At 59.7% G+C, this 43,769-nt stretch carries 43 protein-coding genes and 1 pseudogene (1 of these 44 cut by a window edge); 32 read left to right on the top strand and 12 right to left on the bottom strand.

What is annotated here, in order from left to right:
• Positions 1–42: 42 nt before the first annotated feature.
• The 4 genes from FW764_RS23735 to FW764_RS23720 all read right to left on the bottom strand — a co-directional run bounded on the left by FW764_RS23735 (position 43) and on the right by FW764_RS23720 (position 4,119).
• Positions 43–1,287, bottom strand: a complete 1,245-nt coding sequence (locus FW764_RS23735; RefSeq protein WP_446436005.1) for a saccharopine dehydrogenase family protein — start codon at positions 1,285–1,287, stop codon at positions 43–45.
• Between the two features lie 28 nt (positions 1,288–1,315).
• Complete coding sequence (locus tag FW764_RS23730; RefSeq protein ID WP_446436004.1) at positions 1,316–2,413, bottom strand: carboxynorspermidine decarboxylase; 1,098 nt, start codon at positions 2,411–2,413, stop codon at positions 1,316–1,318.
• 114 nt (positions 2,414–2,527) lie between these two features.
• On the bottom strand, positions 2,528–3,013 hold the full coding sequence (locus tag FW764_RS23725) for a hypothetical protein (protein ID WP_446436003.1): 486 nt from the start codon (positions 3,011–3,013) through the stop codon (positions 2,528–2,530).
• Positions 3,010–4,119 (bottom strand): saccharopine dehydrogenase family protein, encoded by a 1,110-nt coding sequence (locus tag FW764_RS23720; RefSeq protein WP_446436002.1) that lies wholly within the window; start codon positions 4,117–4,119, stop codon positions 3,010–3,012. The genes FW764_RS23725 and FW764_RS23720 overlap by 4 nt, the downstream gene beginning before the upstream one ends.
• 170 nt (positions 4,120–4,289) lie before the next feature.
• On the opposite strand from FW764_RS23720, the gene FW764_RS23715 reads away from it, so the two are divergent.
• The 12 genes from FW764_RS23715 to yfcF all read left to right on the top strand — a co-directional run bounded on the left by FW764_RS23715 (position 4,290) and on the right by yfcF (position 16,718).
• The gene (locus FW764_RS23715; RefSeq protein ID WP_446436001.1) at positions 4,290–5,309 is read left to right on the top strand and encodes a LacI family DNA-binding transcriptional regulator; all 1,020 of its coding nucleotides are present in this window, start codon (positions 4,290–4,292) and stop codon (positions 5,307–5,309) included.
• Positions 5,293–6,297, top strand: coding sequence for an ABC transporter substrate-binding protein (locus tag FW764_RS23710; RefSeq protein WP_446436000.1), 1,005 nt, complete (start codon positions 5,293–5,295; stop codon positions 6,295–6,297). Before FW764_RS23715 ends, FW764_RS23710 begins: the two co-directional genes overlap by 17 nt.
• Positions 6,298–7,116, top strand: coding sequence for an ABC transporter permease (locus tag FW764_RS23705; protein ID WP_446435999.1), 819 nt, complete (start codon positions 6,298–6,300; stop codon positions 7,114–7,116). It begins immediately after the preceding gene.
• A complete protein-coding gene (locus FW764_RS23700) occupies positions 7,113–7,907 on the top strand; it encodes an ABC transporter permease (RefSeq protein ID WP_446435998.1) in 795 nt (264 codons plus the stop codon). The genes FW764_RS23705 and FW764_RS23700 overlap by 4 nt, the downstream gene beginning before the upstream one ends.
• Entirely contained in the window at positions 7,904–8,935 is a 1,032-nt protein-coding gene (locus tag FW764_RS23695; RefSeq protein WP_446435997.1) for an ABC transporter ATP-binding protein, read from the top strand. Before FW764_RS23700 ends, FW764_RS23695 begins: the two co-directional genes overlap by 4 nt.
• A gap of 9 nt (positions 8,936–8,944) precedes the next feature.
• Positions 8,945–9,778 carry a phosphodiesterase gene (locus FW764_RS23690; RefSeq protein WP_446435996.1) on the top strand — a complete coding sequence of 278 codons (834 nt, stop codon included), beginning with the start codon at positions 8,945–8,947 and terminating at the stop codon, positions 9,776–9,778.
• Between the two features lie 137 nt (positions 9,779–9,915).
• Positions 9,916–10,047, top strand: a complete 132-nt coding sequence (locus FW764_RS23685; RefSeq protein ID WP_446435995.1) for a hypothetical protein — start codon at positions 9,916–9,918, stop codon at positions 10,045–10,047.
• Positions 10,048–10,079: 32 nt separating this feature from the next.
• Positions 10,080–10,685, top strand: coding sequence for a LysE family translocator (locus tag FW764_RS23680; protein ID WP_446435994.1), 606 nt, complete (start codon positions 10,080–10,082; stop codon positions 10,683–10,685).
• Between the two features lie 98 nt (positions 10,686–10,783).
• Complete coding sequence (gene metE / locus FW764_RS23675; protein WP_446435993.1) at positions 10,784–13,072, top strand: 5-methyltetrahydropteroyltriglutamate--homocysteine S-methyltransferase; 2,289 nt, start codon at positions 10,784–10,786, stop codon at positions 13,070–13,072.
• Between the two features lie 536 nt (positions 13,073–13,608).
• Entirely contained in the window at positions 13,609–14,538 is a 930-nt protein-coding gene (locus FW764_RS23670; RefSeq protein ID WP_446435992.1) for a hypothetical protein, read from the top strand.
• Between the two features lie 452 nt (positions 14,539–14,990).
• Positions 14,991–15,920 (top strand): hypothetical protein, encoded by a 930-nt coding sequence (locus tag FW764_RS23665; protein ID WP_446435991.1) that lies wholly within the window; start codon positions 14,991–14,993, stop codon positions 15,918–15,920.
• A 165-nt stretch (positions 15,921–16,085) separates the two neighbouring features.
• Entirely contained in the window at positions 16,086–16,718 is a 633-nt protein-coding gene (gene yfcF, locus FW764_RS23660; RefSeq protein WP_446435990.1) for a glutathione transferase, read from the top strand.
• A 4-nt stretch (positions 16,719–16,722) separates the two neighbouring features.
• Here the strand turns inward: yfcF and FW764_RS23655 are convergent, their stop codons facing one another.
• Positions 16,723–16,968 carry a hypothetical protein gene (locus tag FW764_RS23655; protein WP_446435989.1) on the bottom strand — a complete coding sequence of 82 codons (246 nt, stop codon included), beginning with the start codon at positions 16,966–16,968 and terminating at the stop codon, positions 16,723–16,725.
• A gap of 143 nt (positions 16,969–17,111) precedes the next feature.
• Between FW764_RS23655 and FW764_RS23650 the strand changes: the two genes are divergently transcribed.
• Together FW764_RS23650 and FW764_RS23645 are read left to right on the top strand one after the other, a co-directional pair.
• Positions 17,112–17,756 (top strand): ATPase, encoded by a 645-nt coding sequence (locus FW764_RS23650; protein ID WP_446435988.1) that lies wholly within the window; start codon positions 17,112–17,114, stop codon positions 17,754–17,756.
• A gap of 46 nt (positions 17,757–17,802) precedes the next feature.
• Entirely contained in the window at positions 17,803–18,144 is a 342-nt protein-coding gene (locus FW764_RS23645; RefSeq protein WP_446435987.1) for a hypothetical protein, read from the top strand.
• A gap of 43 nt (positions 18,145–18,187) precedes the next feature.
• On the opposite strand, the gene FW764_RS23640 is transcribed toward FW764_RS23645, so the two are convergent.
• A complete protein-coding gene (locus tag FW764_RS23640; RefSeq protein WP_446435986.1) occupies positions 18,188–18,934 on the bottom strand; it encodes a creatininase family protein in 747 nt (248 codons plus the stop codon).
• A 30-nt stretch (positions 18,935–18,964) separates the two neighbouring features.
• The gene (locus FW764_RS23635; protein WP_446435985.1) at positions 18,965–19,678 is read right to left on the bottom strand and encodes a murein L,D-transpeptidase catalytic domain family protein; all 714 of its coding nucleotides are present in this window, start codon (positions 19,676–19,678) and stop codon (positions 18,965–18,967) included.
• Positions 19,679–19,717: 39 nt separating this feature from the next.
• Between FW764_RS23635 and FW764_RS23630 the strand changes: the two genes are divergently transcribed.
• Complete coding sequence (locus FW764_RS23630) at positions 19,718–21,304, top strand: L,D-transpeptidase family protein (RefSeq protein WP_446435984.1); 1,587 nt, start codon at positions 19,718–19,720, stop codon at positions 21,302–21,304.
• Between the two features lie 57 nt (positions 21,305–21,361).
• Here FW764_RS23630 and FW764_RS23625 read toward each other — a convergent pair whose 3' ends face one another.
• Entirely contained in the window at positions 21,362–21,856 is a 495-nt protein-coding gene (locus tag FW764_RS23625) for an AAA family ATPase (protein WP_446435983.1), read from the bottom strand.
• Positions 21,857–22,010: 154 nt separating this feature from the next.
• Here FW764_RS23625 and FW764_RS23620 point away from each other — a divergent pair.
• A pseudogene (locus FW764_RS23620) lies at positions 22,011–22,130 on the top strand (diaminopimelate epimerase); the annotation flags it as partial.
• Here the strand turns inward: FW764_RS23620 and FW764_RS23615 are convergent.
• Together FW764_RS23615 and FW764_RS23610 are read right to left on the bottom strand one after the other, a co-directional pair.
• Positions 22,127–23,260 carry a PAS domain-containing sensor histidine kinase gene (locus FW764_RS23615; protein WP_446435982.1) on the bottom strand — a complete coding sequence of 378 codons (1,134 nt, stop codon included), beginning with the start codon at positions 23,258–23,260 and terminating at the stop codon, positions 22,127–22,129. The pseudogene FW764_RS23620 and the gene FW764_RS23615 sit on opposite strands and share 4 nt — an antisense overlap.
• Positions 23,250–24,065 (bottom strand): alpha/beta fold hydrolase, encoded by an 816-nt coding sequence (locus tag FW764_RS23610; RefSeq protein WP_446435981.1) that lies wholly within the window; start codon positions 24,063–24,065, stop codon positions 23,250–23,252. Before FW764_RS23610 ends, FW764_RS23615 begins: the two co-directional genes overlap by 11 nt.
• Before the next feature lie 129 nt (positions 24,066–24,194).
• Between FW764_RS23610 and FW764_RS23605 the strand changes: the two genes are divergently transcribed.
• Positions 24,195–25,397 (top strand): TPM domain-containing protein, encoded by a 1,203-nt coding sequence (locus tag FW764_RS23605; protein ID WP_446435980.1) that lies wholly within the window; start codon positions 24,195–24,197, stop codon positions 25,395–25,397.
• Positions 25,398–25,423: 26 nt separating this feature from the next.
• Here FW764_RS23605 and FW764_RS23600 read toward each other — a convergent pair whose 3' ends face one another.
• Positions 25,424–25,918, bottom strand: a complete 495-nt coding sequence (locus tag FW764_RS23600; protein ID WP_446435979.1) for a DUF1543 domain-containing protein — start codon at positions 25,916–25,918, stop codon at positions 25,424–25,426.
• 106 nt (positions 25,919–26,024) lie between these two features.
• Here FW764_RS23600 and FW764_RS23595 point away from each other — a divergent pair, with 106 nt between their 5' ends.
• Positions 26,025–26,846, top strand: coding sequence for an aldo/keto reductase (locus FW764_RS23595; RefSeq protein ID WP_446435978.1), 822 nt, complete (start codon positions 26,025–26,027; stop codon positions 26,844–26,846).
• A 56-nt stretch (positions 26,847–26,902) separates the two neighbouring features.
• On the opposite strand, the gene FW764_RS23590 is transcribed toward FW764_RS23595, so the two are convergent.
• Positions 26,903–27,418, bottom strand: coding sequence for an Hcp family type VI secretion system effector (locus FW764_RS23590; protein WP_083358146.1), 516 nt, complete (start codon positions 27,416–27,418; stop codon positions 26,903–26,905).
• Between the two features lie 476 nt (positions 27,419–27,894).
• Between FW764_RS23590 and tssA the strand changes: the two genes are divergently transcribed.
• The 14 genes from tssA to tssM form a co-directional block, all read left to right on the top strand.
• A complete protein-coding gene (tssA, locus tag FW764_RS23585) occupies positions 27,895–29,448 on the top strand; it encodes a type VI secretion system protein TssA (protein WP_446435977.1) in 1,554 nt (517 codons plus the stop codon).
• 32 nt (positions 29,449–29,480) lie between these two features.
• Positions 29,481–29,990 (top strand): type VI secretion system contractile sheath small subunit, encoded by a 510-nt coding sequence (gene tssB, locus FW764_RS23580; RefSeq protein ID WP_446435976.1) that lies wholly within the window; start codon positions 29,481–29,483, stop codon positions 29,988–29,990.
• Positions 29,991–30,005: 15 nt separating this feature from the next.
• Positions 30,006–31,484, top strand: a complete 1,479-nt coding sequence (tssC, locus tag FW764_RS23575; protein WP_446435975.1) for a type VI secretion system contractile sheath large subunit — start codon at positions 30,006–30,008, stop codon at positions 31,482–31,484.
• Between the two features lie 14 nt (positions 31,485–31,498).
• Entirely contained in the window at positions 31,499–31,900 is a 402-nt protein-coding gene (gene tssE, locus FW764_RS23570; RefSeq protein WP_446435974.1) for a type VI secretion system baseplate subunit TssE, read from the top strand.
• A complete protein-coding gene (tssF, locus tag FW764_RS23565) occupies positions 31,890–33,677 on the top strand; it encodes a type VI secretion system baseplate subunit TssF (RefSeq protein ID WP_446435973.1) in 1,788 nt (595 codons plus the stop codon). Before tssE ends, tssF begins: the two co-directional genes overlap by 11 nt.
• Entirely contained in the window at positions 33,641–34,648 is a 1,008-nt protein-coding gene (gene tssG / locus FW764_RS23560; protein WP_446435972.1) for a type VI secretion system baseplate subunit TssG, read from the top strand. Before tssF ends, tssG begins: the two co-directional genes overlap by 37 nt.
• A gap of 12 nt (positions 34,649–34,660) precedes the next feature.
• Positions 34,661–37,084, top strand: a complete 2,424-nt coding sequence (locus FW764_RS23555; protein ID WP_446435971.1) for an AAA family ATPase — start codon at positions 34,661–34,663, stop codon at positions 37,082–37,084.
• Positions 37,084–38,628, top strand: coding sequence for a sigma-54 interaction domain-containing protein (locus FW764_RS23550; protein ID WP_446435970.1), 1,545 nt, complete (start codon positions 37,084–37,086; stop codon positions 38,626–38,628). Before FW764_RS23555 ends, FW764_RS23550 begins: the two co-directional genes overlap by 1 nt.
• An 83-nt stretch (positions 38,629–38,711) precedes the next feature.
• Positions 38,712–38,843, top strand: coding sequence for a type VI secretion protein (locus FW764_RS23545; protein ID WP_446435969.1), 132 nt, complete (start codon positions 38,712–38,714; stop codon positions 38,841–38,843).
• Between the two features lie 17 nt (positions 38,844–38,860).
• The gene (gene tagH, locus FW764_RS23540) at positions 38,861–40,036 is read left to right on the top strand and encodes a type VI secretion system-associated FHA domain protein TagH (RefSeq protein WP_446435968.1); all 1,176 of its coding nucleotides are present in this window, start codon (positions 38,861–38,863) and stop codon (positions 40,034–40,036) included.
• Positions 40,037–40,041: 5 nt separating this feature from the next.
• Positions 40,042–40,527, top strand: coding sequence for a type VI secretion system lipoprotein TssJ (gene tssJ / locus FW764_RS23535; RefSeq protein ID WP_446435967.1), 486 nt, complete (start codon positions 40,042–40,044; stop codon positions 40,525–40,527).
• Between the two features lies 1 nt (position 40,528).
• The gene (tssK, locus tag FW764_RS23530; RefSeq protein WP_446435966.1) at positions 40,529–41,857 is read left to right on the top strand and encodes a type VI secretion system baseplate subunit TssK; all 1,329 of its coding nucleotides are present in this window, start codon (positions 40,529–40,531) and stop codon (positions 41,855–41,857) included.
• A gap of 5 nt (positions 41,858–41,862) precedes the next feature.
• On the top strand, positions 41,863–42,723 hold the full coding sequence (icmH, locus tag FW764_RS23525) for a type IVB secretion system protein IcmH/DotU (protein WP_446435965.1): 861 nt from the start codon (positions 41,863–41,865) through the stop codon (positions 42,721–42,723).
• A 16-nt stretch (positions 42,724–42,739) separates the two neighbouring features.
• On the top strand, positions 42,740–43,769 hold the 5' end (the start) of the coding sequence (gene tssM / locus FW764_RS23520) for a type VI secretion system membrane subunit TssM (protein WP_446435964.1). Its footprint extends 2,330 nt past the window's final position; the window shows 1,030 of its 3,360 coding nt (coding positions 1–1,030); its start codon is at positions 42,740–42,742; its stop codon lies off the right edge, out of view.

Genomic DNA, 43,769 nt, shown 5'->3' with positions numbered 1-43,769 from the left:
GCCCCGTGGGGCGCATTTTTTTGTTCAGTCAGCAACGGCCTATCAGGCAGTCGCATCCCAAGCACGGTCACCGTTCTCGTCTTTAATCCGAGTCGGCAACCCCATCATATCCAGCGCCTTGAGGAACGGCTCAGCCGGCAGTTCCTCGACGTTGGCCATGTGTTTCACATCCCACTGGCCACGTGCAACCAGCAGCGCGGCGGCCACCGGTGGTACGCCGGCGGTGTAGGAGATGCCCTGGCTGTCGGTTTCGGCAAAGGCTTCTTCGTGATCCGCCACGTTGTAGATAAACATCTCTCGCGGCTGGCCATCCTTGGTGCCTTTGACCAGGTCACCAATGCAGGTTTTGCCGGTGTAGCCCGGTGCGAGCGAAGACGGGTCGGGCAGCACGGCCTTGACCACTTTCAACGGCACCACTTCCAGGCCTTCGGCGGTTGTGACCGGCTTTTCGGAGAGCAGGCCGAGGTTTTTCAGGACGGTGAACACATTGATGTAGTGTTCGCCGAAGCTCATCCAGAAACGCACGTTGGGCACGTCGAGGTTTTTCGACAGCGAGTGCACTTCATCGTGGCCGGTCAGGTACAGGTTCTGCGAACCGACCACCGGCAGGTCGTCGGTGCGTTTGACTTCGAACATGGTGTTGCTGGTCCACTGGCTGTTCTGCCAGCTCCACACCTGCCCGGTGAATTCGCGGAAGTTGATTTCCGGGTCGAAGTTGGTGGCGAAATATTTGCCATGGCTGCCGGCATTGACGTCGAGAATGTCGATCGAATCAATGCGGTCAAAATGCTGTTGCTGCGCCAGCGCGGCATACGCGTTGACGACACCCGGGTCGAAGCCCACGCCAAGGATGGCGGTGATGTTCTTCTGTCTGCACTCTTGCAGGTGGTTCCATTCGTAGTTGCCGTACCACGGCGGGGTCTCGCAGACCTTGCCCGGCTCTTCGTGGATGGCGGTATCGAGGTACGCAACGCCCGTATCGATGCAGGCGCGCAGCACCGACATGTTGAGGAACGCGGAACCTACGTTGATGACGATCTGCGAGTCGGTCTCGCGGATCAGGGCCTTGGTCGCTTCCACGTCCAGGGCGTTCAGCGCGAAGGCTTGGATCTCGGCGGGAACCTTGAGGCTACCCTTGGCCTTGACGCTGTCGATGATGGCCTGGCATTTGGAGATGTTGCGCGACGCGATAGCAATACGACCGAGTTCGTCGTTGTGCTGCGCGCACTTGTGGGCCACCACCTTGGCGACACCTCCTGCACCAATGATAAGAACGTTCTTTTTCAATTGCTTTATTTCTCCTATATCCGCCAGCTTACGAAAGGCTGGACAGGTAGTCGTCGTAACCAAATTCACGAACCACCTCGACTGTACCGTCGAGTTGTTTCACTACGATGGACGGCATTTTCAGGCCGTTGAACCAGTTTTTCTTGACCATGGTGTAGCCTGCGGTGTCGATGAACGACAGCCGATCGCCGATGGCCAGCGGACGATCAAATTGATACTCGCCGAAGATGTCCCCGGCCAGGCAGGATTTACCGCACACCATGACGGTGTGTTCGCCCTCGCTCGGTGCCAGCTTGGCGTTGAGGCGGTAGATCAGCAGGTCCAGCAAGTGGGCTTCGATGGAGCTGTCGACCACGGCCAGGTTCTTGCCGTTGTAGAGGGTGTCGAGCACGGTCACTTCCAGGGAGGCGCTGTTGGTGATCGCCGCTTCGCCGGGCTCCAGGTACACCTGCACGTCGTACTTCTGCGAGAACGCCTTGAGGCGCTGGCAGAACGCGTCGATGGCATAGCCTTCACCGGTAAAGTGGATGCCGCCGCCGAGGCTGACCCAGTTGACCTTGTGCAGCAACGCACCGAAGCGTTCTTCGATGGTGCCAAGCATCTTGTCGAACAGGCTGAAGTCGCCGTTTTCGCAGTTGTTGTGGAACATGAAACCGGAGATCTGATCAATCACGCCTTCGATCTTCACCGGGTCCCATTCGCCCAGGCGGCTGAACGGGCGCGCCGGGTCGGCCAGCAGGTAGTCGGAGCTGCTCACCTGTGGGTTCACGCGCAGGCCACGGGTCTTGCCTTCGCTGCGCTCGGCAAAGCGTTGCAGCTGGCTGATCGAGTTGAAGATGATCTTGTCGCAGTTATCCAGCATCTCTTCGATTTCATCGTCGGCCCAGGCCACGCTGTAGGCGTGCGTCTCGCCTTCGAACTTCTGGCGGCCGAGTTTCAACTCATACAGTGACGACGAGGTGGTGCCGTCCATGTATTCCTGCATCAGGTCGAACACCGACCAGGTGGCAAAGCACTTGAGCGCCAGCAACGCCTTGGCGCCGGACTGCTCGCGTACGTAAGCAATCTTCTGCAGGTTGACCAGAAGCTTCTGTTTATCGATGAGGTAGTACGGCGTTTTGATCATTTTTGAGAGCCTGCGGCGGTGCCTGCCAAAAAAGGACACGCATTGTGCCCGCACTTGGATCAGATCGAAAGGTTAGCGGGCGGATTTTGCCGCGATTCGATTCACGGTCGCCGGTTACTCTGGCGAAATTTCGTGACTGTTTATCGGGTGGTGGCGCAAGTAGTCGGCCATCGCGGCGAAGCGTTGTCGGGTTTCGTGCTCGAACAGGCGGTTGGCCAACGGGTCCAGCAGCCAACCGAGCCAGCGCGGGCGCAGGCCGACGTTGAAGGTATAGATCAACTCGGAGGTGGCGCCATCCAGGTCGCGATGGCGCATGGACGCCGACCACTGATCGAACCAGCCGGCAGGTTCCACCAATACTGCGGCGGCCACCTTGGCGGGCACGTAGTTGACGAAGCGCGTGCGCAGGGCGAAATAGCGCTTCCAGCCGCGCCCTTGGTTGAAGGTGATCGCACCTTTGTAGGGATGGCTGCCGCCACCTTCGACACCGGCGCGCGACAGCAGCGTGTCCCACTGCATACGCACGCTGTGGTTATGAAACGCCTCGAAGGTGTCGGCGGCGCTGGCCGGCATGACCAGCGTGATGCGCCGCTGGCTCATGCCCTGTCCTCGACGATGGCGGTGGTGAAGCCCCAGCGCTCGAACTCAGCGGTGAACTCCTCCAGTTGCAAAAAGCCCAGGCACGCAAACGCGCCGGTTTGCGCCAGCCGGTTGGTCGCCAGCTTGAGCGCGATCAGCAGGGCAGCCATGCACGGGATCTCCGGGCCGTCGCCGCCCGGCGCGGTCAGCTGCCAGGTCAGCGCGCCGGGCTGGCCGTTGCTGCGCAAGCCTTGCACGCGCACCTGCATGGCGCCGGTGGGGCTGCCGAAACGGTCGAGAAAACGGCTGGCGAACGCATCCAGTTGCGCGGCGTAACGGCTGATCGGCAAGGGCAGGCCGAGGCGGCGCAGTGCGGCGGCGAACCACAGGGCTACATGTTGCACGGGTAATTCCAGGGCGGCATGAAAAGCCACGTCGCGCACGCCTGGATAGCGTTCCGGGAACAACGCCAGGTCAGGCACATCACACGCCGCTCCCCAGCGCTTGCCGATGTTTTGGAAGTCAAAGCGGCGCAGGTTCTGCCAGCCGAACTGTCGGGTCCAGGCGCCGCCATTCCAGCGCTCGAACTCAAGGCCGGCGTAGCCGAACACCGCCTGGATGGTCGCCACCCCACGCACGGCTTGTTGGCCGGGAGCGATGACGGTCTGGATGCTGTCGATGCGGGTAAAGGACTGGGCCAACTGATCGACCACCGCCGAGGACAACCCCGGTACGCTGCTGGCGCCGGAGATGGCCAGCACGCCAGCGGCTTTCGCCTCGGCATCGACGTTGGCGGCGAACTGCGCGACAAACGCGCGGCCATCGGCCAGGTCCAGGTAATGCGCCCCGGCCGCGCAGGCGGCCTTGGCGACGCGGTAATCCTGGCCCTGGAAGGGCCCGGCGCAGTGAATCACCAAGCCAGGTTTGGCCTGCGCCAGGCGCTGTTCGAAGTCGGCGGCGCCAATGTCCAGGGGCAGGGTAGCGACCTGTCTGCCGTCGCTGAGGGTGTAAAGGCCTGAGCCTGAGCTGCGGCTGGCAGCCATCACCTCAATCCCAGGCTCCGAGGCCAGGCGCCGACAGATACGCAGCCCGAAGTTACCCAGGCCTCCGATGACGATGACACGCATGATTCATCCTTGAGCATTAGGGCTAGGCGCGCAGTATAAGGGCAGAGGGTTTGAAGGGCGCTAGCGCCAAACCCAATCACTGCAATCAAACCGTCATCTCTCTACCACCTTGCTGCCATATTCCCTCGCTACTGTCCTCGCCAATGAGATCGATCTCAAAGCGAGTGACAATGACCGACCTGAAAGACGTTGCGCAGTTGGCTGGCGTATCCCGTGCCACCGCCGCCCGCACCTTTGCTTCCCCCGACCAAGTGCGCCCGGCCACCCGTGAGCAAGTGTTCGCCGCCGCCCGCGAGCTGGGCTTTCGGCCCAACTTGCTCGGCCGCCAACTGCGCTTGCAAACCACCAACCTGATCGGCGTGGTGGTGCCCAACTTGCTCAACCCGGTGTTTGCCGAACAGTTCCAGGCCATGGAGCGTGCCGCGCGGCTGCGCGGCTACAGCCTGTTGCTGGCGACCACCGACTACAGCAGCGAACGCGAGAGCATCGTGGTGGAGGAACTGTTGCGCCAACGCGTCGACGGTTTGGTGCTGACGGTCACCGATGCTGAAAGCAATAGCGTGCTCAATGGCCTGGCCAGTGAACAAACGCCGTTCGTGCTCGCCTATCACCAACCCAGCAACCCCAGCTACAGCGCCGTGTCGGTCGACAACCGCGCAGGCATGGCCCTGGCCACGCGGTATTTGCTCGAAGCGGGGCACCGGCGCATCAGCATGGTCGCCGGCCCCGCCTTGCAGTCCGACCGTGCCCGCCTGCGCTACGCCGGCTATTGCGACGCGATGCGCGAGTACGGTGTGGACAGCCGCCCGGTGATTGAAATGCCGGCGCACACCCAGGCTGAGTTCGCGGCGATCGAGCCTTTTCTCCAAGGCCCGCAGGCGCCTACCGCGCTGGTGTGCTCCAACGATTTCCTGGCGATCAGCCTGATCGCCGAGCTGCGCCGCAACGCCTGGCATGTGCCCGAGCAACTCTCGGTGATGGGCTTTGACGGCATCGCCCTCGGCACCCAGATGCACCCGACCCTGTGCAGCGTGGTGCAGCCCATCGGCCTGCTGGCCAGTACCGTGATTGATCAACTGCTGGCGCAAATCGCCGGTAACGCCCCGATTTCCCATTGCCTGCCGTGCCATATCCGGCCCGGCGACAGCACTCAACCCCTTGAGGAGACACCTGATGCGCGCGTTCAGTAAAACCCTGGCAGCCGTGCTGCTGTGTGGCGTGGCCCACCTGGCCCAGGCGGCCGAAACCGCGATTTGCTACAACTGCCCGCCGGATTGGGCTGACTGGGGCAGCCAACTCAAGGCCATCGCCGCCAGCACGGGCGTGCAAGTGCCGCTGGACAACAAGAACTCCGGCCAGTCCCTGGCACAGTTGGTGGCGGAGAAGGCCGCGCCGGTGGCCGACGTGGTGTATTACGGCGTGACCTTCGGCTTACAGGCACAAAAAGCCGAGGTGGTTGGCACCTACCAACCTAAAGGCTGGGAGCAAATTCCCGCCGGTTTGAAAGACCCGGCCGGCCACTGGTTTGCGATTCATTCGGGCACTTTGGGCATCATGGTCAACGTCGACGCGCTGGGCGGTTTGCCGGTGCCGCAAAGCTGGGCCGACCTGCTCAAGCCTGAGTACAAAGGCATGGTCGGTTACCTCGACCCGTCCAGCGCGTTTGTCGGCTACGTCTGCGCTGTGGCCATCAACCGGGCCTTGGGCGGCGACCTGGATAACTTCGCGCCCGCCATCGACTACTTCCAGAAGCTGGCGAAAAACGCGCCCATCGTGCCCAAGCAAACCGCCTATGCGCGGGTGCTGTCCGGTGAATTGCCGATCCTGGTGGACTACGACTTCAACGCCTACCGCGCGCGCTACAAGGACAACGTCAACGTCGCCTTCGTGATCCCCAAAGAAGGCAGCATCAGCGTGCCGTACGTGATGAGCGCGGTGGCCAATGCGCCGCACCGCGCCAACGCTGAAAAGGTCCTCGATTTCGTGCTCTCCGACGAGGGCCAGGCCCTGTGGGCCAAGGCGTATCTGCGCCCAGTGCGGCCGATGAAAATGCCCGCTGACGTGGCGGCGCAGTTCCTGCCCGACAGCGACTACGCCCGCGCCGGTGTGGTGGACTACGAAAAAATGGCCGCTGTGCAGGAAGCCTTCGCCGCCCGTTACCTGAACGAGGTCAAGTAAGTGGCAACATCGGCAAAACACGCCGCCTGGGCATTGGCCCCGGCCTTTGCGCTGCTGCTGGCGTTCTGGCTGTTGCCGCTGGCGCATTTGATGCTGCTGGGCGCTGAGAGCCGCGACAGCCAAGGCAGCGGTTACTGGCAGGTGCTGAGCAGCGCGCAGTATTTAGGCAGCCTGGTGCAAACCTGTGTGCTGGCTATGGTCGTCACGCTTGCGGCATTACTGATCGGCGGCATCAGCGGCGTATTTCTCGCGCGCCAGCAGTTCTTCGGGCGTTCGGCCTTGGTGGCTTTGCTCACGTTTCCGTTGGCGTTTCCCGGCGTAGTGGTGGGTTTCCTGGTGATCCTGTTGGCCGGGCGCCAAGGCCTGTTCGCAGCCTTGGGCCTGCAACTGGCCGGTGAGCGCTGGATCTTTGCGTACTCGCTGGCGGGGTTGTTTGTCGGCTACCTGTACTTCTCGATCCCGCGGGTGATCCTCACGGTAATGGCCGCGTGCGAAAGCCTCGACCGCAGCCTGGAAGAGGCCGCGCATTCGTTGGGCGCAGGGCATTGGCGGGTGGTGTGCGACGTGATCGTGCCAGGCCTGTCGCCCGCGTTGGCGTCGTGCGGGGCGATCTGCTTTGCCACGTCCATGGGCGCCTTCGGTACGGCTTTTACCTTGGGTACGCGGCTGAATGTCACCCCGGTGGCGATCTATAACGTGTTCACCAACTACGCCAACTTTGGCGTCGCCGCCGCGCTGTCGGTGGTGCTCGGCGCGGTGACCTGGGCCGTGTTGCTGCTCACGCGGCGCCTGGTAAAAAACGCGGGGACCGTCCTGTGAAGCGCTCATCGCTGTTCGTGATCCAACTGCTGTTTACCTTACTGGTGTGCGCCTTCATGTTGGTGCCGGTTGTGATGTCGTTGCTGGCCGGGTTGACGCGTAATTTCTTCGTGGGCCTGTCCAGTGGGTTGACCTTCGACTGGTTGATCCAGGTGTGGCAGGCCTATTCGCCGACGGTGTGGCTGTCGCTGCAATTGGCCTTGGCCTGTGCGGTCTGCGTGTGCGTGCTCGGCGTGCCGGCGGCTTACGGCCTGGTGCGTATGAACAACCGCTTCAGCCGCGCCTTCGAGGAGTTGATGGTGCTGCCGGTGGCGATGCCGGGCTTGGCCAGCGCGTTGGCGTTGCTGCTGACTTACGGCCAGTTCGGCAGCTTTCGCAGCAGTGGGTTGTTCATCCTTGTCGGCCATGTGCTGTTCACCTTGCCGTTCCTGGTGCGCCCGGTGATGGCGGTGATGCAGCGCCAGCAACTGCCGTTATTGGAAGAGGCGGCGGCCAGCCTTGGTGCGGGGCCGATCAAGCGGTTTTTCAGCGTGGTGGTGCCCAACTGTCGTGCGGGAATTCTGGCGGGTGTGCTGATGGTGGTCACCCTTAGCCTGGGCGAGTTCAACCTGACCTGGATGCTGCACACGCCGATGACCAAGACGCTGCCGGTGGGGTTGGCCGACAGCTATGCCTCGGCGCGCCTGGAAATCGCCAGCGCCTACACCCTTATCTTCTTGCTGATGATCGTGCCGCTGCTGATTGCGTTGCAGGCCATCAGTGCTCGTTTGTCCCGTGGAGAGCGTCGATGACCGCTATCACTATCCGCCTGCAAGGCTGTCGCAAGGCATTCGCCGACGGCACCGTGGCCGTGCATGACCTGAACCTGACCGTCGAAGGCGGCGAAACCCTGGCGATTCTCGGCCCGTCGGGCTGTGGCAAAACCACCACCCTGCGCCTGATCGCAGGCCTGGAGCGCCCGGACGTCGGTCAGGTGTTTTTCGGCGATCAAGACGTCACGCGCCTGCCCATCGAGCGACGGGATGTGGGCATGGTGTTCCAGAACTACGCGCTGTTTCCTAACCTGGATGTGGCCGGCAACATTGTCTATGGTCTGAAGATTCGCGGCATGTCGGCGCCTGAGCGCAACAAGCGCTGCGACGAGCTGTTGGAATTGGTGGGCTTGCAGCACCACGGCCAGCGCAGCATCCATGAGCTGTCGGGCGGCCAGCGTCAGCGTGTGGCCCTGGCCCGCGCGCTCGCACCGCGCCCCAAAGTGCTGTTGCTGGATGAGCCGTTGGCGGCCCTGGATGCGCAATTGCGCGAGCGCCTGCGCAGTGAGCTGGACCAACTGCTGCGCGGGCTGGGCATCACCTCGGTGTTCGTCACCCACGATCAAGGCGAAGCCATGGCCTTGGGTGATCGCATCCTGGTGATGGAGCAGGGGCGCGCCGCGCAACTGGCCAGCCCACGGCAGATTTACCAGCAGCCGGCCAATGCGTTTGTCGCAGGCTTTGTCGGCAACCTCAACGCCTTCACGGTGCTGGAGCGCAGCGCCCACGGCCTGAAAGTCTGCGGCGGCGAGCTGCCGTGGCATGCGCTCGACTTGCCGAGCACCGTGTACTGCCGCCCCGAACACCTGCGGGTGATGGAGGACGAAGGGCACTTGCACGGTCACTTGCTGGCGCAGTTTTTCCAGGGCGCCCAAAGCCGCCTGCTGGTGGATGTCGGCGCCCCGCAACCGCTGCTGGTGGACAGCAGCGACAACCAGTTGCACCGCGTCGGCGCGCCGATTGCTCTGGCGATTGCGCCGCACATGTTGTTCACCCTGAATGCGTGAGAGCCTATTTTGAACCGTCCGTTTCTTGTCGCACAGATCAGCGACCTACACCTTAAAGCCGGCAACCGCCTGACCTATGGCGTGGTGGATACGTTGGGCGCCCTGCGCCGTGCCGTCGACCACCTGAACGCCAGCTACCCACGGCCCGATATCGTGGTGATCAGCGGCGACCTGGTGGACTTCGGCCGCGCCGATGAATACGCCGTGCTGCATCTGGCGTTGGCGCGCCTGCACATGCCGTGCTACCTGGTGCCCGGCAACCACGACAGCCGCGCGCCATTGCTGGAAGCCTTCAGTGATCACGCTTATTTGCCGGCGTCGGCCGATGGCCCCTTGGATTGGGTGGTGGATGAGTATCCGCTGCGCCTGATCGGTCTCGACTCGACGATTCCGGGGGCTCACGGCGGCCAATTGCTCGACAGCCAGTTGCAATGGCTCGACGACCAATTGGCACTACGTCCCAAGGCACCGACCTTGTTGATCCTGCACCACCCGCCGTTTATCAGCGGCATCGGCCATATGGACCGCGAAGCCTTTATCAATGCCACTGCCCTGGAGCGCGTTGTCGCCCGGCACCCGCAAGTGGAACGCCTGTTGTGCGGGCACCTGCACCGGCCGATGCAACGGCGGTTTGGCGGCAGCCTGAGTTGCGTGTGCCCCGGCACTTCGCACCAGATCGTGCTCGACCTGCAAGACGCCGCGCCCGCGCATTTCAACCTGGAACCGGCAGGGTATCTGCTGCACCGCTGGGATGAGCAGCAAGGTTTGATCAGCCACAACGGCGTGTTCGGGGACTACCCGGGGCCGTATCCGTTTTATGACGCTCATGGATTGATTGACTGAGGTTTTACGGAGGTTCACTTCACTCAACTAAGCACTTAAACGTTTGTTAACGCGGCGGCCAACCGCGTTTGGTCGCGTGCATCCTGCTGCCCTTATTTTGCGCCCGGAACTTGCGTTTCACGCCGGAGTTCGTCCTGATGAAAGCTACTTTGAATCTACTCAGCGTATTGACCGGCGGCCTGGGCATTGCCCTGAACCCCTTGGCCTCGGCTGACTCGCCACAGGGTGAACCACAAACGTACAAGATTGAGCGCAAACCGCCTCAGTAGACTCGTCGCACTTCTTCTACTGCAGGTTCCCCATGGACATTTTTCTCTACGCCTTCAGCGTCATGTACAGCCCCGGGCCCGTGAACCTGATGGGCCTGAATGCCGGGCTCACCGGCAAATTGCGTCGCTCCAGTGGTTTCTACCTCGGCGTGGGTTGCGCGATGCTGCTGATGTTCGTGCTGTTTGGCTACACCGGCGAGGCGATCATGTCCCAGGCGGCGCTGCCGTATATCTCGCTGGTTGGCGGTGTGTACACGCTGTACCTGGCCTACCAGGTGTTCACCGCCCGCACCGAGGTTGAAGAATCTTCAAGTACGCCGGCCAAGGCGCTCACGTTCTGGAATGGCCTGGTGATCCAGTTGCTCAACCCCAAGGGCATCGTCGCGGTCTTGCCGATTACCAGCGTGATGTTGCCGGCGGCGCATATTACCGGGGCGTCCATCGCCGGGGTTTCGGCTTTGCTCGGGCTGGGTGCCGTCGGTGCGCCGTGGGTGTACGCCTTGTTGGGCGCCATGTTAGGCCGCAGGATCAGCGGGGCGGCGGCGTTCACGTGGTTCAACCGCTGCATGGGACTGGCGTTGGCTGTGTGTGCGTATTTCATGGTTCACGCGTTCTATCTGCACGTCGCTTCAACATGAACAAATCTTGTGATCATCTAGAATAAAATGAGTTTGTCTCACTATGAGTGTCTGTCGACAATGGCTGCCATCAAATATCGACATTGGAGTTGTAAGTCATGGCAGTCGCTCATTCCCTTGGATTTCCGCGCATTGGACGCGATCGTGAACTGAAAAAAGCGCAGGAAGCGTTTTGGAAGGGCGAGCTCGACGAGGCCGGCCTGCGTGCTGTGGGCCGTGACCTGCGCAAGGCGCACTGGGCCCTGCAAAAACAAGCGGGTATTGAGCTGTTGCCGGCCGGTGATTTCGCCTGGTACGACCAAGTCCTCACCCACTCGCTGATGTTCGGTGTGATTCCCGAGCGCTTCCGCCCAGCCGACGGTAAAGCCACGCTGCACACCTTGTTCGGCATGGCCCGTGGCGTCAGCGACAGCTGCTGTGGCGGTGCCCACGCCCAGGAGATGACCAAGTGGTTCGATACCAACTACCACTATCTGGTGCCTGAATTCAGCGCCGACCAGCAGTTCCAGCTGGGTTGGGAGCAGCTGTTCGAAGAGGTCAAGGAAGCCCGCGACCTGGGTCACAACGTCAAGCCCGTGGTGATCGGCCCGCTGACTTACCTGTGGCTGGGCAAGGCCAAGGGCGGCGACTTCGACAAGCTTGACCTGCTCGACCGTCTGCTGCCGTTGTACGGTCAGATCTTCCAGCGCCTGGCTGAACTGGGCGTGGACTGGGTGCAGATCGACGAGCCAATTCTGGTGCTGGACTTGCCGCAAGACTGGAAAAACGCCTTTGAGCGCGCCTATAACCAAATCCAGCGCGACCCGCTGAAAAAGCTGGTGGCGACTTATTTCGGCGGTCTGGAAGAGAACCTCGGCCTGGCCGCCAACCTGCCGGTCGATGGGTTGCACATCGATCTGGTGCGTGCGCCGGACCAGTACCCGACCATTCTCGACCGCCTGCCGGCGTATAAAGTGCTGTCCCTGGGCGTGGTCAATGGCCGTAACGTGTGGCGCTGCGACCTGGAAAAAGCCCTGGCGACCTTGCGGCATGCTCATGAAAAATTGGGCGATCGCCTGTGGGTCGCGCCGTCCTGTTCGCTGCTGCACAGCCCGGTTGATCTGGGCCGTGAAGACACGCTGGATGCCGAGCTGAAGAGCTGGCTGGCCTTCGCGGTGCAGAAGTGCACGGAAGTGGCGGTGCTGGCTCAAGCCGTCAATGAGTCTGAAGCCCCCAATGTGCTCGCCGCCCTGGCTGAAAGCCGCGCCGTGCAAGCGGCCCGCGCGGCTTCACCACGTATTCACAAGCCAGCCGTGCAAGCCCGAGTGGCCGCGATCACCGCCAAGGACAGTCAGCGCCAGTCGCTGTTTGCCCAGCGTATCGAGAAGCAGCGTGCCGGCCTGAAGCTGCCGCTGTTCCCGACCACCACTATCGGTTCGTTCCCGCAAACCGCCTCGATTCGCCTGGCGCGCCAATCGTTTAAAACCGGCAAGTTGAGCGAAGCCGAATACGTTGAAGCCATGCACAGCGAGATCAAGCATGCCGTTGAAGTGCAGGAACACCTCGGCCTGGACGTGCTGGTACACGGCGAAGCCGAACGTAACGACATGGTTGAGTACTTCGCCGAGCAGCTCGACGGCTATGTGTTCACCCGCTTCGGCTGGGTGCAAAGCTACGGCTCGCGTTGCGTGAAGCCCGCGGTGATCTTCGGCGACCTCAGCCGCCCGAAAGCCATGACCGTGGAGTGGATCCGCTACGCCCAAGGCCTCACCCACAAGGTGATGAAGGGCATGCTGACCGGCCCGGTGACCATGCTGATGTGGTCGTTCCCGCGTGAAGACGTGAGCCGCGAAGTGCAGGCGCGGCAGCTGGCATTGGCGATTCGTGACGAAGTGGTCGACCTGGAAGCCGCCGGCATCAAGATCGTGCAGATCGACGAAGCCGCGTTCCGCGAAGGCTTGCCCTTACGCCGGGCGCAGTGGCAGCACTACCTGGACTGGGCCACCGAAGTCTTCCGCCTGTGCGCCTGTGGCGTGCGCGACGAAACCCAGATCCACACGCACATGTGCTACAGCGAGTTCAACGATGTGATCGAGTCTATTGCGGCGATGGATGCTGACGTGATCACCATCGAAACCTCGCGCTCCGATATGGAACTGCTGGAGGCGTTCGAAGCCTTCGCTTACCCGAACGACATTGGCCCGGGCGTCTATGACATCCACTCGCCACGCGTGCCGGATGCGTCGGAAATGGCCAATTTGCTGCGCAAGGCGGCCAAGCGAATTCCGGCCGAGCGCCTGTGGGTCAACCCGGACTGCGGTCTTAAAACCCGCGGCTGGCCGGAGACGGAAGCGGCGTTGATCCATATGGTCACCGCTGCGCGCCAACTGCGGGCTGAACTGGCGTAACGCGGGGTGAACATGTGGGAGGGGGCTTGCTCCCGATAGCGGTGGGTCAGCTGGCAAAGACGTTGGCTGAAACTCCGCCATCGGCATTAAGTCCACCCACAGTGGTTTGTCAGTGTTGCGCTGCCGACGTCGTTGCGTGCGGACTTGAATGCGATAAGTACTTAGCGTGCCCTTACCCCGCCAGATCGTTGCCTCCTGCCAGTCGCTACCCTTGGGCGAAAGAGCCCGCAAACATCGTTGATCGGTTCGGGCGCGTTCCCCATCGCAATGCGGTGTTGGGCCTTACACTGATCAGGAGAGTGAATTCCTGAAGATTGGAGGGTGTGCGGGTTAGGCCTGATTCTATCGATATCAATGACGGGCTACTGTTACAGGGTTTAGTTGAAAAAGAACCTGTTAGTTCTGACAGTAGACGCCACGTCGGGCTGGGTATGTAGTGTCCGTTCTTCAGTCTCCGGCTGGAACTGATGAACACTGATGATGCGTTATTCACCCGCCTGTGCGCTGAGCGCTCAGGGCCCACAGGAGTATTAATCATGCCTGATTCAACCCAATGCCCACGTGAAGTGTCCTGCACACAGAGTCCGGAATGTTGTGACAACCACCCTGGCAGCTGTTCCGAACACGGTGAACAGGTGCATGTGCATATACACATTCACCGACACCATCACTGCCGCCCGTCCAAGACGGTTCGTTCGGTTGAACAGCCCGCTGAAAAACCTGATCAGAAACTCGATCAGAAGCCGGATAACCCCGTTAAGCCAATTGAACTACCCGTCATCAGGCTTGGCTTTAGCGGTTCTACATTCGGTAGTCCCGGTTATCCTGGCTTGAAGGTGCAAGTCAACGCGCCTGTAAATTATGGCGCGAGTGGCGTTTATAATAAAATTCAGGCGGTGAAAATTTCAGATGCGTCAAAAGATGTCATTTCTTCCGCGTTAACGGCGGCACAGTTAAAAGCGACCTACGATGTACTTTCTATTGGGCTCTATCAGAGCCTTCTTTCGGTGGCAGACGCTGTCAGGTTAAAAGAATATGCTGCGTTAGGAGGGGTTGTGCTATTGGCGTTCGATCAGGGTGCGTCTTCTGGTGCGACGAATGTTCTGCAACAATTTGGACACACCGGTTCCTTCAGTGGCGTTATCCCAGGCGCATACAGCGGCGTCTCTTCGGCGACCGAAAACTTAAGCAGTTATTTTGGTTCGTCTTCCGGTGTACCGCTTAAAGGGGTTGCAGCAATAGCGTTAACGCCAGCGCAACTTCCCGCTGGCAGTCGGGTATTAGCGACTTCCGGCACCCATGTACTTTTCTGGACCGTAGGAGGTACTAAGGAACGGGTGATCGCGATGAGTGATGTTGAACTTACGACTTCTGATGTGGCAGGCGAAACAGTGGATAACGGTCAGGAGAAATTCTTGAATAATATGATGGCTTATCTGTTTGATCAGGCGTTGAAAAGCGCTTAGGTGCGGCGGGTTTTTGATTGTTCACGTAGGGTCAGGAAAAGGACGTTGCGTGTGCTGGTGGCATTCCCCTCAGGAATGCCACCATAAAAAGGGCGCATTGTTATGCTTGCCGCCAATCTCTTAGATTGGGCGCTCACTCAAGGATACCCGTTACGAGTCCACGCGCGTTCCCCATCGCAATGCGGTGTTGGGCCTTACGGCTACTGATCAGGAGAGTGAACTCCTGACGGTAGGAGGGTTTGCGGGTTAAGCCTGATTCTATCGGTATTAATGAAGGGCTACTGTTACAGGGTTTAGGTGAAAAAGAACCTGTTAATTCTGACAGTAGACGCCACGCCGGGCTGGGTATGTAGTGTCCGTTCTTCAGTCTCCGGCCGGAACTGATGAACACTGATGATGCGTTATTCACCCGCCTGTGCGCTGAGCGCTCACGGCCTACAGGAGTATCAATCATGTCTGATTCAACCCAATGCCCACGTGAAGTGTCCTGCACACAGAGTCCGGAATGTTGTGACAAACACTCTGGACACTGTGCCGAACACGGTGGAGAGATACATGTGCATGTACACGTTCACGCGCACCATGCCTGCTGTTCGTCTGTGCCGATTAAGCGGGTTGATCCGGTTGATCCGGTTGATCCGGTTGATCCGGTTGATCCGGTTGACACGGTTGCGTTACCGGTAACATTGCCAGTCATACAGTTAGGTTGCTCAGAGAACACAATCATTGATTCTAAGTATTCAAATTTCAAGCAGCAGGTAGAGGCACCTTCAAATTACGGCCCGGCAGGAATATATAAAAAAGTACAGGCGGTTAACACGGCCAATGCGTCGGCCGACATCCTCGGCTCGTCTGTGACTGCGGCTCAACTAAAAGCCAGATATGATGTGCTGCTGGTGGGGCTTTATTTGAGCAGCTTTACGGTTGCAGACGCCATTAGATTGAAGGAATATGCTGAACGAGGGGGCGTTATACTATTGGTCTGTGACCATTCTCCGACGGCCGGTGCGATCAATGTCCTCCAGCAATTTGGGCATGTCGGTACCCTGACCGGAACGTTTGTGCAAACCTACACGGGAGTGTCCTCGACAACCGAGTATTTAAACACTTATTTTGGCGACTCTTCTGGCATTCCGTTAAAAGGCTCTGGCGCCTTCGCAATCAGCGCCGCACAGCTTCCTGCGGGGAGTAGGGTCTTAGCGACTGTTGGCACTAATGTGCTTGCCTGGACTGTAGGGGGTACTCTGGATAGGGTCGTTGCCGTCAGTGATATAAATCTTGTGTCGTATGACATTACAGGCACTGCGGTCGATACCGGACAGGAGGTGTTTTTAAATAATATGATGGCTTATCTATTTGATCAGGCGTTGAAAAACGCTTAGGGAAAGCGCTTAGGCGTGGTTGATTGTTGGTTGTTTACGTATCGCCAGGAACAGTACGTGCGTGTGCTGTTGGCATTCCCCCCAGGAATGCCCCCATAAAAAGCGCGCATTGTTATGTTTGCCGCCAATCTCGTAGATTGGGCGCTCACTCAAAGAGACCCCGCTATGAATCCACACGCGCTGCGCTTATATGTTGATGCCCAATTCACCAGCCCTTATGCCATGTCCGTGTTCGTGACCTTGCACGAAAAAGGCCTGGCGTTTGACACGCATACCGTCGACCTGGACAGCGCACGACACAAAGCTGGGGACTACGCCCAATTGTCCCTGACACAGCGCGTGCCGACGTTAGTGGAAGGCGACTTTGCGCTGTCGGAATCTTCCGCAATCACCGAATACCTGGAGCAGGTCTACCCCGAAACGCCGGTGTACCCCAGCGGGCCAAAACAGCGGGCGAAGGCGCGACAGGTGCAGGCGTGGCTGCGCAGCGACTTGTTGCCGATTCGCCAGGAGCGTTCGACGTTAGTGGTGTTCTACGGGCAGAGAATGCCGCCATTGTCGCCCGACGGCGAAGCGGCCGCGCGTAAGCTGGTCAGTGCGGCGCAGGCATTGCTGGCAGGCAATTCCAAGTATTTGTTCGGCGACTGGTCAATTGCCGATGTGGACCTGGCGGTGATGCTCAACCGCTTGATTCTCAATGGTGACAGTGTGCCGGCCGAGTTGGTGGATTACGCACAGCGCCAATGGCAGCGGCCATCAGTGCAGGCGTGGGTCGACCTGCAACGCCCGCCGCTCTAGCGGTTTACAGCCATTCGTGGGCCACACGCCGATCCAGGTCTTCCCAGTCCGCCATGCCCAGCACCCGTGTGGTGTTCAAGCCCCGTAGGTAGCCGCGCAGTTGCTGGGCGCTGGCGTTGCACTGATCGGCGTCGGGGGCCGGGTCCTGCAATACGCGCTCATAATCGACCAGGTAATCGGCGACCCGCTCGCGAAACTCCGGCAGTACGGCTTCGCGGATGCGGTCGAAGGTTTTCTGGTGGGGCTTCATAGCGTGGTCCTTATAGTTTTATAGAAATCGATATACCCGACACTATCGGTTCAAATGATAGTCACCATCAAGCTTCGCAAGTTCTGTTTTTATGCCAAAAGCGCAGAATCACCTCATCCAGACGCTGTTCAAGGAAATGCGCGATGAGGACGATAACCCAACTGGGTTTAATCATGCTGATGCTCGGCACCACGGTGCTGGCCAACCCGGCAATTGCTGATGATCTAGGTGCTGGCCATTTGCTGCCACTCGCCAGTAGCGTAGACTCCCTGCAGCACGCGCAGTCGGTAGGGGTTTTGTACAGCGAAAACACCCGCGACAACCTTAGTTACCTTGAACGCTACCACGCTATGGCCATGAACGGCGCCAAGGATGCCCTTGACGGGCGCATCCGTGAGGCGTTCGTCAACAGCTCCGACCCGGAACTGGCGATTGATTGGTTGATGAGTTCATTGCAGGGCACTTTTCGCAGCGTGACGGTCTATAGCAGCCTGGATGAGCTGGTGCAGGCTCATCCCGATGTGGTGGTGATGCTCGACACCCATAACCAACTGCTGACCCAGCGTAACGACCAGGTCGAGGCGCGTTTTGTTGCTCGGTTCTATGATGCGGACCTGCAATACATCGCTAAAGCCGAAGGCTCGGTGCACAAGCAGGTGGCGTCGGTTTGGGTGCATGACAAGGCGGCTCCCGAGATTGCCGCGCAGATTGAACAGCAACGTGATGTGCAGCTTGATGCGTTGAAGCAGTTTGATGCGTCGCTCAAGGCCCTGGTCCGCGCCGGATGACGTGCGGATTGATGTGAACCCTATTGGTTAATTTTCAGGAATGTTTATGCGCTCTTTTTTTGTCCCGGCCCTGGCTTTTGCTTCGCTGTTGCTGACTGGTTGTATCACGGCTCCCAATGCTCCGACCCTGACGCTGCAAACGGAAAAGACACCCGAAAGCTACGTGCAATGCGTACTGCCCAAGCTTGAAAAGCACGGTATCAGCTCGACCGTGACGCAGAACTCACGCCACGCCAAGGTGGTATTGACCAGCAAGATTGCCGCTGATGACGTGCTGGAGGCCTACAAGTCCCAGGGCGGCACCAAAGTGTTCCTGTATGAGCGCAAGCCGCTGGCCTCGGCGATCAAGCCGTCGCGGCTTGAATTGGCGGCCCAGGACTGCAAGTAGCTAAAGGCAATACACCGCTCCCACATTTTGCTTTGTGTAGTGCTTAGGGTTTTGCTTCGCTACTGAAGCTGTTCACGGTCTTGACCAGCCCTTTAGCCGCCAACGCCACCAACTCACCGCCTTTTTCCACGGTCGCCAGCGCCGGGTCCGAACCCATGCGCCCGTCAGGGAAGCGTGCGCGGAAGTCCAGCGCCTCACGGATCGGCCCGGTGTTGGCGATTTGCGGCGAATAGTCGGCTGACTTGATTGAATCCGGGTACGCCCACTGCGTCACGGCGATTTCCGATGGCGTGGCATGGCTACCGTGGCCTACCGGGAATTGGCGCTGGGCCAGGTCGGTGACGCCTTCCAGATCCCACCAGTTCACCAGCTTGAGCGCGAAACCGGCCGGGCGGCGGGCGAAGCTGGCTTCGGCGTACAGCTCGGAAAACGCCGCTTCAATGGTGGCGATGTTGCCGCCGTGACCGTTCAGAAACAGGATTTTCTCGAAACCATGCCCGGCCAACGAGCGCACCCAGTCGCCAATCGCGGCGATGAAGGTGCAAGGGCGCAGGGAAATGGTGCCGGGAAAGCCCAAGTGGTGCTGGGCCATGCCGATGTTGAAGGTTGGGCCGATCAGCAGGTCGGCGTTCTTCTGCGCCTCATGGGCGATGATCTCCGGGCACATCCAGTCAGTGCCCAGCAGGCCGGTGGGGCCGTGCTGTTCGTTGGAACCGATGGGAATCACCACGGTACGGCTGCGTTCCAGAAACTGCCCGATCTCGATCCAGGTGGATTGGTGTAAAAGCATGCGACGCTCTCTCTTATCTGTGGGGACAGGCTAACCACCACGGATTGTACGACTACTCGCCACCTGTTGGGGCTTGCAGTTGAGATAGGTTGAAGACTTCAACCAGCGCTGGTCCGGGTACCAGGAAAACATGAACTGCCCATCCTTGAGCTTATCCACCACCTGGCGCGCCACCTGCGGGCGTACGGCCGGGCAGCCCTGGCTACGACCGATACGACCTTCGCGCTTGCTCCACGCAGAATTGACGTAGTCGGCCGCATGGATCACCAGCGCGCGGTCACGCGCCTGATCATTAAAACCGGGCTCCAGGCCGTCCATGCGCAGCGAGTAGCCGTGAGCGCCGAGGTAGCTTTCCTGGGTGCGGAACAGGCCCAGGCTGGACTGGTGGCTGCCTTCGAGGTTGGAAAATTGGGTGGCGAAGTTTTCCCCGGATTTTGCTCCGTGGGCCACCAGGTCGCGCAGCACCAAGGTTTTTTTGCGTAAATCGAAGATCCACAGCCGACGAGCGGTCGAGGGCTGGGAGTAGTCAATAACCGCGAGGCGCTCTGAACGTTCCTCACCGTTATTGACCGCGCACTGCACGGCGCTCAGGGCGCTTTTCAATACAGTGGGATTGAGTTCTGGAGCCGAGCGCGCCAGGCTGCTATACAAGTTAGGAGGATTCCCATTGGCGGCGAGCGCAAAATTGCTCAGCGTAGCCAGGGTGACGGTGATCAAGCCGAAGCGGCACATAAAAGTCAGCATCTAAAAAGCGTCCCCCGCTGTGGATTGGAGCCAAGTCAATTGTTCAAAAAACACGCATGTTACTTGAGCATTTGCCTGCTCGTTGCACCACTGGTCGCGACAGCCGATGCGCTGCCGCTGGATCTTGTCCCTGTGGCGTCTACAAGCCCGGTGCAACAGGCCCTCGCGCAGTTGCCAGGCGTTTGCCCAAGCCTTGTTGCCCATATCGACGCGGCGACGCAATCGCGCCTGCAAGCGTTTTACCAGCAGCAGGGTGATGTGCCGCTGTGGACAGACGATACTCGCCGCCAAGCCTTGCACACACAGTTGCTGATGCTGGCTGACGACGGCCTGGACCCCACCCACTATAGCCTGCCCGCGGCGTACGCCACGGCCAACGTGCTGTGCAGCGATATCGACGTCAGCCGCCAGTACCTGCAAGCCCTGCAGGATCTGCATTATGGGCGCCTGCAGCAATCACGCTTCGAGCCGCTGTGGCATTCCCAGCCGCCGACCCGCGACCTGAATACCGAGGTGCTGGCCTTCGCTGCCAGTGGCCTGCAAGACATGGCCCGCGCTTTCGATCAGGCGCGCCCCAGCGCCGACCTTTACCGCAGTTTGCGCAATGCCTATGCCACCGTGCGCCTGCAACCGTTGCCACATTGGGACCCGGTCGCCAGCGGGCCATTGCTGCGCCCTGGCATGGACGACCCTCGCGTGCCGGAACTGGCGCTGCGCTTGTACCGCGGTGGCTACCTGGCGAACGCGCCCAGCGGCAATGGCAAGCAATACCATGACGAACTGGTCAAGGCGGTCAAGGCCTTCCAGCTCAGCCACTCATTGCAGGCCGATGGCGTGATCGGCGCGGGCACCGTGGCCGAGCTCAACATCAGCCCGGCGATGCGCCGCGACCAACTGCGTATCAACCTCGAGCGTTTCCGTTGGCTGGCCCAGGACCTGGAGCCCGAAGGCGTACTGGTCAACGTCGCCGCCGCGCAATTGAGCGTCTACCAGGCCGGTATCCCTGTGTGGCAAACCCGTTTGCAAGTCGGGCGTGCCGAGCGCCAGACGCCGCTGCTTAAGTCGCGTATCACCCGGCTGACCCTGAACCCCACCTGGACCATCCCGCCGACCATCATGCGTGAGGACAAACTCCCGGCCATCCGCCTTAACCCTCAATACCTGCGCCAGCAGAACCTGCGAGTGCTCGACCCTGAAGGCCGCCCGTTGGCGCCTGAACAGATCGATTGGGCGCACCCCGGCAATATTCTCCTGCGCCAGGACGCCGGCCCGCGCAACCCGCTGGGTAAGATCGTGATGCGCTTTCCCAACCCGTACTCGGTGTATTTGCATGACACACCGAGCCAACCGTTGTTTACCAAAGGGCCACGTGCGTTTAGCTCGGGTTGCGTGAGGGTCGAGCAACCGTTGTTGCTGCGCGACCTGCTGGTAAGCCCGGCCGAACGCACGCGCACCGACGAACTGCTCGCCACCGGCGTGACCCATGAATTCCGGCTGGCCACACCGGTGCCGGTGCTGTTGGGGTACTGGACGGTGGAAGTCGATCGCCAGGGTGGCCTGGTGTACGCGCCGGACATCTATGGGCGCGACCTGGTGTTGATGAAGGCGATGGGGGCTGTGCTTTAAGGTCGGCAGCTTACCTGTGGCGGGCGGGCTTGCCACAACAAGCCCGCCCGCCAACTGTCAGATGTGCTTGAGGACAAGCGCCACAGCCTGATCCGCTGTCACAAGCGCTGTATCGACCGTCAGCGGCAGTTCATCCCAAGGCTCATACTCATGCGCCAATACTGACTGCCAAGTAGGCGGGACCAAGCCGGCAATATCACCTGAACGGCTTTCAACGCGGCGCTGGTGTTCCTGCTGATCCGAACAGATCACTTGAATATCCAGCCACTCAACGCCTGCCGCCGTCGCCACGACCTTCCACGCCGCCCGGCTTTCCCTGACCGGGTTCACACCATCAGCAATGACCCGGTGCCCCAGGCGCAAATTACTTAACGCCAGCGCATTCGCCACGTCATAACCGCTGGCACCCACATCGCCAGCCAACACGCCGGCGTCCCGAAGCGCCTGCTCAATCACATCGATACGCAGGTAAAACGCACCTATCTGGCGTGCCAGTTCGGTGGCAATTGTAGTTTTGCCGGTGCCGGGCAGGCCGCTGAACACAATAAGCATCATCAATCCTTTGCAAGGGGAACCCGGCCAGTCTAGCCGCGCTTACTTCAAATAGCAGGCATTGATCCAGTCTGCCGAGTGGGCTGCCAGTTACGTCGTCACAGGCAGGTAAGGTTCATCCGCATGGGCAACCCGCATTGCACCTTTTTTGTTGGAGACGGTGCAGGTGCCGTGCGACGGCGGCACGGTCACGGTGCAGTGGGACGGGCAGGGCGGTGTGGTATTGACCGGCAGCGTCGAGCCGATCATGCAAGGCACGGCGTATCTGTTCTAAAACCTTACGGTAAATGTCGTTCCGTAACGGGCGCAGGAACTTACCGCTACGTCGCCGCCATGCACTCTGGCTAACTCGCGCACGATGTACAGGCCCAAGCCCACGCTGCGCACACCGCTGCCTTGGTCGGTGCCACGGGTCATGGGCTCGAACAGGCCGGCCAGCAGCATTTCTGGAATCACCGCGCCGTGGTTGTGCACCGCCACTTCGCAGCCGGTATCGCCTAGCCGTGAGGTGATGGTGATCGGCTGGAGAGGGTCGCCATACGCCACGCTGTTGGCCACCAGGTTACCGATGATCTGCTGCACTCGGTCGGCATCCAGGCAGGCATCGCCATGACCTTGGGCTTGATGTTCCAACGTGGCCTTGGGGAAGGCCACGCGCAGTTCATCCACCGCGCGCGCAATCACAGCGTGCAAATCCAGCGGCGCGGCCTTGATGGTGATGCCTTGGCCAACCCGGGCTTGGGTGAAGTCGAGCAAGTCGGCGATCATCCGGTGGGCGCGCTCGGACGACTGGGCGATATGGCCCAACAACTGATGCTCCTTGGTCGTGCGCTCGCCGCGCTTTAGAAAGTCGGACGCCATACGGATGGCCGTCAGGGGGTTCTTCAAATCGTGACTGACGATCGCCACCATCTGCTCGGCAAACAACGCGCGTCGCTGGGCAATGGCATAGGCCTCGCTCAATTGCGCCTGGGCCTGCTGCAGCGCGATTTCGGTGGCGGTTTTTTCCTGCAACAGCGCTTCGGCCAGGTTGCGCGCGTTGAGCAACTCGCGTTCGTACTTGTCGCGGTCGGTGGTGCCGAACAGCGCGAGGTCGTAGACCACAGCGTCGGCCTGTTCGCGCTTGTTGCCATTAAGCAGCACGGTCACTTTGTGCCCGTCGTGGTGCAGCATGTCGAGCTTCACTTCGGTGACACTGCCGCGCAGGCGCAACATCGGCGCCAGGTGGGTCTGGTGGAAAATCCGCCCGCCCATGGTCAGCAAATCCTGAAAGCGCCGCCCGCACAGCTCGGCGCTGCTCAAGCCCAGCCATTCGCTGAACCACGCGTTGGCTTGCAGGATCGTGCCGTCTTCTGCGGTGACGGCCAGGGCACAGGCGGCGTTGTCGAACAGGTCAACCGACATCAGTATTCGCCCACGGCGCCAGGAAACTTTGCATCGCGGCGGCGCAGGCATGCGGCGCGCTCATGTGCGGGCAATGGCCAACATTGTCCACCAGGCAATACGTGCTGTTGGGCAGTATGCGGTGCAGGTATTCACCCACGGCCAGCGGTGCGATCAGGTCGTCGCTCGATTGCAGGATCAACACCGGGGCGGTCAGGCCGATCACGTCCTGGCGGTTGTCCGACAAAAAGGTCACGCGCGCAAACTGCTTGGCGATGTCGGGTTCGGTGCGGCAGAAACTGTCGCGCAGCGTGTCGCTCAAGGCCGGTTGCCCAGGCGCACCCATGATCACCGGGGCCATGGCGCTGGACCAGCCCAAGTAGTTGCTGTCGAGGGTGTCGAGCAGGTCATCGATGTCGCTGCGCTTGAAACCGCCGACATAACCCACGTCATCAATGTAGCGCGGCGACGGACCGATCATCACATGGGCGGCGATGCGCCCGGGGTTCATGCGGTCGGCGAGGGTGCCGATCATCGCGCTGACCGAGTGGCCGACCAAGATCACCGGGCCTATGGCAAAGGCTTCGATAATCTCGTTCAGGTCCTGGGCATAGCCGTACAGCGTGCCGTACTTGGCTTTGTCGAATGCACTGAGGTCCGACAGGCCGGCCCCGACCAGGTCGTACATCACCACGCGAAAGCGCTCGACGAATACTGGCGCCAGGTAATTCCACATCGCCTGGTTGCAGCCGAACCCATGGGAGAACACCAGGGTCGCCATCCCGTTGCCCATCACGCTGACGTTGTTGCGGTGCTTAAGGTTCATGCGATTCTCGTGGACGGCTCTTTGCTAGGCGGGCTGCGGGCAGTTTAGATACTCGCAGGCGTGGGGTCACGCGTTATACATCGATAAGGTAAAGTCGGCGCCTTCAGGTAGAAACTTCAGGTAGCAAACATGGCGCTGTTTGTACGGCAATCCCTCTTGAGTCTGCTGGCGCTGGTGTTCATCGGGCTGCTCTGCACCGTCCAGGCTCAAACGTCGCCCATCGGCGTAGCCCTCGACCAACGGGTAGTCGACCTCACCGACACGCTCGACACCGGCCTCACCAGGCGCCTCAAAGATCAACTTGCCGCCCTAGAGCAGCGCAAAGGTGCGCAAGTTGCGGTACTGCTGGTGCCCACCACCGGCGGCGCGAGTATCGAGGACTACGCTAACCAACTGTTCCGCGCCTGGAAACTGGGGCGCAAGGGCGTTAACGACGGCATCCTGTTGGTGGTGGCCAAGGACGACCGCAACGTGCGCATCGAGGTGGGCTACGGCTTGGAGGGCACCGTCACCGATCTGTTGGCCCATCGCATTATCGAAGAACACATCACCCCGGCGTTTCGTCAGGGTGACTATGCGGGCGGTGTTCAACAAGCGGTCAATGACTTGACCGTGCTGGTGGACGGCGGCGATCTGCCCAAGGTGAGCGGGCCGGGCATTAACCCCCAGGCGATAGCCGTTTTGCTGGCGTTTATCGCGGGGGGCATTGGCGGTGTACTGATCGCCGCTGGCAAGCTGCCTTGGCGCCGGGCAGTGATTGCCGCCGTGGTGGCCACGCTGCTGCTGGCGTTTTATGGCGGCGGTCGGGACTGGCCGATGTCCCTGCTGCTATTGCCGCTGACCCTGCTGATCGGCGGCGCGACCTTCGGTGCGCTATGGCTGGCGCGTACCGTGTTTTACTGCGTGATCGGCTTGCTGCTCTACATCGGCGGGCTGCTGCTGGTCGATCAATACGTCGACGTCAACCTCATCCATTGGTTGGCAATGCCGTTGGGGGTACTGGCTGTGCTGGGGGCGTACCTGGTGCTGTGGGTGGTCATGCGAAACGCCTGGAAAACCAGCCGGGTAGGGTTTGCCGTACGGCTGTTCGCGGCGGTGGCGGTGTACGTGGCGGCAGGGCTGGTCGCGGACGCGGGCCGTGAAGGCTGGTTGCTGGCGTTTCCGATTGCCTCGTTTGTGGCGTTGTTCATCTTTGGCAAGACCGCCGGCGGCTCGGGCTCAGGTTCGAGCGGTGGCTCCTGCGGTTCAAGTTCCAGCAGCTCCAGTTCCAGTAGCAGTTCGTCCGGTGGCGGTGGTTCCAGTGGCGGCGGCGGGGCGTCGGGCAGTTGGTAACCCCTTGGTGCTCAGCACCTGAGAGCTTACGCCAGGACGATGTAGTCATTCTGCTGGATGATCGGCCGGTGTGGGCCTTGCACCAGATGAACATAGCGACCGTCCACCAGGTCGATGGGCAGGCAGTCGTCGATGTCCATCACGCCGTCGGTGTGGGCCTGAGACCAGTGGCGCAGCCTCTGCTGTTTGCCTTTGCTCATCGCTTCCTTTTTATTGCGCGCGACCACCAGCAAATAATGATGGGCCTCGCCAAACGCGTTAGCTTCATAGCCGCCCAGGTTGATGAAGTACAGGTGATGCGCATCCGCCTGGGGCGCCATCTGGCTGATCTGGACTTTCCAGCCGTCGACGCCATCGACGGCCATCCATGAGTCAATATGCACACCCTTGGGGCTGCCGAACCAGCCGTCGCGCAATTGCGGGTAGGTGGATTCCAGCGTATCCGCCACCGCGAACACCACATCATGAACTTCAATTCTGGCCCGTGGGTGCTTGCCCCCGAGCATGACGACAAACAGCATTGCAGGTTCTTCCTGGCGGCTTGGCAAAGGCTAACCATACTGCGATTGAACCCTTTTGTCCGGTCAGTGCCACACTGTTAATCCGCGAACTCATCAGGAGGTTGTCATGCGTACCATTGATCTGGCTGGCGTTCCCGTGCCTGTCATCGGCCAGGGCACCTGGCGCATGGGCGAAAACCCCGACCAGCGCAGGGCCGAAGTCGCCGCGTTGCAATTGGGTATCGACGAGGGTATGACCCTGATCGATACCGCCGAAATGTACGGCGAAGGTGGTGCCGAAGAAGTGGTCGGCAAGGCCATTCATGGCAAGCGCGACCAGGTGTTCCTGGTCAGTAAAGTTTATCCGCATAATGCCAGCCACACGGGCGTGCCCCGCGCCTGTGAAGCCAGCCTGCAGCGCCTGGGCACAGACTATATTGATCTGTATCTGTTGCACTGGCGTGGCCAGTACCCACTTGAAGAAACCGTCGAAGCCTTCGAGCGTCTGCGCGAGGCCGGCAAGATCGGCCGTTGGGGCGTTTCCAATTTTGACGTGGCCGACCTGCAGGAACTCGCATCCCCGGCCTGTGCGACCAACCAGGTGCTCTACAACATCGAAGAGCGCGGTATCGAATTTGACCTGCTGCCGTGGTGGCAACAACACAACTTGCCATTGATGGCTTACTGCCCAATTGCCCAGGGCGGTGAGTTGCTGTCCAGTCCGACCCTCAAGCAAATCGCGCGCCGCCATGAAGTTACACCTGCTCAGGTCTCCCTCGCCTGGGTCTTGCGACAAGACGGCGTGATTGCCATCCCCAAGGCCGTGACACCCGAACATGTGCGGCTCAATGCCGGCGCCGCACAGCTGGTGTTGGACGAGCACGACCTGGACGCGATCGATCGTGTATTCGGCGCCCCCAAACGCAAGCACCCGCTGGCGATGGTGTAGTCAATCAGCAGCACGAACGGCGCCGTCCTTGGTCGCCGTTCCTGCATCAGCCGAGGTTAGCCGGCGACTGGGCTACGCCAGTCGTCCGAGCCCGAAGTGCCGGCCACTTCGTGGGTCCAGACAATCTTGCGATAGGTGAAGTACACATCCTCCAAATGGGTGAAGTGCGCGTTGGCCGGGTCCTGGCAGTTGGGCATGCGCGACTGAATGTCGACGATGGTCGCGCCTTCCAGCTCCGTGGTGAAGTAGTGCTCCTGGGTGCCGGCCGAGGAGGTACGGAACCACTCCAGTCGGCAGGACACTTCTTCACCTGTGGTCAGAGCGCTGAAGAGCAGCGGTGAGGATTTGTCGAAGACCTTGCTGATCATCAGCGGTTTATGCACCCGTTGGCCGGTTGGCTGACCTGATTGCGGGTCGCGGGGAATGATCACCTGATGGGCAAACGCTTGCACAAGGATCTGATCCTCATGTCCCTCCTGATAAATGTTGCCGACCGAATCCTGGGTAAATGTGCCTGCCGTGATTAAACCTTGTTTAACACCGGTAACAGAGAGGTACGCGGGTGTTGGCATGACTGGTTTCCTTGTCTGATTGAGTAGGTGTTTCTGAGCGACGAGGACGCCGCTCAGGCAAGTTTCTATAACAAGAAGCGTGCCTGAGATGATAAGGCTCAATGAAACAAGGATGTAGGGGGAGGGTGTGGGCGAGAGGCTTGAAAGTTGCCATGGCTTTATCGTGTTTTTAGTGTTTTTTGTTGCGCGCTGGTGTGCAGTTAGTTGCTCATGCTGTTTATTGCATATAGGCGCGACTTAGCCAGGTGGAGGTGTTTGTTGTGGCGAGTTAACTGCGCAATCTATTGCGCGGGCACCCGATTCTACTGGTTCGTAGGAGATTTCTTAAGTAAGAGTCTGTGGCTTGCTGATTGCTCTTTGGATGGCTAAGGTTCGAGTGCTTCCTCGAGTATTAACGGGAATCAAATAAGGCTCCAGTTTATCTAATGGTAACTGGTTCGCTGCCTTTATCATGAAACAGTTCTCTGTGGCCTAAAATGGTTTATTCAGACACGCTGTACGCTTATTACCTTGAAGTTGCACGGCAACCTTGTTCGCCAGAGGATTTTGCCGGCTGTGATATTCGGTTTTCGAGCGAGTTTGAAACCTTGGAGTTCGAACTTGGCAAGGCGCAATCGATTCATGGTTCAAGCCTACCGGATTGGCAGAAGGTCAGTGAGAACAGCGAGTGCCTGCTGCGCGAGCACTCCAAGGATTTGCGAGTCGCCGTCTGGTTGACCTGGGCGCTGCATCAGCGTGATTCGTTTCCTGGATTGTTGGCTGGCCTTGGGTTACTGCGTTACCTGTGTGAGCACTACTGGCCGACTGTGCACCCCGCCAAGTCGCGTACCCGCAGTGCCGCGTTCAGCTGGTTGGTGTTGCGGCTGGAACCGCTCTTTGCGCAGAACCTCTCGCTGACAGACCAGTTGCCATTGTTCCAGGCGCTCCAGGAACATCTCGCAAGCCTGGATGCGTTATGGGGCGAGCGCCTGGGCGATGATGCGCCCTTGTTGTTGCCCATTCTCAGGCAGCTCTCTGAGCGCCTGGCACGCGCCACGCAAAGCCGTATTGATCCTGGCGGACTCGCGGGCGTCATTGCCCAGGTCAAGCAGGCAACAACGCAACTGCGCAAGCCCGAGCAGTCGGTCAATAACGAAAAAGACGCTCACAAACTGCTGCGTGTTCTGCAGGAGCAGGCTCGCCCTTTGTGTGCTTGGTGGCTACGCCAGAGTGCGACCGACCTGCGTGCTTTGCGCCTGAACCGAACCTTGGCATGGCTGACGCTGATCAGCTATCCAGACGCCAACAATGAGCGGGTAACGACGTTGCGGGCGCCGTCGCCCGACAAGCTCAAGCGTTTCAAGGATCGCTTTAACCAGGGGCATTACGCCGATCTTTTGCTTGAGCTTGAGGTGAGCCTGGCCAGTGCGCTGTTCTGGTTCGACGGGTTGCGTATGGCCTGGGAGTGCCTTGAAGCCTTGCAGGCGGACTTGGCTATGACCGAGCTGGAAATGAATTTTGCGCTGTTGTTGCAACGCCTGCCGAGCTTGCCTGAGTTCAGGTTTGACGATGGCAGCGGGTTCGCCGACCCCGCGACGGTTGACTGGATTGCGCTGCATGTCCTTCGCCATCTGCATAAAGCCGAGCCCCTAAGCACCACTGCCGATGTCGGCAGTGAGCCTTGGGAAGCCGCTTTGCAGGCGGTGATGTCCAGGCTGCGCAAGGAAGGACTCAGGGCGGCGGTCGGCGAGCTCAAGCAGGGGTTGCATGCCGCCTGCAGTGACCGCGCACGTTTTCACTGGCGACTGGCGTTAGCCAGGTTGTGTATTCGGGCGGGCAAACATGAGTTGGGCAAGATCCAGCTCGAACAGTTGGACCTTGAACTACAACACGCGGGCCTGGAGCGCTGGGAACCCGAGTTGGCGTTTCAAGTCGCTCGGCTCCTGCACCGCTGTTATGACCTTTTGCCGCAAGACCACGCCGTGCGCGAGCGCAAGGAAGTCACCCATCGCAGGTTGTGCCACTTCGATCTGGAAGCGGTACTTGAATAGGCTTTCGAGCCCACTGAAAAAGGAGAAATACCGTGGCCAAAGACGGTTCGGTAGCACCCAAGGAACGTATCAATATCACCTTCAAGCCCACCACCGGTGGCGCCCAAGAAGAGGTCGAGCTGCCGTTGAAGTTGCTGGTGCTGGGGGATTTCAGCCAGCGCGAGGATTCGCGCAAGCTCGAAGATCGAAAGCCCATTGGCATCGACAAGAACACCCTTGATGAGGTGCTGGCCAAACAGGCGTTGAGCTTGACGCTGAGTGTCCCCAATCGTCTGCAGGCGTGCACTGACGTCGAAGACTTGGCCATTCAGGTTCGGATTAACTCGATGAAGGATTTCAACCCCGCGCACTTGGTTGAGCAGATACCCGAGCTACATAAACTGATGGCATTGCGTGAAGCGTTGATGGCGCTCAAGGGGCCTTTGGGCAACACACCCAGCTTTCGCAAAGCCATTGAGCAGGCGCTGGCCGACGACGAATCGCGTGCGCGGGTATTTGCCGAGCTAGGGCTGAGCCAGCCTGGCGCCTTAACACTTCAGTAAAAGGACACTGACACCATGATCACTACCCAGCCCAACCCGGAGCTCGCAAGCGCTGCCGACGAGTACAGCATCCTCGACAACATCGTCGCCCAGACATTGCTGAGTGCCGACGACGAGGCATACGGCATTGCCAAGCGAGGCGTGTCAGCGTTCATCGAGGAATTGCTCAAACCGCAGAACAGTGCAGAACCGGTGAAGAAACGCTTGGTCGACCGAATGATCGCCGAGATCGATACCAAACTCAGCCAGCAAATGGACGAGATCCTTCATCACCCGGAGTTCCAAGCACTGGAGTCTGCCTGGAAGGGCCTGCAGTTACTGGTTGAGCGCACCAATTTTCGCGAGAACATCAAGATCGAGCTGCTGAATGTCTCGCGGCAGGATCTGCTGGATGACTTTGAGGACTCTGCTGAAATTACCCAGTCCGGGCTCTACAAACATATTTACAGCGCTGAATACGGTCAGTTTGGTGGTCAGCCGGTGGGCGCGATCATTGCCAACTATTTTTTCTCACCCAGCGCACCTGACGTGAAGTTGATGCAATACGCGTCAAGCGTGGCCTGTATGGCTCACGCCCCCTTTATAGCCGCTGCCGGGCCAGCCTTCTTTGGGCTGGAAAGCTTCACAGGGCTGCCTGATCTCAAGGACCTCAGGGACCATTTTGAAGGCCCTCAGTTTGCCAAATGGCAAAGTTTTCGCCAGAGCGAAGACGCCCGCTATATCGGCCTTACCGTGCCGCGCTTCCTGTTGCGAACACCCTACGACCCACTTGAATGCCCGGTTAAAACCTTTGCCTACCAGGAGAACGTGGTCAACAGCCACGAGCACTATCTGTGGGGCAATACCGCTTACGCGTTTGCTACGCGCTTGACCGATAGCTTCGCGCGTTTTCGATGGTGCCCGAACATCATCGGCCCGCAAAGTGGCGGGGCGGTAGAGGACCTGCCGTTGCATCATTTCCAGAGCATGGGTGAGATCGAGACCAAAATTCCTACCGAAGTACTGGTTTCTGACCGGCGCGAATACGAGCTGGCGCAAGAGGGGTTTATTGCCCTGACCATGCGTAAAGGCAGTGACAACGCGGCGTTCTTTTCCGCCAGCTCGGTGCAGAAACCCAAGTCCTTTGGCATCAGTGAGGAGGGCAAGGCGGCTGAGTTGAATTACCGACTTGGCACCCAATTGCCCTACATGATGGTGGTCAACCGTCTTGCTCATTACCTCAAAGTGCTGCAGCGCGAGCAATTGGGTTCATGGAAAGAGCGTACGGATCTGGAGTTGGAGCTCAACAAGTGGATTCGCCAATACGTCGCTGATCAGGAAAACCCCAGTGCCGAGGTCCGTGGGCGCCGCCCATTGCGCGCTGCACGCATCGTCGTCAGCGATGTCGACGGAGAGCCAGGCTGGTATCGCGTCAACTTGAGTGTACGCCCGCACTTCAAGTACATGGGGGCAGACTTCACGTTGTCTCTGGTCGGCAAGCTCGATAAAGAATGAGCAGAAGCCAGGGAATGCCTCACAACACTAGCCTTTTCGAACGTCTCGATTGCGATGCGTCAACCCAGGTCTGCAGCAAGACGTCTGTCGCTGCGCATTTGGGGAAAATGCTCAGCACCCGCGCAGGCAGTGTCCAGACGCTGCCTGACTACGGCTTGCCTGACCTCAATGACATGCGTCTTAGTCTGCATGAGTCCTTGAGCCAGTCACGCGTGCTGATCGAGCGTTTCATCCGGGCGTACGAGCCGCGGTTGGCAAATGTGCGCGTCAGGGTGTTGCCACGTGTGGGTGAATCTTTGACCCTGGCATTTGCGATCGAAGCAGCGCTGATGGTGGGAGGTGTGATGCAGCCCGTTGTGTTTCATGCGCGACTGGCTGACGCCGGTCGCGTGGAGGTCTGTGTCGATGGGCTTTAATCGCTATTTTCAAAGTGAGCTTAGTGCCTTGCGACAACTCGGGCAGCGCTTTTCTGCGCGTAATCCTGCGCTGGCACCTTTTCTCGCGCAGACCGGCCAGGATCCGGATGTGGAGCGATTGCTGGAGGGGTTCGCGTTCCTGACGGGGCGCCTGCGCCAGAAGCTGGATGACGAGCTACCTGAGCTGACGCATTCCTTGATGCACTTGCTATGGCCCAACTACATGCGGCCAATGCCTGCCTTCAGCATCCTGCAGTTTGACCCCTTGAAACGTGCAGGTCCCACGGTACGAGTGGCACGCGATACCGCTGTGGAAAGCATAGCCATCCAAGGCGAACGCTGCCGTTTTCGAACCTGCTACACCACTGATGTGATGCCACTGCGACTCAGTGGCCTGGAGTACAGGTCGCAGGGTGAAAGCGCATGGCTGGACCTACGCTTGAACATGAGTGGCGAGGGCAATTTCAGTGAGCTTGCGTTTGACTCCTTGCGCCTGCACATGGCTGGGGACCGCTACATCAGCCAAGGCTTGTACCTCAGCCTGTTGCGTCACCTTGATGGCATCCATTTGCTGTTGCTGGATCACGCAGGTTCGCCGGTCAACGGTGCTGATGGGCAACCCGCAACCCTGCGTTTGCGCGCCAATCAGGTCCAGCCGGTGGGGTTTTCAGAAGAGCAGGCGTTGATTCCTTATCCGCACAACACGTTCCGTGGTTATCGTCACTTACAGGAATACTTCGCCTTTCCTGACAAGTACCTGTTTGTCGATGTTGAAGGGTTGGCTGCGCTGCACTCGCTTCCCCACGAGCTGCTCAAACAGGTGCATGGCATGGTGCTGCGCTTCGAGCTGCGCACCCAGACGCAGCCACTCCAGCATCCCACGCTGGACAACGTGAAGTTGTATTGCACGCCCATCGCCAACCTGTTCAAACATGATGCCGTGCCCGTTCGCTTGGACGGAAAACTCGACGAGTACCTGTTGGTGCCGGGCGAATATACGTTGGGCAATGCCGCAGTGTTTTCCGTGGATAGCGTCACGGGATGGAGCCCTGGTGGGTTGGGTTATCAGGCATACGTGCCGTTTGAATCCTTTGAGCATGACGGCGATATCAACCAGTCGACCGCGCCTTCCAGCTACGGCATTCGCCAACGCTTGTCATTGCAGCATGGCGGCCTCGATACCTGGATAGCGTTTGGCGCTCGCCGCGCAAAAGGCCATGAAACACTCTCGATCGAACTGACCTGTACCAATGGCAACCTGCCACGGCAGTTGCAAACAGGCGAGATAAATCAGCCCTGCGAACAGGCACCGGAGTCACTGACCTTTCGCAATATCACTGTGCCCACTGCGAGCTTCGCGCCACCGCTTGATCAGGACTTCCTGTGGAAGCTCATCAGCAACATGTCGCTCAACTATGTGTCGCTGACCGATATCAACGCCTTGAGAGTAATCCTCGAGACTTACGATTTTCCGCGCTATCACGATCGGCAGGCACAAAAAATCAGCCAGACAAGGCTTGGCGCGCTGCGATCGATTAGCCACGAGGCCGTTGACCGTTTGCACCGGGGCCTGCCCATTCGCGGTTTACGCGTTGACCTGACAGTCGATCCGCAAGGGTTTCTCGGTCAGGGCGACATGTTTGTTTTCACTTCTGTCCTCAATGAGTTCTTCGCGCTCTACGCCAGCCTTAATTCGTACCACGAGTTGCGAGTCACCAGCACACAAGGAGACGTGTATCTATGGCCATCCCGGATGGGGCAACAGCCCCTGCTTTGACTCAGCTTTGTCGTGTCATCCGTGAGTACACGCTATTCCAGGCGGTTCAGCAGGTGATCGAACGATTGCGCGATGCCCACCCGTTGTTGGATGAGGACGCGCTCTATGAACAATTGGAATTCCAGGCCAACCCTGGCCTGGGGTTTGCGGGTCATGACATAGATCGTGTGGAGTTTTTTGTGGAACACGGCCAACTGCGGGCGCGCCTGCGCCTGAACATTCTGGGGTTAGTGGGTGCCGGATCGCCACTGCCGGCGTTTTATGGTGAACAGGCGTTTACCGAGCGAGCCGGGGGCAACCCCACCCGCGACTTTCTCGACATGTTCCACCAACGGCTGCACCGATTGATGTTGCCGATCTGGCGTAAATACCGCTATCGGGCGTGTTTTCAGTACGGGGCCAACGATGTCTTTTCAGAGCAGATGTTTGCGTTGATCGGCTTGGGTGGCGTAGCGATTCGCCAGGCCACGCAACTCGACTGCAAGCGCCTGTTGCCGTACCTGGGGCTCCTGAGTTTGCGCGCGCATTCGGCCGCGTTGATTGAGACCGTCCTGCGGTACTACTTCAAGCACACCGCGTTGTTCATCGAGCAGTGGGTTGAGCGCACGGTGGAGGTGGCGCCTTCGCAACGCAATAACCTGGGCGTCGTCAACAGCGAACTCGGTCAAAACCTGGTGCTGGGGCAGCGTGTGGCCGACCGCAGTGGGAAGTTCAGGGTGCAGGTGCTTGCACTGAGTTGGCAGCGTCTTCATGAGTTCCTGCCCACGGGCAGCGAGTTCCAACCCTTGTGTTCACTGGTGCGTCTTACCGCACGCGATCCGTTGGAGTACGACCTGCGCCTTGTGCTGGCTGAAGGTGAGATCAAGGCGCTGCAGATTGGCGAGTGCAACGTCTGTCGCCTGGGTTGGACCAGTTGGTTGGACCCTGAACATGCCGATGGCGTGGTCACACTTGCGGGCAAATTTCATTAGGGACTGATGATCATGATTAATGTGGACCTGCAACAACTGATACGTACGTTGACAGCCCAGGCACGGCGAGACCTGGAACACGCGTCTGAGCGTTGTGTCATGCGCGGTGGCCGTGAAGTGTTGGTGGAAGATTTGCTCCTGGCTTTGCTTGAGCATCCCGACGGGGTGTTGGCCAAGGCATTGGCGGACGCCGAGGTACAGAGGGGCGAACTGCACGCGGTATTGCAGCCCCGAAGTGAGCAGAGCGCGACCCGCAACCCTGTGTTTGCCCAGGCGTTGGTTCGCTGGTTGCAGCAAGCGCTGATGGTTGCTCACATTGAGCTGGAACAACGCTTTGTGGATCACGGCGCACTGTTGCTCGCGCTGCTGCGGCACCCGCTGGATTACTCCGGCAGTGGCTATTACCCCGTGCTGAGCCGTCTGGATGCCAGCCGTGTGCGTGATTTCCTGGCGAGTCAGGCGTCTGAGCCGCAACGCGTGGCGCCCGACTCGCTGTTGCAGCGCTTTACCCATGATCTCACGGGCCAGGCGCGTGAAGGTTTGATCGATCCGGTGCTATGCCGTGACAGTGAGATCCGACAACTGATTGATATCCTTGTACGGCGGCGCAAGAACAACCCGATTCTGGTCGGCGAGGCTGGGGTGGGGAAAACGGCGATTGTCGAAGGGCTGGCCCTGAAAATCGTCGCTGCGCAGGTACCCGAGACGCTCAAGGACACTCGCGTTCTGACCCTGGATATGGGCCTGCTGCAAGCGGGCGCTAGTCTCAAAGGCGAATTCGAGCGGCGCCTCAAAGGCTTGATCGATGAAGTCAACGCCGCGCCACAGCCGGTGATTCTGTTTATCGACGAAGCCCATACCCTGGTGGGCACCGCAGGCCAGGCAGGAGGTTCCGACGCCGCCAACCTGCTTAAGCCGGCGCTGGCGCGAGGCGGGCTACGTACCATCGCGGCGACTACTTGGTCAGAGTACAAGCAGTACATCGAAAAAGACCCGGCATTGGCACGGCGTTTTCAGCCGGTGCTGGTCGGCGAGCCGAGCGTGGACGAGGCTGTGTCCATCCTGCGCGGTCTGGTCTCGGTTTATGAGGCGAGCCACGGCGTCTATGTGCGTGACGATGCCGTCGTGGCGGCCGCGCACATGAGCGCTCGCTACCTCGCGGGTCGCCAGTTGCCGGACAAGGCCGTGGATGTACTGGACACCGCGTGTGCCCGGGTGCGTACGCGTCAGGCAATGCCGCCTGAGGCATTCCAAAGCATCTGTGCGGAGCAGGAAGAGGGCCGTCGACAGCATCGTGCATTGACGCGGGACGCCGATATGGGGTTGCCGGTCGATACGCAGGCTTTGCAGGCATTGAACCTACGCTTGGAAGCCATTGAGTGCGAGCGCCAGGCGTTGGAGCGGCAGCGCTCGCAATTGCCGGGCAACCTTGAGGTGTGCCCGCGCCTGGTGGCGCAGGTCATCAGCGCCTGGACCGGTATTCCCGTCGAACAGCTGGCGCTTGAGCCCAACGAAAAAGTCTTGGGCTTTGCCGATGCCTTGCGCGCTCGCATCCTGGGGCAGGAGCACGCCGTGCAGGCCCTTGATCGCGCCCTGCGGGCTGTTGCTGCAGGCCTGAACAAGGCAGATGCGCCAGTAGGGGTTTTCCTGCTGGTGGGGCCCAGTGGTGTCGGCAAGACAGAAACAGCACTGGCCCTGGCGGACCTTCTGTACGGCGGCGAACGGTTTATCACCACCATCAACATGTCGGAATACCAGGAAAAGCATGCCCTGTCTCGATTGATCGGCGCTCCACCGGGTTACATCGGTTACGGCGAGGGCGGCATCCTGACGGAAGCCGTGCGCCAGCGCCCTTATTCAGTGGTGCTGCTCGACGAAGTCGAGAAGGCCGATCCGGAGATCCTGAACCTGTTTTACCAAATATTCGACAAGGGCCGCGCGAATGATGGCGAAGGGCGAGACATTGATTTTCGCAATACGCTGCTCCTGATGACTTCAAACCTGGGCAGCGACTGCATCAGCGCGTTATGTGCAGGCGGGCAGCGACCGGATGCCCAGGCGCTGCAGGAGGCTCTTCACCCCGTATTGCGTGCTCATTTCAAACCAGCATTGTTGGCGCGGATGCGTGTCGTACCGTATTACCCGATTGCGGGGCAAGTGCTGCACGACGTTGCAAGGCTCAAGCTGGCGAGCCTCGGTGAGCGACTGCATCGGCGCAAGCTCGCATTCACTTATTCGTCCGAGCTGGTTACATACATGACCGAGCGTTGTGCCCACAGTGATAGCGGCGCGCGCTACATCGACCAATGGATCGAGCGGTATTTACTGCCACAGATGGTGGACCGTCTTCTAAGCGCGATGGCCCTGGGCGAGTCATTGTCCTTGGCCCATGCGCAGCTGGATGGCAACGGCCAGCCGATGTGCGAGTTCAGCTAATGACACATGATCTGTTGGCCGACCTTTCCGATCCTCTGGCCTACGCCGATGCCTTGCTGCACTGTTTCCTGGGTGTGGGCCTCGACAGTGATGAGACTACCTTACCAGGCCTGTGTGTGGCGGGGGCCGCGCAACTGAGCCAGTGCGAACTCAGCCAGTTGTACCTGCTTGATGAGGTGACGGGACGACTTGACCTGATCGCCCAGCATTTGCCTGACGCACTAACGTCCACTGACCTGGCTTCAGGCTCGCCATGGCACAAAGAACAACTGCTGCACTACGTCATCAACCAGCGCCGCATGCTCAGCCTTGATGACGTGGAGAGCGGCCTCTATGACACGACTTTTCTGCCGCTGACGCAGACACAGACACCTTGGCGTTCATTGTTGGCGGTCCCGTTGTTCAACCGGAGCAAGCAGGTTACCGGCGTACTGCTGTGCGCCAGTTGCCACTCAGCGGCGTTGCACGGCTATGCACCTTCGTTGGAACGATTGGGCAGCTTTGCCTTGAACCAGCTACGCCTGTTGCGGTGCATTCAGCCCATGCCGAGCGCCAAAAGGTCCCAGCGTGGTGCGCCGATGGCGGGGGCGTATGGCTTGATCGGCAACAGTGATGCGATTGAGGCGACCTGCCACCTGATCGACAAGGTCCTGCACACCCCTTACACCGTTCTGTTACGGGGCGAGACCGGTACGGGCAAAGAAGTCGTCGCGCGCGCCATTCACGCGGCGGGGCCGCGCAGTGCCAAGGCATTTGTGGTGCAAAACTGCGCTGCCTTCCCGGAAGGCTTGTTGGAGAGTGAGCTGTTTGGCTACCGCAAAGGTGCATTCACCGGCGCCGAGCGCAACTACGCGGGGTTGTTTGATTCCGCGCATGGCGGAACATTGCTGCTGGACGAAATCGGCGATATGCCGCTGGCATTGCAAGCCAAGTTGCTGCGCGTACTGCAAGAGGGCGAGGTTCGTCCGTTGGGCGCCAGTGCCGCCCATAAGGTTGACGTGCGCATTATCGCCGCGACCCACCGCGACCTCGCTGCGATGGTGGCAGAGGGCAGTTTCCGCGAAGACCTTTATTACCGGCTTGCACAGTTCCCTATCCAGTTACCTGCCCTGCGTGAGCGGGACGGTGATGTGCTGCAACTGGCGCGACATTTTGCGGAAAAGGCCTGCGTTTCTCTTGGGCGGGCGCCTGTTGATTGGTCGAACATCGCACTTGATCAACTGTCGAGCCACCGCTTCCCCGGCAATGTTCGCGAGCTCAAGTGTCTGGTAGAGCGAGCGGTTCTGCTATGTGACGACGATGTAATTCTACCAGTGCACCTGTCACTGCCACTGGCGCCAGCGGCGGGCGCTGCCGCAACAGTCGATACGACACTGCGCCAGCGCATGGAGCGGGTGGAAAGGGTGTTCCTGATTGATTGCCTGCACAAGAACCGCGGCAATCGCACCCGCACTGCACGTGAGCTGGGCGTTGCTCGGCGCACGCTGCTCTACCGTCTTGCTCGCTTGAACATTCCTTTTGGCGACGCCCAGGGTGAACGCTGAATGGTGAGTTTGAACTTTGCAAAGTATCACCGCCGCCTGCGTCGAATCGGGCCTGGCGACCTCAACGTTGTGGGAGAACCCTGATGCGTTTTCGTACGTGGCAAGCCGTCGTGCTTGTGTTGTGTTTATTGGGTGGCTGCAGCGCGAACTATGTGTTTGATGATGCCGATTACCGTCCGTTGGGTGAGCCGAAGGTGAACACTCATGACCAGTGAATGGGGGGAGCCAGGCCATGCAACTTATGCTTGAGGTATGTGATGTAAAGGGCGTCAACAGCGCGGTACCGGCTTACAAACTGTTCGACGCCGCAGGCGGTGTGATTGGTCGCGGTGCTGGTTGTGACTGGACGATTGCTGATTCCAGTCGGCTGCTTTCCAGCCACCATGGGTTAGTTGCGTACCGTGAGGGGCGGTACTTTTTGACGGATATCAGCACTAACGGTATCGGTGTGTGCGGCAGTGCCGAGCGGTTGCGCAAAGGGCAGGCGCGGTTGATCGGCGATGGCGAGGTGTTTGAGCTGGGACCGTTTGCGATCCGGGCGCGTTTGATAACGCAGGCGCCGTTGCGGGATGAACCCTACGATGTCGTGGGAGGCGCCATCCCCGATGATGCTTTCCTGTCGTTGGACCCCATTCAAGCACTGGATCTCGAGCATCGGCGTCAGACCACGTCGCTTGAGTTGGCGGCTTTGGACGAAGCAACCGAAGTGCATGGGTCGTGGCCGGATCACAGTGTGGCCAGCAGAGACCATCTGACCCTACCTCGGCGCGCTGAAGCCGTTCGGGAAACACCCTCCAATCCTGGTGTTGCGACGCCACCGAACAACAGCGAGTTTTGGGCACAGTTCGCGGCTGCGCTGGGCATTCGTCTGGAGGCACTGGATCGCGCGAGCCAAGAGGCACTGGCGATCAAAGTGGCGCGTTTGCTTCGAATAGGCGTCGAGGGGTTGAAACAAAGTCTGCTTACCCGCGAAGAGCTGAAAAGTGAGCTGGACCTGCCGTTCGTAGACACCTTGCAAAAAAGTCGCAACCCCCTGAACGCGTGCGTCGATACCGATGCTGTATTGGCCAGACTGCTAGGGCCGGGGGAGGCGGACGACTTGCCTGCTGAACAGGCGATTGCCCACGTTCATCGAGACCTGCAGGCCCATCAGGTTGCGTTGCTGGCGGCCTGTCGCAGTGCCCTACGCAACGCGCGTTCGGCCTTTGCACCTGGGCATTTGCTGATGGGCTTCGACTACCAGGATAAGCGGCCATGGTTTTTCACTGACGGTGGGCACTGGCGCGCTTACCAGCGTCACTACCAACGCTTGATCGCGGATGAGCAGTGGTACGGCGACGACTTTGCCAAGGCCTATGAAGAGCAGGTTCGCTTGATCTCAACACTGCACGTCGATTATTCAGGATGAAAATTATGCCTCGAGCCTCCCTTGTTTCAGTCCTGCTCCTGCTGGGTTTCATGGCCGGTTGCAGCGCGGTATCGCCTTTTTCTACGTTGACCAAACTGGATGTGGCGCTGACGGCAGGTGACCAAGTCAACCCCGACTTGCACGGCCGCCCGTCGCCGGTGGTGGTGCACCTGTTCGAGTTGCGACATCCCGTTGCCTTTGAGAACGCCGACTTTTTCAGCCTCTACAGCAACGCCGAACAGGCGTTGCCCAAGGACTGGTTGGGTAGCGAGGAACTTGAGCTACGCCCAGGTGAGCGGCTGACGCTCAAGCTCAGTCTGGCGCCTGACGCGCGCTTTCTGGGGGTACTGGCGGCCTATCGGGACCTGCCTCATGTGCAATGGCGGTTGGTTATCCCCGTCACACCGCAACAGGTGACCGTTGCTGACTTGGTACTGGACCAGACAGGTATTCGCGTTGCCTCGCCCAATCGTGACAAGGAGGCGCAGTGATATGCCTGTTCATAAAGTCATCTGGCAGGAAGGCATGTTGCTAAGGCCGCAGCATTTTCAGCACAACGATCGCTATTACCACCAGCAACTCAATCAAACCCGGTTACTTGGCAGCGATGCCTGGGGATTCCTCACGCTGGAGGTTGATTTGCAGTACCTGAGTCTTGGCAAGGTGGTGGTCCATCAGGCCTCTGGGGTTTTACCGGATGGCAGCTTGTTCGAGCTGAGTGCTGCGATGGAACCCTTGGTCCTGCAGGTGCCCGCCAACGCGGGCACGCAAACGATTTATCTGGCGTTGCCGCTGGCCACCGGTAACCAGGCCGAGGTTCGCGGGCCACAGCAGACCGATGTCCTGACGCGCTATCTGGCCTGTGATGTGGAGGTGGGTGACTCGAATGCGGGTGTGGACTCCCGCTTCCACATCCGTTGCGCGCGCCCCGATCTGCGTCTTCTGTTGGGAGACCCGCCCGGCGACCAGGGCTTAGTCAAACTCAAGGTGGCGCAGGTCCTCGGCTCTTCCGATGAAGGCGGCGTGATCCTGGACACGGACTTCACACCGACCTTCATTTTTCTTCAGGGTAGCGGCTATGTGTCGTCGTGCCTCAAGGAGGTCATCAGCCTCCTTGCCAGCCGCGGGGACGCCATTGCGGCGCGTATTCGCGGCGAGGGGGCGGCAGCTGGCTCGGAAATCGGCGACTTCCTGATGTTGCAACTGATCAATCGTACTGAGCTGCAGCTACGTCACTACTTGAGCCAGGCCCAGGTCCGACCGCAAGAACTGTTCCGAGCATTGCTGTCGATGTTTGGTGAGTTATCAACGTTCGCCAGCGACAGTAAGCGCGCGCACCTGGAGGTGCGTTACCGGCATGGCAATCAAGGTGAGAGTTTTCGTGGGCTGATGGAGGGCGTACGCGACGTACTGTCAATGGTGCTGGAGCAACACGCCATCGAGCTGCCACTGCAGAAACGCCAATACGGCGTGTTGGTATGTCCGGTGAGCGACTTGAAGCTGCTGGGCACGGCAACCTTCATTCTTGCGGCCACGGCGCACTGTGATTCGGAGGAGTTGCGCCATCGCCTGCCGGCACATTTGAAGATCGGGCCGGTAGAACGCATACGCGAACTGGTCAATCTGCACCTGGCGGGTATCAAGGTCAAACCACTGCCGGTGGCGCCGCGACAGATTCCGTTCCACGCCGGAAAAACCTATTTCATGCTCGATTTGAATGCCCGCGACATCACACAGTTGGAGCAGTCCGGTGGTTTCGCGTTCCATGTAGGCGGTGAATTTTCAGCGCTTGAACTCAACTTTTGGGCCATCAGGAACTGAACACTATGGACAGTGAATATGCGCAGGATGAAAAAACGGTGTTGCTCGACCATGAAGGCCGTGGCCCGGCACAGGGGCCGATAACGGATTACCCTTCGCCACCACGCTTTGAGCAATTGGAAGATCGGATGATCTACGCCGCCCGCGTGCAGGAGGCGCAAAGCTTCAAGGTGGGGCTCAACCCCCTCGTCGCCGCCGCATCGGCCTTATTGTCGCAAGTGGTTCAGCTCAAAGGTTGCTCCGGTCGCGAAAGCCTGAGTTCGGTCAACGAGCGACTGTCATCGGCGGTCACTCAATTTGAAACCCACGCCTTGCAAGGCGGTGTCGAGAGCAGCCAGGTCATCTCAGCGCGCTACGTGCTGTGCAGCGTGGTTGATGAGGCCGTGGTCACCACCTCGTGGGGCAATCGCAGCGACTGGTCGAAGATGAGCCTGTTGAGTCGCTTTCACAACGAAACCTTCGGCGGCGAGAAAGTATTCCAGCTGTTGGAGCGACTGTCCCGTGACCCGGTCAAGCATCTGGTGGTGCTGGAGTTGATCTACCTGTGCCTGTCCATTGGCTTTGAAGGCAAGTACCGCATCATGGAGCGAGGTGCACCGCAACTCGAGCTTGTACGGGACGCCTTGTATCGACAGGTAAGGCAGGTGCGCGGCGAGCCACCTCCGGGACTCGTGCCGCCAGCACCGGCTGGGCCCGCGCGGCGCACGCGATTACGCGTCATTTCCGCCACATGGGTTGCGGTCTTTACCCTGGCATGTGTGCTGGCGATGTATGCAGGGTTTGCCTGGCGGCTGGGCTCCGATGCCGTCAGTACGCTGCAACCCCTTCAATTTTCGGCGTCGAAACTGACTCAGACGCCCCTCTAAACGCTGGGAGCAATGAATGAACGCATTCTACAAGAGCGTGAGCTCCGTGCTGGGCAGGTTTTGGGTCTGGAGCCTGATACTGGTGCTGTCCTGCGCAGTGTTGGTGTGGTGTTTAGGGCCTTTGCTGGCAGTGGATGACTACCGGTTCTGGCAAGGCCAGACGGCTCGACTGATGACTATCAGTGCACTTTTTCTGCTATGGGGGCTGGCGGTAGTCGTCGCGGGTGGACGCCGTACAGCTGGGGGCAACGGGCCTGAACGCGAGGCACCCCATCAGGCGCCGGGAAGGGCGCAAGACGAGCAGAAACAGGTACGAGGCCGCTTCAAGGAGGCGGTCCACAGGCTTAAAACTTCGCCTCGCTACGCAGGACACAATGAGCGTTGGCGCAATGAGTTGCCGTGGTACTTGGTGATTGGCGACCAAGGCAGTGGCAAGACGCGTCTGTTGGCGGCGGCCGGCTTGCAGTCACCGCTTGATCACGTTGAGGCGATGCCGGCGCACGGTACTGCGCAATGCGAATGGTATTTCGCCGACGAAGGTGTACTCATCGATACGCCGGGGCGCTACCTGACGCAGCCTGACAGTGTGACGGACGCCGCAGGCTGGTCGACGCTGTTGGGTGGGCTCAGGTCGCGCCGCCGAGTGCGCCCACTCAATGGCGTGGTGGTGACGTTATCGGTCGAGGCGTTGTTGAGCGGCAATGAACATGATCTGGATCGTCACGCCCGCTATGTGCATTCCCGGCTACAGGAAGTCCAGCAGACATTGCATGTGGATGTACCGATCTATCTGGTGTTGACCCAGGCTGATCGGCTGCCGGGGTTTGCCGAATTCTTCGACTCGTCCACGGGCGAGGACGTCGACAGCGTGCTGGGGCAGTTTCTCGATGCTGGGAAGGCTGGCATTGACATCACGCAGGTACGCCAGGCGTTCGAGGCGTTACTGCAACGGTTGAGTGCTGAGCTGGTGACGCGATTGCACCAGGAACGCAATGTCGACCGCCGTGGCCGTATGCTGGATTTTCCCCAGCACGCGGCGCAGCTCG

This window comes from Pseudomonas sp. 1152_12, assembly GCF_052850675.1.
Note: the sequence above shows the minus strand (reverse complement) of the source record. Positions and strands in the feature narration are given on the sequence as shown.

Bases quoted from the DNA above. Each gene is read 5' to 3' on its own strand.
- FW764_RS23555 (WP_446435971.1), top strand. From the start codon at position 34,661: ATGATTAATGTGGACCTGCAACAACTGATACGTACGTTGACAGCCCAG.
- metE (WP_446435993.1), top strand. From the start codon at position 10,784: ATGGCAGTCGCTCATTCCCTTGGATTTCCGCGCATTGGACGCGATCGT.
- FW764_RS23680 (WP_446435994.1), top strand. From the start codon at position 10,080: ATGGACATTTTTCTCTACGCCTTCAGCGTCATGTACAGCCCCGGGCCC.
- FW764_RS23595 (WP_446435978.1), top strand. From the start codon at position 26,025: ATGCGTACCATTGATCTGGCTGGCGTTCCCGTGCCTGTCATCGGCCAG.
- FW764_RS23625 (WP_446435983.1), bottom strand. From the start codon at position 21,856: ATGCTTATTGTGTTCAGCGGCCTGCCCGGCACCGGCAAAACTACAATT.
- FW764_RS23695 (WP_446435997.1), top strand. From the start codon at position 7,904: ATGACCGCTATCACTATCCGCCTGCAAGGCTGTCGCAAGGCATTCGCC.
- FW764_RS23590 (WP_083358146.1), bottom strand. From the start codon at position 27,418: ATGCCAACACCCGCGTACCTCTCTGTTACCGGTGTTAAACAAGGTTTA.
- FW764_RS23610 (WP_446435981.1), bottom strand. From the start codon at position 24,065: ATGAACCTTAAGCACCGCAACAACGTCAGCGTGATGGGCAACGGGATG.
- tssA (WP_446435977.1), top strand. From the start codon at position 27,895: ATGGTTTATTCAGACACGCTGTACGCTTATTACCTTGAAGTTGCACGG.
- FW764_RS23710 (WP_446436000.1), top strand. From the start codon at position 5,293: ATGCGCGCGTTCAGTAAAACCCTGGCAGCCGTGCTGCTGTGTGGCGTG.
- FW764_RS23615 (WP_446435982.1), bottom strand. From the start codon at position 23,260: ATGTCGGTTGACCTGTTCGACAACGCCGCCTGTGCCCTGGCCGTCACC.
- FW764_RS23725 (WP_446436003.1), bottom strand. From the start codon at position 3,013: ATGAGCCAGCGGCGCATCACGCTGGTCATGCCGGCCAGCGCCGCCGAC.
- FW764_RS23545 (WP_446435969.1), top strand. From the start codon at position 38,712: ATGCGTTTTCGTACGTGGCAAGCCGTCGTGCTTGTGTTGTGTTTATTG.
- FW764_RS23685 (WP_446435995.1), top strand. From the start codon at position 9,916: ATGAAAGCTACTTTGAATCTACTCAGCGTATTGACCGGCGGCCTGGGC.
- yfcF (WP_446435990.1), top strand. From the start codon at position 16,086: ATGAATCCACACGCGCTGCGCTTATATGTTGATGCCCAATTCACCAGC.
- FW764_RS23605 (WP_446435980.1), top strand. From the start codon at position 24,195: ATGGCGCTGTTTGTACGGCAATCCCTCTTGAGTCTGCTGGCGCTGGTG.
- FW764_RS23640 (WP_446435986.1), bottom strand. From the start codon at position 18,934: ATGCTTTTACACCAATCCACCTGGATCGAGATCGGGCAGTTTCTGGAA.
- FW764_RS23665 (WP_446435991.1), top strand. From the start codon at position 14,991: ATGTCTGATTCAACCCAATGCCCACGTGAAGTGTCCTGCACACAGAGT.
- tssE (WP_446435974.1), top strand. From the start codon at position 31,499: ATGCCTCACAACACTAGCCTTTTCGAACGTCTCGATTGCGATGCGTCA.
- tssC (WP_446435975.1), top strand. From the start codon at position 30,006: ATGATCACTACCCAGCCCAACCCGGAGCTCGCAAGCGCTGCCGACGAG.
- FW764_RS23635 (WP_446435985.1), bottom strand. From the start codon at position 19,678: ATGCTGACTTTTATGTGCCGCTTCGGCTTGATCACCGTCACCCTGGCT.
- FW764_RS23600 (WP_446435979.1), bottom strand. From the start codon at position 25,918: ATGCTGTTTGTCGTCATGCTCGGGGGCAAGCACCCACGGGCCAGAATT.
- tagH (WP_446435968.1), top strand. From the start codon at position 38,861: ATGCAACTTATGCTTGAGGTATGTGATGTAAAGGGCGTCAACAGCGCG.
- FW764_RS23645 (WP_446435987.1), top strand. From the start codon at position 17,803: ATGCGCTCTTTTTTTGTCCCGGCCCTGGCTTTTGCTTCGCTGTTGCTG.
- FW764_RS23730 (WP_446436004.1), bottom strand. From the start codon at position 2,413: ATGATCAAAACGCCGTACTACCTCATCGATAAACAGAAGCTTCTGGTC.
- tssG (WP_446435972.1), top strand. From the start codon at position 33,641: ATGGCCATCCCGGATGGGGCAACAGCCCCTGCTTTGACTCAGCTTTGT.
- tssF (WP_446435973.1), top strand. From the start codon at position 31,890: ATGGGCTTTAATCGCTATTTTCAAAGTGAGCTTAGTGCCTTGCGACAA.
- icmH (WP_446435965.1), top strand. From the start codon at position 41,863: ATGGACAGTGAATATGCGCAGGATGAAAAAACGGTGTTGCTCGACCAT.
- tssJ (WP_446435967.1), top strand. From the start codon at position 40,042: ATGCCTCGAGCCTCCCTTGTTTCAGTCCTGCTCCTGCTGGGTTTCATG.
- FW764_RS23670 (WP_446435992.1), top strand. From the start codon at position 13,609: ATGCCTGATTCAACCCAATGCCCACGTGAAGTGTCCTGCACACAGAGT.
- FW764_RS23655 (WP_446435989.1), bottom strand. From the start codon at position 16,968: ATGAAGCCCCACCAGAAAACCTTCGACCGCATCCGCGAAGCCGTACTG.
- FW764_RS23720 (WP_446436002.1), bottom strand. From the start codon at position 4,119: ATGCGTGTCATCGTCATCGGAGGCCTGGGTAACTTCGGGCTGCGTATC.
- FW764_RS23550 (WP_446435970.1), top strand. From the start codon at position 37,084: ATGACACATGATCTGTTGGCCGACCTTTCCGATCCTCTGGCCTACGCC.
- FW764_RS23715 (WP_446436001.1), top strand. From the start codon at position 4,290: ATGACCGACCTGAAAGACGTTGCGCAGTTGGCTGGCGTATCCCGTGCC.
- tssK (WP_446435966.1), top strand. From the start codon at position 40,529: ATGCCTGTTCATAAAGTCATCTGGCAGGAAGGCATGTTGCTAAGGCCG.
- FW764_RS23650 (WP_446435988.1), top strand. From the start codon at position 17,112: ATGAGGACGATAACCCAACTGGGTTTAATCATGCTGATGCTCGGCACC.